The sequence below is a fragment of the Paenibacillus soyae genome (assembly GCF_024623455.1).
GTDB classification, from domain to species: domain Bacteria; phylum Bacillota; class Bacilli; order Paenibacillales; family Paenibacillaceae; genus Pristimantibacillus; species Pristimantibacillus soyae.
In genome coordinates this window covers 164,537-222,207 of sequence record NZ_JANIPJ010000010.1, presented here as the reverse complement: position 1 = coordinate 222,207, position 57,671 = coordinate 164,537, and the positions used below count along the sequence as shown (strand labels likewise).

The 57,671-nt window shown below is 57.0% G+C and carries 40 protein-coding genes (2 of these 40 running past the window's edge); 18 read left to right on the top strand and 22 right to left on the bottom strand.

The window, feature by feature from the left end:
- Nucleotides 1–1,362, top strand: the 3' portion of a protein-coding gene (locus NQZ67_RS15470; protein WP_257447434.1) for an S-layer homology domain-containing protein. It extends 450 nt beyond the left edge of the window; only the last 1,362 of its 1,812 coding nucleotides appear in the window; the start codon falls outside the window, past its left edge; its stop codon occupies nt 1,360–1,362.
- A 92-nt stretch (nt 1,363–1,454) separates the two neighbouring features.
- Here NQZ67_RS15470 and NQZ67_RS15465 read toward each other — a convergent pair whose 3' ends face one another.
- The gene (locus NQZ67_RS15465) at nt 1,455–1,973 is read right to left on the bottom strand and encodes a YwhD family protein (RefSeq protein WP_257447433.1); all 519 of its coding nucleotides are present in this window, start codon (nt 1,971–1,973) and stop codon (nt 1,455–1,457) included.
- Nucleotides 1,974–2,098: 125 nt separating this feature from the next.
- Between NQZ67_RS15465 and NQZ67_RS15460 the strand changes: the two genes are divergently transcribed.
- Both NQZ67_RS15460 and NQZ67_RS15455 read left to right on the top strand, forming a co-directional pair.
- Nucleotides 2,099–4,114 (top strand): M1 family metallopeptidase, encoded by a 2,016-nt coding sequence (locus tag NQZ67_RS15460; RefSeq protein WP_257447430.1) that lies wholly within the window; start codon nt 2,099–2,101, stop codon nt 4,112–4,114.
- Nucleotides 4,115–4,165: 51 nt separating this feature from the next.
- On the top strand, nt 4,166–4,984 hold the full coding sequence (locus tag NQZ67_RS15455) for a hypothetical protein (protein ID WP_257447427.1): 819 nt from the start codon (nt 4,166–4,168) through the stop codon (nt 4,982–4,984).
- Nucleotides 4,985–5,056: 72 nt separating this feature from the next.
- Here the strand turns inward: NQZ67_RS15455 and NQZ67_RS15450 are convergent, their stop codons facing one another.
- From NQZ67_RS15450 to NQZ67_RS15420, 7 genes are all read right to left on the bottom strand, one after another.
- Nucleotides 5,057–5,422 carry a P-loop nucleotide/nucleoside kinase family protein gene (locus tag NQZ67_RS15450; RefSeq protein ID WP_257447424.1) on the bottom strand — a complete coding sequence of 122 codons (366 nt, stop codon included), beginning with the start codon at nt 5,420–5,422 and terminating at the stop codon, nt 5,057–5,059.
- A gap of 4 nt (nt 5,423–5,426) precedes the next feature.
- Nucleotides 5,427–5,921, bottom strand: coding sequence for a CcdC family protein (locus NQZ67_RS15445; RefSeq protein ID WP_257447422.1), 495 nt, complete (start codon nt 5,919–5,921; stop codon nt 5,427–5,429).
- A 153-nt stretch (nt 5,922–6,074) separates the two neighbouring features.
- Nucleotides 6,075–7,529, bottom strand: a complete 1,455-nt coding sequence (locus NQZ67_RS15440; RefSeq protein WP_257447421.1) for a catalase — start codon at nt 7,527–7,529, stop codon at nt 6,075–6,077.
- Between the two features lie 149 nt (nt 7,530–7,678).
- Complete coding sequence (locus tag NQZ67_RS15435) at nt 7,679–8,455, bottom strand: response regulator transcription factor (RefSeq protein WP_257447417.1); 777 nt, start codon at nt 8,453–8,455, stop codon at nt 7,679–7,681.
- Nucleotides 8,434–8,826 (bottom strand): Fur family transcriptional regulator, encoded by a 393-nt coding sequence (locus NQZ67_RS15430; RefSeq protein WP_257447414.1) that lies wholly within the window; start codon nt 8,824–8,826, stop codon nt 8,434–8,436. The genes NQZ67_RS15435 and NQZ67_RS15430 overlap by 22 nt, the downstream gene beginning before the upstream one ends.
- Before the next feature lie 430 nt (nt 8,827–9,256).
- Complete coding sequence (gene cls, locus NQZ67_RS15425; protein WP_257447477.1) at nt 9,257–10,687, bottom strand: cardiolipin synthase; 1,431 nt, start codon at nt 10,685–10,687, stop codon at nt 9,257–9,259.
- A gap of 151 nt (nt 10,688–10,838) precedes the next feature.
- On the bottom strand, nt 10,839–11,843 hold the full coding sequence (locus NQZ67_RS15420; protein WP_257447409.1) for a M15 family metallopeptidase: 1,005 nt from the start codon (nt 11,841–11,843) through the stop codon (nt 10,839–10,841).
- A 242-nt stretch (nt 11,844–12,085) separates the two neighbouring features.
- On the opposite strand from NQZ67_RS15420, the gene NQZ67_RS15415 reads away from it, so the two are divergent.
- From NQZ67_RS15415 to NQZ67_RS15390, 6 genes are all read left to right on the top strand, one after another.
- Complete coding sequence (locus NQZ67_RS15415; RefSeq protein WP_257447407.1) at nt 12,086–13,957, top strand: LTA synthase family protein; 1,872 nt, start codon at nt 12,086–12,088, stop codon at nt 13,955–13,957.
- Between the two features lie 667 nt (nt 13,958–14,624).
- Nucleotides 14,625–15,635 (top strand): ABC transporter ATP-binding protein, encoded by a 1,011-nt coding sequence (locus tag NQZ67_RS15410; protein ID WP_257447404.1) that lies wholly within the window; start codon nt 14,625–14,627, stop codon nt 15,633–15,635.
- Nucleotides 15,622–16,557: an ABC transporter ATP-binding protein gene (locus tag NQZ67_RS15405; RefSeq protein WP_257447401.1), complete on the top strand. Its 936-nt coding sequence runs from the start codon at nt 15,622–15,624 to the stop codon at nt 16,555–16,557. The genes NQZ67_RS15410 and NQZ67_RS15405 overlap by 14 nt, the downstream gene beginning before the upstream one ends.
- A 6-nt stretch (nt 16,558–16,563) precedes the next feature.
- The gene (gene opp4B, locus NQZ67_RS15400; protein ID WP_257447398.1) at nt 16,564–17,526 is read left to right on the top strand and encodes an oligopeptide ABC transporter permease; all 963 of its coding nucleotides are present in this window, start codon (nt 16,564–16,566) and stop codon (nt 17,524–17,526) included.
- Nucleotides 17,527–17,551: 25 nt separating this feature from the next.
- Nucleotides 17,552–18,472 (top strand): ABC transporter permease, encoded by a 921-nt coding sequence (locus NQZ67_RS15395; protein WP_257447395.1) that lies wholly within the window; start codon nt 17,552–17,554, stop codon nt 18,470–18,472.
- Nucleotides 18,473–18,487: 15 nt separating this feature from the next.
- Entirely contained in the window at nt 18,488–20,338 is a 1,851-nt protein-coding gene (locus NQZ67_RS15390) for an oligopeptide ABC transporter substrate-binding protein (protein WP_257447392.1), read from the top strand.
- A gap of 81 nt (nt 20,339–20,419) precedes the next feature.
- Here the strand turns inward: NQZ67_RS15390 and NQZ67_RS30635 are convergent, their stop codons facing one another.
- The 10 genes from NQZ67_RS30635 to NQZ67_RS15340 all read right to left on the bottom strand — a co-directional run bounded on the left by NQZ67_RS30635 (nt 20,420) and on the right by NQZ67_RS15340 (nt 37,455).
- Entirely contained in the window at nt 20,420–22,732 is a 2,313-nt protein-coding gene (locus tag NQZ67_RS30635; protein ID WP_257447389.1) for an AraC family transcriptional regulator, read from the bottom strand.
- A gap of 46 nt (nt 22,733–22,778) precedes the next feature.
- Entirely contained in the window at nt 22,779–23,657 is an 879-nt protein-coding gene (locus tag NQZ67_RS15380) for a carbohydrate ABC transporter permease (RefSeq protein ID WP_257447386.1), read from the bottom strand.
- Nucleotides 23,658–23,670: 13 nt separating this feature from the next.
- The gene (locus NQZ67_RS15375; RefSeq protein WP_257447384.1) at nt 23,671–24,576 is read right to left on the bottom strand and encodes an ABC transporter permease; all 906 of its coding nucleotides are present in this window, start codon (nt 24,574–24,576) and stop codon (nt 23,671–23,673) included.
- Nucleotides 24,577–24,660: 84 nt separating this feature from the next.
- A complete protein-coding gene (locus NQZ67_RS15370) occupies nt 24,661–26,319 on the bottom strand; it encodes a type 2 periplasmic-binding domain-containing protein (RefSeq protein WP_257447381.1) in 1,659 nt (552 codons plus the stop codon).
- A gap of 180 nt (nt 26,320–26,499) precedes the next feature.
- Nucleotides 26,500–30,114, bottom strand: a complete 3,615-nt coding sequence (locus NQZ67_RS15365; protein ID WP_257447473.1) for a polysaccharide lyase family 8 super-sandwich domain-containing protein — start codon at nt 30,112–30,114, stop codon at nt 26,500–26,502.
- A 283-nt stretch (nt 30,115–30,397) separates the two neighbouring features.
- Nucleotides 30,398–30,874: a thioredoxin-dependent thiol peroxidase gene (gene bcp, locus NQZ67_RS15360; RefSeq protein WP_257447379.1), complete on the bottom strand. Its 477-nt coding sequence runs from the start codon at nt 30,872–30,874 to the stop codon at nt 30,398–30,400.
- A 931-nt stretch (nt 30,875–31,805) separates the two neighbouring features.
- Entirely contained in the window at nt 31,806–32,507 is a 702-nt protein-coding gene (locus tag NQZ67_RS15355) for a VOC family protein (protein WP_257447376.1), read from the bottom strand.
- Nucleotides 32,504–33,574: an asparaginase gene (locus NQZ67_RS15350; RefSeq protein WP_257447372.1), complete on the bottom strand. Its 1,071-nt coding sequence runs from the start codon at nt 33,572–33,574 to the stop codon at nt 32,504–32,506. Before NQZ67_RS15350 ends, NQZ67_RS15355 begins: the two co-directional genes overlap by 4 nt.
- Before the next feature lie 199 nt (nt 33,575–33,773).
- Nucleotides 33,774–36,959, bottom strand: a complete 3,186-nt coding sequence (locus NQZ67_RS15345) for an MMPL family transporter (protein WP_257447369.1) — start codon at nt 36,957–36,959, stop codon at nt 33,774–33,776.
- A gap of 49 nt (nt 36,960–37,008) precedes the next feature.
- Complete coding sequence (locus tag NQZ67_RS15340; RefSeq protein WP_257447366.1) at nt 37,009–37,455, bottom strand: MarR family winged helix-turn-helix transcriptional regulator; 447 nt, start codon at nt 37,453–37,455, stop codon at nt 37,009–37,011.
- Nucleotides 37,456–37,753: 298 nt separating this feature from the next.
- On the opposite strand from NQZ67_RS15340, the gene NQZ67_RS15335 reads away from it, so the two are divergent.
- The 4 genes from NQZ67_RS15335 (at nt 37,754) to NQZ67_RS15320 (ending at nt 43,425) form a co-directional block, all read left to right on the top strand.
- Nucleotides 37,754–40,387, top strand: a complete 2,634-nt coding sequence (locus NQZ67_RS15335; protein ID WP_257447363.1) for a putative bifunctional diguanylate cyclase/phosphodiesterase — start codon at nt 37,754–37,756, stop codon at nt 40,385–40,387.
- A gap of 383 nt (nt 40,388–40,770) precedes the next feature.
- A complete protein-coding gene (locus NQZ67_RS15330) occupies nt 40,771–42,519 on the top strand; it encodes a methyl-accepting chemotaxis protein (protein ID WP_257447360.1) in 1,749 nt (582 codons plus the stop codon).
- 98 nt (nt 42,520–42,617) lie between these two features.
- Nucleotides 42,618–43,106: a hypothetical protein gene (locus NQZ67_RS15325; protein WP_257447357.1), complete on the top strand. Its 489-nt coding sequence runs from the start codon at nt 42,618–42,620 to the stop codon at nt 43,104–43,106.
- 55 nt (nt 43,107–43,161) lie between these two features.
- Nucleotides 43,162–43,425, top strand: a complete 264-nt coding sequence (locus tag NQZ67_RS15320; protein ID WP_257447354.1) for a hypothetical protein — start codon at nt 43,162–43,164, stop codon at nt 43,423–43,425.
- A 199-nt stretch (nt 43,426–43,624) separates the two neighbouring features.
- Here the strand turns inward: NQZ67_RS15320 and NQZ67_RS15315 are convergent, their stop codons facing one another.
- The 3 genes from NQZ67_RS15315 to NQZ67_RS15305 form a co-directional block, all read right to left on the bottom strand.
- Entirely contained in the window at nt 43,625–45,673 is a 2,049-nt protein-coding gene (locus tag NQZ67_RS15315) for an ABC transporter ATP-binding protein (RefSeq protein ID WP_257447351.1), read from the bottom strand.
- A gap of 19 nt (nt 45,674–45,692) precedes the next feature.
- Entirely contained in the window at nt 45,693–47,441 is a 1,749-nt protein-coding gene (locus tag NQZ67_RS15310; protein ID WP_257447349.1) for an ABC transporter ATP-binding protein, read from the bottom strand.
- 404 nt (nt 47,442–47,845) lie between these two features.
- A complete protein-coding gene (locus NQZ67_RS15305; protein ID WP_257447347.1) occupies nt 47,846–50,167 on the bottom strand; it encodes an ATP-dependent DNA helicase in 2,322 nt (773 codons plus the stop codon).
- 503 nt (nt 50,168–50,670) lie between these two features.
- Between NQZ67_RS15305 and mle the strand changes: the two genes are divergently transcribed.
- The 5 genes from mle (at nt 50,671) to NQZ67_RS15280 (ending at nt 55,454) form a co-directional block, all read left to right on the top strand.
- Nucleotides 50,671–51,537 carry an alpha/beta fold macrolide esterase gene (gene mle, locus NQZ67_RS15300; RefSeq protein WP_257447345.1) on the top strand — a complete coding sequence of 289 codons (867 nt, stop codon included), beginning with the start codon at nt 50,671–50,673 and terminating at the stop codon, nt 51,535–51,537.
- 96 nt (nt 51,538–51,633) lie between these two features.
- Nucleotides 51,634–53,292, top strand: a complete 1,659-nt coding sequence (locus NQZ67_RS15295) for a carbohydrate-binding family 9-like protein (protein ID WP_257447343.1) — start codon at nt 51,634–51,636, stop codon at nt 53,290–53,292.
- Between the two features lie 100 nt (nt 53,293–53,392).
- Nucleotides 53,393–53,824, top strand: a complete 432-nt coding sequence (locus NQZ67_RS15290) for a VOC family protein (protein ID WP_257447470.1) — start codon at nt 53,393–53,395, stop codon at nt 53,822–53,824.
- An 87-nt stretch (nt 53,825–53,911) separates the two neighbouring features.
- Nucleotides 53,912–54,898, top strand: coding sequence for a phosphotransferase (locus NQZ67_RS15285; RefSeq protein WP_257447466.1), 987 nt, complete (start codon nt 53,912–53,914; stop codon nt 54,896–54,898).
- A gap of 19 nt (nt 54,899–54,917) precedes the next feature.
- Nucleotides 54,918–55,454, top strand: a complete 537-nt coding sequence (locus NQZ67_RS15280; protein ID WP_371825310.1) for a GNAT family N-acetyltransferase — start codon at nt 54,918–54,920, stop codon at nt 55,452–55,454.
- Nucleotides 55,455–55,543: 89 nt separating this feature from the next.
- On the opposite strand, the gene NQZ67_RS15275 is transcribed toward NQZ67_RS15280, so the two are convergent.
- Nucleotides 55,544–57,671, bottom strand: the 3' end of a protein-coding gene (locus tag NQZ67_RS15275) for an invasin domain 3-containing protein (RefSeq protein ID WP_257447339.1). The gene runs 4,136 nt beyond the window's last position; only the last 2,128 of its 6,264 coding nucleotides appear in the window; its start codon lies beyond the right edge, outside the window; its stop codon occupies nt 55,544–55,546.

The window sequence follows — 57,671 nt, the reverse complement described above, 5'->3', positions numbered from 1 at the left end:
GCGCAGCTTACGTTCGAGGACCGCGGCAGCATTTCGGACTGGGCCAAGGATGCCGTCGGCTTCGCGGTGGAAGCCCAGCTTATGAGCGGATCGGGAAACGGGACGTTTGATCCTTCCGGCTCGGCGCAGCGGCAGCAGGTAGCGCTTGTGGCGTCCAACTTCCTGAAGGTTCAGCAATCGGAGACGGCTTTGTCCTTCTCGGCTAGTCTTGTCGACCTAGAGACGCTGAGCCTTAGCTTCAACAAGGAAGTTGCTCTCCAGCTGAGACCGGAGCAATTCCAAGTCGCATTGAAAGCAACCGGCCAATCCGTTACCGTGTCGGGCGTCTCGCTAAGCGAGGACCGCAAATCGGCATCGCTTGAGCTGGCCGAGCTTGTCCCCGGAACGACTTATACGGTAACCTTCCTGGGCAAAACCTCGGAGATTACAACGGGCACCGTGAAGATGGAAGTTACGCCTTCCACCGCATCCGCCGTCGTTGGCACTTCGGTGCAGTTCTCCGCCAAGCTAACCGCCCAGATCGGCAGCCAAACGATCGAGCTCGACAAGCCGATCTCCTGGAGCGCGTCCGGCGGCAGCATCGATCAATCCGGCCTGTTCCAAGCCAGCACGACCGGCACCTTCACCATCACGGCTTCCCACGAGTCGTACAGCGCCTCGGCTTCGGTATCGGCTTATGTGCCTTATGTTCCGCCGGCGGATACGACGGCACCGGTACTGAGCGAAGTAGAACGCAATGTGGTGATTAATTTCCCCATCCCAGCGACCAGCAGCGAGAACGGCTTTATCTATGTCGTGCCATTCCAAATGTTTATCGATACTACGCCAACCCGCAGCCAACTGGAAGCGGCACTAGATGGCGAACCTGGGACAGCTCTGAAGCAGGCCGTTTCGGCGGGCATTTCCGCCTCACTGCCAACGACTGCTCTGTCGGTCGGCTCGTACCATCTCTATGCGGTGGATGCGGCCGGCAACGTCTCGACCTCTGAAACAGTTAATCTTATGTCCGATACCGGGAGTCCCGTTCTTACGGTTTTTAAAGTAATCGAAGGAGCAGACGAGGAGATTACCGATTTCCCAACTATGATTCGGAACGGAACATCCTTTAAGCTTCGCTCGAACGAAGCCGGAACTATATTCATTATGGATTATACAGCCTATGAAGACATTGAAGAGCCTACGGCCAACGGACTCAAAGAACTGGTAACGGGAAATCGGCAGCGTGATGTAGCGGCGAATGAAGACTTCTTGGTCGGCTCTGATTTATCTCTTAGCTTGAATACGGATTATGTTTTAATTGCGGCAGACCTGTCCGGGAATCTCTCGGTTACTAAAGTCATCCGTCTATACGAACTTGTGTAACGATTTCTATTGATCTAAAAAAGCAGTCCTCCGATTATGGAGGACTGCTTTTTTATGCCTCATTCAAAATAAACGATCTAGTAGTTACCTTGTTACCCGCCCAAAGCGTCCTTCAGCTCGGCTGGCGAGCGGTCCCACCATTCCGCGTTGTGCTCGACGAGCAGCTTGCGGAGAGCGGCCTTCTCGGCGTCGCCTAAGTTGTCCAGCATGTAGCGGCGCTTGATCGCGTAATCCAGACGGTTGACGTGATCGGCGAGAATCTTCCAGCCGCGCTTCGCCTCGGAATCGACCAGCATCTCGCAGGATGTCGCGCCCGCGTAATACGAGCCTTCCTCATTACGGTCGACAGCCACCCATACGATCCAGCACTGCCGGCCGTTCGGCACGTCTTCCTTGTTCGGCGAGAACTTGATGCCGCGCTCCACCTTGCTCTTGGCATGCATGATGCCTACATCGATATACGCGACGCCCTCATCAATCATGACGCAGGCCACATCGCTGAGATCTATAGATCCCGCTCCGAAGCCTCTATGTTTCTTGTTGCTCACGACGTTGAGCGACAAGGATTTTTTTTCTTTTGGTTGTTCTTGATTGTTTCCCTGCTCCGTCAAGCTAATCCCACCTTCCCGTTCAAAGGTTTTTAAACCCTCAGACAATAATTCCATTTTAGCTAATAATCTTGGAATTGCAAACATATACATGCTGTAGATGCTTGTCAACGGGAGGGAAACGTTCAATGACTCCACGCCATATCAGACTCGTCTTATTCGGTTCGCTCGCGGCCGCCCTGCTGGTAGTATCCCTGCAGAACGGCTTCAGCAACGCCTGGCTGTCCCAGTACACGTATGCACTAGCCCCTGCCGCCAGCGTCATGCAGCCCATTACGCCTGCGCCGAATACGGCCAAGCCACCGGTTGTCCAGCAGCCGGACGCGGCCATGCCGCCTAAGCCGCAGCCCCTGAGCAAGCGGGTTGTGGAATACCACATCAACGTCTCGCTGCGCGAGGACGGTCAGCACCTGGACGGGACGCAGAATGTGAGCTGGACCAATCCAGGCAAAAAACCGGTGTCCGAGCTTTATTTCCACCTCTATCCGAACGCGTTCCAGTCGCAGAAAACAACCTTCATGACCGAGTCGCACGGCATGCTTCGGACGGACAAGGCCACCTCGAACAGCACGAGCCACATGCAGCTCTTGACCTTGCAGACGCTCGAAGGCGAAAGCTTGCTCCCCCGTCTGCAATATACGCAGCCGGATGATGGCAACGAAAGCGACATGACGCTAGCCCGGCTCCAACTGCCCGAGCCGGTAGCGCCCGGCAAATCGATCACCCTCCGGATGAGCTTCGAGGTGAAGCTTCCGGAAGTATTCGCACGCATGGGCTACTCCGGCAATTTTATCATGGCGGGCCAATGGTTCCCGAAAATCGCCGTGTACGAAACCGCCGGAACGCGGGGACGCACCTCCGAAGGATGGAATGTACACCAGTATCATGGCAACTCGGAGTTTTACAGCGACTTCGGCATCTACAGCGTGCGCATCCAAGTGCCCGAGGCCTACACCGTGGCCGCTACGGGCTTCCAGACCAAGCCGATCGCCGAGAAGGACGGAACCAAGGTGTTCCAATTCTATGCCGAAGACGTGCACGACTTCGCTTGGGCCGCGTCCCCGGACTTCGTGTTCGCGGAGACCGCCTACTCCGACAAGGGCATTCCCGGCGTCCGCATCAAGCTGTATCTCGATCCCATGCATGTCGAGCTGAAGGACCGCTATATGCACGCGGCGAAGTCGGCGCTCGCTAATTATGCCAAGTGGTACGGCTCCTACCCGTACAACACCCTGTCCGTCGTCGTTCCGCCGAAAGGCGCGGGAGGAGCAGGCGGCATGGAATACCCGACGCTCGTTACCGCGTTCGCGGCGGAAACGGATAATCCCGGCTTCGAGCTGGAGCGCACCGTCGTGCATGAAATCGGCCATCAGTTCTGGTACGGCATGGTCGCCTCCAACGAGTTCGAGGAGGCATGGCTCGACGAAGGCTTCACTTCCTACGCCGAGGACAAAGTCATGGAGGCGGCCTACGGCATCCAGCCGAACCTGCGCCTAGAAGCCAGCTACATGACGGATCCCGCACCGCTCAAGCAGCCGTCGTGGGCCTTCCACGATTCGATGCAATACGCCGAGAACGTCTACATGAGGGCCAAGCTGGTGCTTGTCGACATCGAGAACAAGGTCGGCGAGAAGCTCATGAACCGCATCATGCGCACCTACTTCCAGAAATACAAGTTCAAGCATCCCTCCACCTCCGACTTCCAGCGGGTCGTGGAGCAGGTGACGAAAGCGAACTGGACGGACTATTTCAACCAATACGTATACAGTAACCAAATGGCCGACTTCTCCGTCGACGCGATTGACGCCAAGAAGGTAGATAAGGATGGGGAGACGTACTTCGAATCCCATATCCTCATCAAGAAAAACGGCGGAACGACCGGACCAATCCCGATCCTGTTCCAATTCGCCGACGGTACCACGAAGACCAAGGTATGGGCCGGCGACGAATCCCATATTCAGTACACGGAGGTTACCGCCTCGCCGCTGGAATGGGTGTCCGTCGATCCCGATCATACGAACGTGCTGGACAACAAGCTCATCAACAACTATATGCTCGCCGAGCTGCCGAACGACACGCGCACGCGATGGAATCTCGGCGTATCGAATATCATTCAAGGCTTCTTGGGCGCGCTCGGCTGGTAACCAGGCGTCACCCGCGTCATAGCAAGTATTCGCTCGCAAGGGGAGATTCGAATGAAACACCAAATGTTGTTAGGCTGGCGGCTGACCTTCAAGCATATGAACATGATTCTGGTCCTCTTCCTGTACCAGCTGCTATGGGGATTCCTCGTATACCGGGCAATCGACGATACCGTCGCTCCTCTGCTGAGGCGATTCCCAGCTAATGCTCCGACGGAACAGGCCGTCCAGTCGTTCCTGGCGGAAGCTCAATTCCAGCTCTTCAAAACCGACTTGATCCAGCCGTACCTCTGGCTGCTCGGCGGTCTGTTCCTGGCGCGCATGCTGCTTACGCCTCTATTCAATGCGGGACTCTTCTATTCCATCCATCATCAGAGCAGCGGAGGCGAAGGCGGTACGCGTATTCTCGAAGGGATCCGCAAGTTCTGGAAGCCTGTCGTGCTTCTGTATTGGATCGGTCGAGCGCTCATGATCGCGCCGGCTTGGTGGCTTGTGCCCAAATGGATTGACGCCTTGCGCCACGATGGGGCATCCTCTTCGCTGCTCGGCGAAGTGGCGCCTGGAGCCGCCATATGGATCGCTTGGGTCGCCATTATCCATTTACTGTTCCTTTCAATGCAGTTCGGGTCGGTGTCCGGGGATGGAATCCTCCCTTCCCTGTGGCAGTCGGTGCGCCGCTTCCTCTCCTACGCCGCCATCTCGCTTATTATGTGGGGCATCGCGGCTCTGCTGGGGCTCTTGGTCGGCGGCGTTTCGATGGCGTGGGCCGGCTTATTCGCCCTCATCGTGCATCAGGGCTATCCGCTGATCCAAACGCTGCTGCGGGTATGGACGATCGCGACGCAGTACCGCCATCTTCGGCCGGAATCGTAATACGCGCCAACACACAAACAACACAAAAAGACTCCATCGCCCGTTAAGGGCGCTTGGAGTCTTTTTTAGATGCTATCGGCAGCCGCGCAGAAAAATCTCCGCCTCATCGGCTAACTCGCGCAGAGGCCTAACCGTGTCCACGATCAGCTCACCGTCCATGTACGCTTCCGGCGCATCCTTATAATGCTCCTTGAGCTCGCGCAAATCCGTAATAAGCTGGTTCGGCAGCGGGTTGAGGCTTCTGGCTTTTTGAAGGAAACGGTAGAGGATGTCGAAGCTGACGCGGTTGCGGTCACCATGCTCCGGAATGAAGTCGGCAACCGAATCGTACAGATCGTCCTTCCGCAGTACAGGCAGTCCAAGCCGCTTGCTCAGCTCCGTCGATAAGGCGGTTTTGCCGGTACCAGACTTCCCTCTGATCAGAATAACGCCGCTCATGCGCCTAGCTCCTCTCCGCGACCCCTAGCCTCGTCAGCCGCAAATAGTCCCCGACCATCGCCACCCGCCACGGCACGATCATGCCAAAAGCCAGCAAATAGAAAATCGCTCCCGTCTGAGGGATGCTCATATACTGCTCGACCACCCCGTGCAGCGCGAAACGCACCAAAAACAAGACAGCCATGATGGCGATAAACGCCTTCGACCTGCGTACATATATATCCGAATCGACCCTCTCCATCCTCGTCGTTACGATCAATGGGAAGGCGAATATCAGCAGCCCCGTGCCGAACGCCGACAATCCCCATAGCCAGGGAATATGCGTAACCGGCGCCGCGAACATGATGAACCCCGTCGCCATGCCCAGCGGGGGGATAACGATCTTCTTCAACGTCGTCGGCTGCTTCCCCGCCCTGATCCGAATGATGATCAGACTTAAACCCGCAAGCGCCGAAAAAACGATCGCCGCCGTCTGCACGAGTGGATTGGTCCAAAACATACCGCTAACCTCCGTTTATACCTTGCCTAATATCTTTTAGTTTACCTTTCGTCCTTGTCTCAAGCAAACACCCGGGCCGACTCCCCGCAAAAAAAACGGCCCCCGAGCGAAAATTCGCGCGGGGACCGCTTTGAGAGAATCTATGAAAAGTCCTTAACGCTGCGGGACGAATTGGCGGATATCGATGCCAAGCCCCTCCGACAGCTTCATGCCCAGCATTCTGTCGGCGCGGAAGAAGTTGCAGATCGCCCGCAGCTGGATATCTTCGTTCGTCGCCTTCAGATCGTTCACCAGATTGGAGACGAGATTCGCCTGCTGGGCCTCTGACAACGAACGGTACCGCTCGCCTGCCTGGGTGAAATCGTCCGTCTTCTCGATCTTCTGACGGCCCGCCGAGCCTTGAAGCGGCACATGCGAATCCTGGTAGGCCGGGTCTTCTTTCGGGGTGTCCGCGAAGCTGTTCGGCTCGTAGTTGATCGGCGACGGATCGGCGTTCATCGTCATTGCTCCGTCACGTTGATGATTGCGGACGGGAACGTACGGGCAGTTGACCGGAAGGTTCAAATAATTGGCGCCCAGGCGGTAACGCTGCGTGTCCGGATAGGAGAATAGACGTCCTTGCAGCAGCTTATCCTCGGATGGCTCGATGCCCGGCACCAATGCGCTCGGCGCGAACGCGGACTGCTCCACCTCGGAGAAGTAATTGAGCGGATTGCGGTTCAGCGTCATCGTGCCGACCTTCACCAGCGGATACAGATCCTCCGGCCAAATCTTCGTCGGATCCAGCGGATCGAACGCGTAGAGGTCGATATCCTCGGCCGGCATCAGCTGGACATGCAGCTCCCATTGCGGGTGCTTGCCAAGCTCGATCGCTTCGTAGAGGTCGCGAGTCGCATGATTGAAATCCTTCGCCTGCATCTCGGAAGCTTCCTTCGCCGTGAAGTTGCGTACGCCTTGCTTGGATTTCCATGTGTATTTGACATAGGTTTGCTTGCCGGCGGCATTGATCCACTTGAACGCGTGGACGCCGAAGCCGTCCATTTCGCGATAGGTCGCCGGCGTGCCGTCATCCGAGAACACCCAGGTCAGCATATGCGTGGATTCGGGCGACAGCGTCATGAAATCCCAATAACGCTTCGGATCCTGAATATTGGTATCCGGGGCAGGCTTCAGCGAATGCACCATATCGGGGAACTTCATCGCGTCGCGGATGAAGAATACCGGCAGATGATTGCCGACGAGATCGTAGTTCCCCTCCTGCGTGTAGAACTTCACCGCAAACCCGCGGGGATCGCGGGCCGTCTCCGGGGAGCCCGTGCCGTGGATAACGGTGGAGAAACGAACGAATACCGGCGTCTTCATGCCCGCTTCGCCCAGGAAGTGGGCCTTCGTATATTCGGCCATGCTGTTCTCGAGCACGAACACGCCATGAGCGCCCGCGCCCCGCGCGTGAACGACGCGCTCCGGGATGCGCTCGCGGTCGAAATGCGCGATTTTCTCCAGCAGATGGTAGTCCTCCAGCAAAGTAGGTCCGCGTTGTCCGGCCGTGCGGGAGCTCTGATTATTGCCCACCGGCGCGCCTTGATTCGTCGTTAAACGATTGTCCATATTTAGCACCTCATTAGTTTTATATTTAGACTTGATCTAAATCTTTAAACTAATTGTACGCTCCACTCGTTCACTTGTCATGAAAGCATAATGAACGGAAGATGAACATTGGATGAACGATCGATCAGCAGGACTCGCGGATAAAAGGATTAATGCAGCTGTTCGTCCGCCAGACGGTAACCCGCTCCGCGGACGGTGACGATATATTTCGGCGATACCGCGCTGTCCTTCAGCTTCTTGCGCAAGCTCTTGATGTGCACGTCGACGACGTTGCTCCCTCCGTAGAAATGCATGCCCCAGACGTTGTCGAGCAACGCCTCGCGGGTCAGCACAGAGCCGTCGGAATTCAGGAAGAACAGGAGCAAATCGTATTCTGTCTTGGTCAGGTCGACGCGAACGCCGCTCTTCTCCACCTTCATCTTGCGCAGATCAACGCGAATATCCTTGAACATCCGGATATCTTCGTTATACCCGAAGAGCGAGTGAGCAGGACGCTCGGACAGCATCCGATTGATGCGATGCATCGCCTCTTCCGGCATCGCCGGCCATTCGAGAAGCTCCGCGGAAGGCAGCATGGCGCTGACCCTCTCCCCGTATGACCCTTCGTCCAGAAGCACCAGAACCGGGATACCCGCTTGCTCCGCCGCCCGCAGCAGCTCTTCGCCTCCATGGAGAGTCTGCCCCGCTACCGGACCTGCCGACGACAGAGGAATAGCCATGGCGTCGTACACCAGCAGCTCCGGCGTCAGCGCAGACAGCATCCCTTTGTTAAATTCGCGCAGCGAGAAGACGTCGAAGCATTCCGCCGTTAATTGGACCAGCAGGCCGCGTACGCGTTCCGGAAGCGGACTAATGACCATAATGCGCTTCGTCAGGGGGCAGAGCATGCCTCCCGTCCGTTCGATTAACCGTTGTTCTTCGCGCATGTCTCGCACACTCCTTCCAGCACGACCTCAGCGTGCTCGATTCGGTAATGGGTTTGGTTCGCCACGGCCTCCATCCAATCCGAAGGCACCTCGACCATCACTTCATCGACCCGCCCGCACCGCAGACAGACGATATGCTGGTGGTCTTCCGTCCGGGCGTCGTAGCGGCTGACCGCCTCCCCCAGCTTCAATTCGCGAATCAATCCTACGTCCGTTAAATATCGAAGAGAATTATAGACGGTTCCATAGGCGAAGTTATGGCCTTGTCCCCGCAGCCGCTCGATCACGTCGGCAGCCGTCGGATGATCGTGCGCATGCTGAATGACGTCATATATGGCTTTTCTCTGTACGGTTAAGTTTATTTTGTTCATGTCTTCTTCATGCCGCCTTCTCAGGTGATTTTAGACTAAGTATAAATTCAAATCCATATTGCGTCAACCCGTTGACCAAACTCTTCTCATCGAAAAAAATAATTATCAGAATATTTACATTATTTAAACAATGGTGTATACTAGGCTTACCTTAAACGAGAGGGGATAGTCCATTGAAGTAGGCTAGCGAAGCATGTCCCACATTCGCAGGAAGGAGACGGCTGGCACAAAGGACATGCGGGGACCAAGAGAGCGGCAACGTCGATCTGAAGTCTATACTTACTTTCTCCGAAAGGATGGAAGCTACACTTAATAAGCTGTTTGAAGCAGTAGAATGGAGCGTATATTCAATTGAATAGTCGGTTTGCGGAAACATAAAGGGATTTCGGTTATCAACGGATAAGCGAAATCCCTTTTCTTGTGCGGATATTTAAAGGATCGGGCTGAGAAGCCGGGAAATCGACTCCCTGAACCGGTTGAAGAGAGGCCGCTCGGCGTAATCCCGCATCGTGAGCTGTCGGGACAGACGGATGTCTTCCCGGAAGATCGCCTCCAGCCTCGAAGACGTTTCCGTATCATAGATGAAGGCATTCATTTCGAAATTCAGCTTGAAGCTGCGGATATCCAGATTGGCCGTGCCGACGGACGCCGCCTTCCCGTCGACGACCAGCGTCTTGGCATGAAGAAATCCATTCTCGTATAAGTACACCTGAACGCCGCTGGCCAGCAGCTCGCCCAGATAGGAATGCGTCGCCCAATAGACGAAGAAGTGATCGGGCTTGCTCGGGAGCATGATGCTCACCTTCACTCCCGAAAGCGCGGCGATGCGCAGCGCGGTCATGAGACTTTCGTCGGGAACAAAATACGGCGTCTGCAGGCAGATCGTTTCTTTGGCGGAAGAGATCATTTTGATATAGGCGTTTTTGATCTCCTGATACTCGGTGTCGGGGCCGCTCGCGACCAGCTGCATGCCGATATGTCCAACGCTTACCTTCGGCAGAGGGAAATAATTCGGGCTCAATTCCACACGTCCCGACGTCGCCAGGTTCCAATCCATCATGAACTGAGCCTGCATCTGCAGGACGGCGCCGCCCGCCACCTTCAGATGCGTATCGCGCCACTCCCCGAAGTGGGCGTTCAGCCCCAAATATTCGTCCCCGATATTGAAGCCGCCGATATAACCGATCCGGCCGTCGATAATCGCCAGCTTGCGGTGGTTGCGATAATTAATCTTCATATTGAGATACGGGATCCGCGAAGGGAAGAAAGCCGCCTCCGTCCCTCCTGCCGCACGAAGCTCGCGGAAGAACCGCCTAGGCAAGTTCGAGCTCCCGATATGATCGTACAGGAACCGGACCTCGACGCCCTGCATCGCCTTCCTCGCCAATGCTTCCACCAGCCGCCTGCCAAGCGCGTCATCCCTTACAATGTAATATTCCAAATGAATATGGTGCTCCGCCGCCTCGATGTCGGCTATGAGCGAATCGAACTTATGATGACCGTCCGTGAAGATGGCGATTTCGTTATTGCTCGTGTAGAGCGCGTAGCCCGTCGCGAGGTTCATATACATCATATCCTGGTATCCGGCCAGCTCGCTGCCTTCGGGCAGAAGCCGCCGATTCTTCAGCTCCAGCTTCTGCTTCTCCATCGCGTCCTCGATAATGCGCTGATTATCGCCGAGCAGCTTGTTCAGCTTCCGCTTCCGCACCTTCTGTCCAAGAATAAGGTAGAGGATGAAGCCGAGCACCGGCACGAAAAACAATACCATGAGCCAAGCCCAAGTGGAGCTGGCGTTGCGGCGCTCCAGGAATATGACGGTGATCGCGAGGAAAATATTAAGAAGCATGACGATTAAATACATGTTTTGGAACACGTTCGTACTCACGCCCCGCACCTCCGTATGGCAGCCGACGCGGGGACGGTCGCCGATCGGCGGTTCTGCCGGTCCCTGCCACTGTTTCTTTAGTTTGCTGTCTTTGCTAGCTAATCATACGACTTTCGAAGCTGCCGCGTTACCCGTTGACCGGCACCGCGTCGTAATATTCCTCCAGCGTTTCGCCGCTGGCGGCAAGCTCCTCGGCTATGTCTATGCCTACATAACGCAAATGCCAAGGCTCGTATTGATAGCCTGTGATGTCCTTCTTCCCTTCCGGATAGCGGATAATGAAGCCGTATTCGGCCGCATGCTTCTTCAGCCAATCCGCTTCCTTCGTGTCGCCGAAGCAATCGGCGGCCGCGCATTTGCCGTCGCTGCCCGACACGTCGACGGCCAGTCCCGTCTCGTGCTCGCTCGTGCCGGGAAGCGCGCTGTACGTCCTTGCTTTCTCGTAGCCGTCTCTCTTCACGTAGCGGTCGAATAGCGCCTCCTGCGTCTCATGGGAGCGGTACGCCGAGACGCCGGCGAGATAGATGCCGTCCTCCTCTGCTCCCGCAAACATCTTCTCCAGCGCTTCGGCCGCTTCCTTGCGCATCATTCGCTTCTCAATTTTCTCGCTGAACGTGAACCGCACGTCCGGATACACAAGATCGGTGGGCGCGTAATCCTCCGGCAGTTTATTGAAAGGATTGACGAGCGCTTCAATGCTCTCCGGCTTCGCTACAACGGCGACGACGCCTCCTTCTCCATTGGAAATGCCCGCCGGAACAGCTTGTCCATCGTCTTGCGCGTCTTGTCCGGCTTGTCCGTTCGCCGCGCCGCCATCGGCGTCATCTCCGCCTTGCTCCGCGGCATCGCCGTTCGTCTCCCCTGGCGCGTTTCCGTTGGTCCCGCCCCCCGCGTCCGCTTCAGACCCTTCCGGGTTACCGGCTGGCTCATCGTCCTGCTCCTGAGGCGCTTCGCCCGTTATTTGCCCTCCGCTTTGTCCGGTTAAGCCCTCCGCGCCGTCTTCCGCCTGCGGCTGCTCGGCCAGCTTCGGCTCCTCGGCCATCCAGCCGCCTTCCTCCACCGCTACGTAACCGCCCACGACAAGCATCGCCGCAAGCGCTGCGAACAATAAAAATTTGCCTCTTCCCATCATTCCGTTCCCCTTCCGCTATCCAAAACTTATTCCGTACCTATTGACGCAACAAAACGTCGGGATGATGCGTCTATAAACATGGCAATAATCGACAATTCTGTTAAGGTCCCTTTTGCCTTTTGACATTTCCCTGTCAGAAGGAGCATAATGATAGTGCATTTACAATATTCATAAACATATATAGAAAATAGACAGCGGCTATCTGTGGAGAGAGCCTTTTTGCTGTGAAAGGAAGGGTCTAAGTGTCAATCCCAACATCAAAGAAGCTATTGAGCACTCGTCCCATTTTGTTTTTCTCCGTCATCTTGTTTTTAAAGAGTGTTCTTGCCTGGTTTGTTATTTTCCCGGACAACGCGTCCTGGACGACATTATTTAAGGAAATCCCGTTCGTCCTCATCGTTTACAGCCTGATCGAGTTTTTTGCCAGCAAGCGCAAGTTCCTCTATTATACGATCGCGAACTTGCTCATGACTTCTATTCTATTTGCTGTCATTATGTATTACAAGTATTACGGCGTTATCGTGACCTATGCCGCGCTGGAGCAGGTCAACCAAGTAACGGCCGTAAAGAACAGCGTGTTCTCGCTGATGGATCCTTATTATCTGTTGATCTATACGGACGTTGTCGTCATGATCGTTCTATTATTCATGAAGAACAGAGCGGTTGAATGGAAGCAATCTTTCAAACGCAAAGAGAATACGAGATATATGGCGGCTGTCCTCACCGTGTCGTTCGCGATCTGTTTATTCAACATTTTGCCGAACCGCGCGAGCATGAACGAGATCGTCAAAGCCGAGCAAATGGGCATACTCAATTACGAGGCGTATACCATCTTCTCCAATAAGGAGATCGATTTCGTCGATCCCGACGTCATCACGCAAGAGAAGGTCGACGCGGTCAAAAAGATCGAGAAGCCTGCCGCGCCGCAGTTCCAAGGCAGCGCCGAAGGCAAGAACCTGATTATTATCCAGATGGAATCGATGCAGAACTTCCTGATCGGCCTGAACGTCGAAGGCGTGGAAATAACGCCGAACATGAACAAGCTCGTGAAGGAGAACAGCTACTTCAAGCACTTCTACCAGCAGGTCGGACAAGGCAACACTTCGGACGCCGAGTTCGTCGTCAATACGTCGCTTTACATCCCGCCGCGCGGCGCCGCAACTCAGCGCTACGCCGGCAAGGAGCTGCCTAGCATACCGAAGATGCTCCAAGCCAAAGGGTATGACACGGCCACGTTCCACACGAACGTCGTGGAATTCTGGAACCGGGGCGAGCTGTACAAAGCAGTAGGCTTCGACCGTTATTACGATGCGGAGTTCTTCGGCAACGAGGATGCCGTCTTCTTCGGAGCTTCGGACGCTACCCTGTACAAGAAGACGGCCGAGGAGCTGGGGCGCATGGACGCACAAGAGAATCCGTTCTACGCGCACGTCATTTCGATGACGGCTCACCATCCGTATACGATGCCGGAAGACAAACGTCTGATCGATCTGCCGGAGCGCTACGACGATACGCTTGTAGGCGACTATCTGATCGCTCAGCACTACGCGGATCAGCAGCTCGGACTTTTCATTGAGGATCTGAAGGCCCGCGGGATCTGGGATAACAGCCTGATCATGCTGTACGGCGACCATCTCGGCTTGCCGATCTATTCCTTGAACGGCGACGAGAAGGATCTCATGGCCGAAATTTACGGCCGCGAATACACGTACACCGACATGATCAATATTCCGCTGGTCGTCATCAATCCGGGCAGCGGCATGCAGCCGGCCGAATACGACCACCTGGGCGGACAAGTAGACGTGCTGCCGACGGCGGCGAACCTGCTCGGCGTATCGCTCGACAACCAGCTGCATTTCGGCCAGGACCTGTTCAATCAGCAGTCGTACAACATCTTGCCTCAACGTTATTATTTGCCGAGCGGCTCGTTCTTAAGCAGCCAAGAGCTGTTTATGTCGGGCAGCGGCTTCGAAGACGGCAAGCACTATCCGCTGACCGGAGACGGCAGCAGCAACCAGCAAGCGACGGAAGACGAATTCGAACGCGCGCTCGAGCTGCTGAAGCTGTCCGACAGCTATGTGAATCACCTGCCGGATTGGAAGAAGGAACAATAAACAGAGCCAAGGGTCATCTCTCCTCCGGGAGCGGTGGCCTTTTTTTTACATAGCCGTTCCGGCATCGTGAGAGCAGCACTGTTGCTAAACGGAACATAGCGACGTTATTCATCCGAAAACTGAGGCATTTGGGGAACTAGCGGAACGGAGAGACGTTATTCCCTTCATTTGGAGTAGAATCAACATGGAAACAGGCAAATAACGGCGCTCTGTTCCATAAGCATTGAAAAAGTGCTTGTTTTCACCGAAATAGGGTCTCTCCGTTCCGCTAATCTTCCCGCTACTCGGCGAGAAGAGGCTGGTCGTGCCGTTTGACGGTTCACTGCGGATCCTCTCGCTTTGAGAGCGATTGAAATAAATGAACGGCAAACAATAAGCATCACAACAGCGGCAATAGAATATTATTTTTTAAAGTGAAGCATTCCATTGTTCCGAAAAGTGGGAATCTAGTGTCTTTCTCTTATTCATATTTTTTAGAATATAAATAAAATCTCAATAAAACCTCTATCACTCCCAACATTTGTATGCTAAAATACATTTCAAGTAAATCCGATACAGTTCGTATCACCAACACTCCGAATTTCACGAAGTATGCCAGCTTCTCCTCTTAATTGTCTGATTTTTGAGAAAATTCGAATTTCATTTCGACATAGGAGGGAACTCTTTCATGCATGACGATCTCTTAAGCATCGAGCATCTCACCGCCTCGTTCCGTATCGGCGACCGCTATTACGCCGCCGTGGATGACGTCTCCCTAACCGTTCGCAAGAACGAGATTCTCGCCATTGTAGGCGAATCTGGTTCGGGCAAGAGCGCCCTCGCGTTCTCGATCATGGGGCTGCACACCCGCGCGAAGATCGAAGGCGATGTCCGGCTAGATGGGCAAAGCTTAACCCGCCTCCCCCCATCCAAGATGAACAAGCTGCGCGGCCGCGACATGGGGATGATTTTTCAGGACTCGCTGTCCGCGCTCAATCCGTTAATGATTGTCGGTTCCCAAATCGAAGAAGCTCTCGTCCTGCACCGCCCCGGCTTGTCGAAGAAAGAACGGAAAGAGAAAACCATCGAGCTCCTAACTCAAGTCGGCATAGCCGGCCCTGAACTTGCTTACGAGAAATTCCCTCATGAACTGTCCGGCGGGATGAGACAGCGAATCGTCATCGCCATCGCGATTGCCAACGAGCCCCGGCTGTTGATCGCCGACGAACCGACTACCGCGCTCGACGTCACGATTCAGCTTCAAATTCTGGATCTCATCCGAAAACTGAAGTCCGATATCGGCGCCGGCGTCATCCTCATCACGCATGACTTAGGGGTCGTCGCCGAAATGGCCGACCGCGTCGCCGTCATGTATGCGGGACAAATCGTCGAAATCGCAAGCCTTAGCACCCTTCTGTCCAATCCTCAGCATCCTTACACCAGGTCTTTGCTTCGTTCCATCCCTGCATCCAGAGAGCCGAAATCCAAGCTTTACGTGATACAAGGCATCGTCCCTTCTCTTCAGCATCTGCCTCGGCAGGGCTGCCGGTTCCGGTCTCGCATCCCTTGGATCGACGAGTCGGCGCATGAAGAACAACCGGAAATGCATGAGATCGCGCCGGGACACTTTGTCCGCTGCACCTGCTACAAGCACTTCCGATTCCCGGGAGAGGAGGAGATCCGGCATGGCGCTTCTTGAAGTACGGCAGCTTAAAGTCCACTTCCCGGGACGGGGAGGCTGGTTCGAATCGAGAACGCAGCCGGTTAAGGCCGTGGACGGCGTCGGCTTCCGCATCGAGGAAGGACAGACATACGGGCTCGTCGGCGAATCCGGCTCCGGCAAGACGACGACGGGACGGGCGATCATCGGGCTTAACGCCCTGACGTCGGGCAGCGTCACGTTCCAGGGGCAAGAGCTGACGCTCGGCAAGCGCGGCGGCAAATTGAATTTCCGCCGGGATATCCAGATGATCTTCCAGGATCCGTATTCTTCGCTGAATCCGAAGAAGAGGCTGCTGGATATCGTCGCGGAGCCGCTCCGCAATTTCGAAAGGCTGTCTCCGCTGGAAGAGAAGCAGCGGGTGAGGGAGCTGCTGGAGAGGGTCGGACTCAGTCCCGACAGCATCTATAAATACCCGCATGAGTTCTCGGGAGGACAGCGCCAGCGGATCGGCATCGCCCGAGCGATCGCGCTGAAGCCGAAGCTTATTATCGCAGACGAGCCGGTATCCGCGCTGGACTTGTCCGTACAAGCTCAAGTGCTGAATTTTTTGAGGGAAATCCAAGAAGAGATGAAGCTCTCCTTCCTGCTTATCAGCCACGATCTCGGCATCATTCGTCATATGTGCGATCGAATCGGCATCATGTACAAGGGGCGGTTCGTCGAGCAAGGCACGACCGAAGACCTGTTCGAACGCCCGCAGCATATTTATACGAAGCGGCTCTTATCCGCCATTCCGGTTATGGATCCCGCGAAACGCGAGGAGCAGCTGCGATTCCGCGAAGCCGTGAATTCGGAATACAAGGAGGCGTACGAACGATATTTCGACCATGACGGCCTCGCCTATCCTTTGAAGCCCATATCGGCCACGCATGAAGTGGCTGCGCCCGAGAAAGGTTGAACGCTTATGTGGAGAACCGTTGCGCGAAGAACGACGATCATGATCCCCCAGATCGTGCTGCTCAGCATTCTCGTCTTCCTCCTGGCCAGATCCATGCCCGGAGACGCTTTGACCGGATTGATCGATCCCAGCATCGACCCGGCCGCCATTGAGGAGCAGCGCGTTAAGCTGGGCCTTAACAATCCCTGGTACGAGCAATATTGGGACTGGGTGACGAACGCTCTGCAAGGCGATCTCGGACAGTCCTTCCGCTTCAAAATGCCGGTAACCGACCTGATCGGCGAACGGATCGCCAATACGTTCTGGCTCTCCCTGGCCACGCTGGTCATTACTTACCTGATCGCGATCCCGCTCGGCATCATCAGCGGCCGCTACAACGATACGCTGGCGGACCGCATGATTACCGGCTACACCTACATCGGATTTGCGGCGCCGCTGTTTATATTCGCGCTGCTCATGCTGTGGGCATTCGGCTTTCACTTCGGCTGGTTCCCTACCGGAGGAAGCGTGGCGCCGGGAATGGAGCCCGGCAGCCTCTCCTACATCATGAGCAAGCTCTATCATCTGCTGCTGCCCGCGACCTCCATGGCGCTGATTACGACCGTCACGACGGTTCAGCTGCTAAGGAGCGAAATCATCGATACCAAGCACAAAGATTTTGTTCATACGGCCCGGGCAAAAGGCGCCTCCGAATCCCGTATCTACAATCGGCATATTCTGCGAAATTCCTTGCTGCCGATCGCCGCTTTCTTCGGCTACGAGATTACCGGCCTTATCGGAGGCACCGTCTTCATCGAAAGCATCTTCAGCTACCCGGGGATGGGCGAGCTGTTCCTGAGCTCCATCTCCGTGCGCGACTTCACCGTCGTGACCTCCCTTGTCCTATTGTACGGAATCGCGGCGATTCTCGGCGCGCTGTTGTCCGATCTGATCCTAAGCATGGTCGATCCGCGCATCCGCATCAAATAACATTCGAGTTTCAGAGGTGAATCCCATGTTGAAGCTTTCCACGAATAAGGCGTCGCCGCAGGCTCGGCCGCGGCAGCCTGCGGATAAGAGCCCGTCGGGCCTATCAATCGTTTGGCGCGAAATCGTCCAGGACAAAATCGCGCTCGTTTCGTTTATTCTCGTTGCGGCCGTGACCCTCTTCGTGTACGTGACCTCTCTTCTGCTCGATCAAGATCAGATTGTCAGAGTCGACTTGTTCGCGCTGAAGCAGCCTCCTTCCTCCGAATTCTTGCTCGGCACCGACCAGGGAGGCCGCGATATATTCGGCCAGCTGATCATCGGCACAAGAAATTCGCTGACGATCGCCATCGTGGTCACGCTGCTCACAGGCATCATCGGGGTGCTGGTCGGCCTCGTCTCCGGCTATTTCGGCGGAACCATCGACAATCTGCTCATGCGAGTCGTGGATTTCTTTATGATCCTGCCGTTTCTTATGGTCGTTATCGCGTTTATTACCGCCGTACCCAACTATGGAATTACGGCCTTTACGCTTATTATGACAGCCTTCCTATGGCTTGGCATCGCCAAGCTGATTCGATCCAAGGCGCTGCAGGAGAGGGAGATGGAGTACGTCCAAGCGTCCCGAACGTCAGGCTCCTCCCATCTGAAAATCATGTTCGTGCAAGTGCTTCCGAATCTTAGCTCGATCATCATTGTGACGATGACCTTGAATCTCGCGGCCAATATCGGGCTGGAATCCGGACTCAGCTTCCTGGGCTTCGGCTTCCCGGAGAGCACCCCGAGTCTCGGCACGCTTGTAAGCTATGCCCGCAACCCGCAGACGCTCGAGATGAGATGGTGGATCTGGCTACCTGCGTCGATACTGATTCTGGTATTGATGTTGTGTATAAATAACGTCGGTCAGGCGGTCAAACGAGCAGCCGACGCAAGACAAAGAAAAGGATAAAGGAGGAAACGTATTATGCGCAAAACGATTCGCTCGAAATCATGGCTGCTGCTCACGCTCTCATTATTCCTGGTGCTTGCGGCCTGCACGTCGAACAATGGCGGCAACGATCCATCCCCCTCGCCTTCCGGCAGCCCCGATGCATCCGCTTCGCCTTCGCCTTCGGCCAGCGCGCCGCCGGCCGCGAACGAGGACGGGTTGTTCAACATCAGCGACTTCAGCAACAAGAAAACCAATCAGGGGGAACCGTTGAAGGGCGGCTCGCTAAATTACGGCCTCGTATCCGATACGCCGTTCGCCGGGACGTTAAACTACGTATTCTACAGCGGGACGCCGGACTCCGAGGTGCTGGGCTGGTTCGACGAAGGCATGCTCACGTGGGACGCCAGCTACGTCTATACGAACGACGGACCGGCCACCTATGAGGCGTCGGAAGACGGCAAAACATTCACCTTCACAATCCGAGACAACGTCAACTGGCACGACGGCCAGCCGGTGACGGCCGAAGACTGGCTCTTCGCCCATGAGGTCATCGGCCATCCCGACTATGACGGTCCGCGCTACGATTCCAACATGACCAACGTCGTCGGCATGGAGGAATATCATGACGGCAAAGCCGACACGATCTCCGGCATTGAAGTGCTGGGCGACAAGCAGCTGAGGATTACATACAAACAGGCCACGCCTTCCCTCATCACGGGCGGAATATGGACCTACCCGCTGGCGAAGCATATCTTCGGCGATATTCCGGTAGCCAAGATGTCCGCTTCGCCGGAGGTGCGCGAGAAGCCGATCGGCATCGGGCCGTACAAGGTGGAGAGCATCGTGCCGGGCGAGTCGGTCGTCTATGCGAAGAACGCCGACTACTGGCGCGGCGAGCCCGCATTGGATAAGGTCGTGCTCAAAGTCGTCAATCCGTCCAACGTCGTGCAGGAGCTGAAAAGCGGCGGAATCGACATCGTCGGCGACTTCCCGATCGACCAATTCCCCGACAATGCGGATATGTCCAACGTCGAATGGCTCGGCGTCGTCGATCGCGCTTATACGTATATCGGCTTTAAGCTGGGCAAGTGGGACGCGGAAGCCGGCCAAGTGGTGCCGGACGCAAACGCCAAGATGGCGGACGTCAATCTCCGCAAAGCTATGTGGATGGCCGTCGACAACGATCTTGTCGGCAAGCGTTTCTACAATGGCTTGCGCTGGAACGCTACGACGCTGATTCCGCCGTCGCATCCGGAATATCACGACGCTTCGAACCCGGGCGTCACTTACGACCCGGAAGGCGCCAAAAAGCTTCTGGAGGAAGCCGGCTACAAGCTGAACGGCGATTTCCGGACGAAGCCGGACGGAAGCGAGCTGACCATTAACTTCATCTCCATGACAGGCGGCGAAATCGCCGAACCGCTCGCCCAATACTACGTCCAGTCTTGGAAGGATATCGGACTGAACGTCAACCTGGAGATGCTCGAATTCAACACCTTCTACAATCGGGTAGGGGATACGGGCGAAGACGATCCGTCGGTCGACGTCTATCAGGCCGCCTGGTCGGTTGGCATCGACGTCGATCCTGCAGGACTGTATGGACGCGACGCGCTGTACAACTTCTCGCGCTTCGCAAGCGAAGAGAACGACCGTCTCATCGCGGAGGGCATCTCCGAGAAAGCCTTCGACAAGGCCTACCGCCTCGAAGTCTATAAGGAATGGCAGGAGCTGATGGTGAAAGAGATCCCGGTGTTCCCGACGCTCTACAGATCGGCTCTGGCGCCGGTGAACAACCGGGTTCTGAACTACGCCATCGGCGACGGCACGGGCATGTACGTCTACCAAATCGCGGTCAGCCAGGATCAGCCATTCGTGGCCGAATAAGTAAGAAACTAGGAAGCCTGCGCTGGATATCGCGCAAGCAAGAAGGGTCTTCGTTCCCGCGGGAACGAAGACCCTTGCTTGTTAATGGGGATATGCTTGAACGGACGTATTCTGCCGGAATTGGCCGGGCGTGACGCCCTCGTATTTCTTGAAGACGCGAATAAGCGATTGGCTGCTTGCGAAGCCGCATTGCTCGGCGATCGCGCCGATCGGCTCTTCCGACGCCTCGAGATGCCCCTTCACCTTCTCGATCCGGCGTTTGTTAATGAAATCCACCAGATTCTCGCCGGTCTGCTCCTTGAAGAACCTGGACAGATAGCTGGGGTTGATGCCGAATTCCAGCGAAATGCTGGTTAAGCTTATGTTCATGTCCGTCAGATTGTCGAGCACGTAGTCGACGACCTCGTTTTTCAAATCGGCGTTGTGGCTTTTCTTCTTCTGCTGCAGATAGTCGCATACCTCTCTCAGAAGCGCCACGATTTCCGCTTCCATCTCGGCGAACGTTTCGCAGTCGGTAATCTTCTTGATGAACGCCGTCTTCTCGACGCGGATTTCGTTCGTGGTCAGCTGGAACTGCTCGACCGCCTTCAGCATCGTGCCGACGACCTCGAACATGAGCAGCTTGCCGACCTGAATGGACAGCGTCCCCTCCGAGAAATTCGTCATCAGGATGCGCTGCAGCACGTCCGACGCTCCTTCATAGTCGCCCGACGCCATCAGATTGATCAGCTGCCGCTCCGCGTCGAGCGGGTAATACAGCTCGTTCTTCGGCTTCTTGATCGCCTCGAAGGCAATGACTTGGCTGGCGCCCAGCACCAGCTTATATTCGAGCGCCTCTTCCGCTTCCTCATAGCAGCGGGGAATCGACGACCACATCGTATGGATATCGCTGAGGCCGATCGTGAGGCGCATAAAAAACTTATCCTGCAGGAAGCTCCGCAGCTCCGCCGCCAGCTCCATCAGCTCCGTCTTCGCTTCCGCTTCCTTGTTGCGCATGTTCAGGAGACACGCGATCATGCCGTCCGACTCCGCGAAGTAGACGCCGCAGCGGCCGGCCGCCATGTCCATGGCGACGTTCGTGACGATGTGGGAGACGAACTGCAGCTTCTTCTCCGCGTCCAGCTCCTGATTCGACCGGAACAGCGCGCTATAATCCTCCACCTGGAGCAGCATAACGGCGAAGCGGTCTTCCTCGAAGCGCAGACCATAGGACTCGAACGCTTGCGCCAGCGCGGCGTTCGTGTCCACTCTTCCTTTCATGAGCCGCAGCAGGAACCGGCTCCGCAGCATGCCGTCCTGCTCCTTCATGCGGCGGTTCGCCTCGTCCTGGAACGCCGCGCTCTCCGTCATGAACGATTGCAGCACCGCGTATTCGTTCTGCATCCCTTTCACGTTCGCCTTCACCTTGCTCGAGACGAAGTCCATCATGCTGCGGATCGGCGCGTAATTGCGCCGGTTCAGCAGGTACGCGGACAAGCCGCCGAGGAACAAGCACAGCGCCAGCGCGATATACGTCAGCGTGCGCAGCATTTTCACCTTGGCGAGGTATTCGGACTCCGGGACTAAGGAGATATAGGTCCAGCCGGTCTTCCCCGACTTCACGTAGGAAACCGTCGCCTCTTCCCCGCCTACCTCCGCCGTCATATACCCGCGGCTCCCTGTCATGCCGCCCAGCGGAAGCTCGGGGATGCCGGATGCCTCGCCGGTGGCCATAATCGGCACGCCGTCGCGATTCAGCACGTAGACGGAGCCGTGGCTCGACAAGCCGAAGCCGTCGATCGACTGCTTCAGCCGCTCCTGGTTCAGCATGACGAGCAGCGTCGCGGGCGCCGAACGAATCTCCTGAAGGGGCAGCGACTGCACGTAGACAAGCGAGTTTTCCGCCTCCTCCGCGCTCCCGTTCAGCGTGAGGAACTGTCCGGCATTGCTGGCATGGACAAGCTGCTGCCAATCCTCGAACGAAATGCCCGAGTTTTTGTGGAACACGGTGTACAAATCGTCGGCTCCCATGTACGTATTCGTCGTCAGGGCATAGTCAGTGTCCAGCAGATACACATAATAGTCCCAAATGTTGCCGTTCGTAATCGTGTAGGTGCCAAAGCTCTTGATCATGTCTTTGGTATGGAACTTCGCGCCCACCGATTGAAATTCCTCGCGGTGCAGGTAGGCCGTAACGGCAGGCTCGTAGGACAGCTGCGTCCCCAGCTTCTGAATGTCTCCCAGACTGTTGTCCATGAACTGGCTCACTTGGTCGAGCAGCCCGTCGTTCGCCCGCCGGACCTCGCCCACGAGCAAGCTTTGCGAACGCATCAGGACCAGCATCGTAATGACGATGGGAATAAGCAATACGATCAGATAGGATAGCAGCCAGACTCGATAAACCTTTTGCTTCACGTCTACTCACCGCCAGGAATGGTTTTACGTTCAAGTATAACCGAAACTACTCTTTCACGGCACCGATCATGACGCCTTTGACGAAGAATCGCTGCAGGAACGGATAGACGAACAGGATCGGCAGCGTCGCGACCATGATCGTCGCGTACTTGATGCTCTCCCGGATGCCCTGCTGATCGCCCATCGCGTCGCCGAGCTGCATGGCGCTCGTGTCGTTCTGGACGAGAATCTCGCGCAGGATGAGCTGCAGCGGGAACAGCTCGCGGTCCCGGATGAACAGCATCGCGTTGAACCAGGAGTTCCAATGCCCGACGCCGTAATACAGAATCATGACGGCGATGACCGGCATGGAGAGGGGCAGGACGATACGCAGCAGGATGCCGAATTCGCCGGAGCCGTCGATCTTCGCCGACTCGATCAGGCTCTCCGGTATCGCCTCGAACGACGTCCGCATGATAATTAGGTTCCACGTGCTGATCGCCGCCGGCACGATGAGCGCCAGCATGCTGTTGCCCCACCCGAGCCAGTTGTTGACGAGCAAGTACGTCGGAATGAGTCCCCCCGTAAAATACATCGTAAAGATGATGCCGATCATAATCGGCTTGCGGAGCATGAACTTCCGCGACAATCCATAGGCGCCCATCGCCGTGAGCAGCAGATTGAGGGCCGTGCCGAACACCAGAATGAACAGCGTATTGCGATAGCCGCTGAAGATGTTCGGATTGGCGAGCACGCGCTCGTAGGCTTCCAAGTTGAAGCCAAGCGGACCGGCCAGCAGGCCTTGATGGGCGATAAGCCGGTTCGAATCGCTGAGCGACGCCATAATGACGTGATAGAACGGGTATAGCGTAACGACGATTAGCAGCAGCATAAGAGCCGCGTTCGTCCAGTCGAATAGACGGTCGGACACCGTGCGTTTGATCATACGGAGAGCCTCCTTACCATAACCGGTTGCCCGATACGCGGCGCGAGAACCAATTGGCGCCGATGAGCAAGACGAAGTTGATAACCGCCTGGAACAAGCCAACGGCCGAGGTGAAGCTGTAATCCTGCCCCTCCGCGATACCCTTGCGGTAGACGAAGGACGAGATGACGTCCGCCGTCTCATAGGTGTTCGGATTATAGAGCAGTATGATTTTTTCGAAGCCGATATCCATCATGCCGCCGATGCGGAGGATAAGCAAAATCATGATAATCGGCACGAGGCCCGGCAGCGTAATGCTCCACATCTGGCGGAACCGTCCCGCTCCGTCCACCCTTGCCGCTTCGTACAGCTCCGGGTTAATGCCGCTCAGCGCGGCCAGGAAGATGATCGACGACCAGCCCAGCTCCTGCCAGATGCCGGACGTGACGAAGATGGAGCGGAAGTTGTCCGCGCTTCCGAGCAGGGTGCTTCGCTCCCCGCCCAGCCATTCGATGATGGTGCTGACGATGCCGTCCCGGCTCGTGAAGTCGAGGATCAAGCCGCAGATGACGACGAGCGAGATGAAATGCGGCAAATACGAGACGGTCTGCACGATGCTCTTGAACGTCTTCTTGCGAATTTCGTTCAGCAGAATCGCTAGGATGATCGGCGCGGGAAACCCGAAGACGAGCTGATAGACGCTGATCAGCAGCGTATTGCGAATGACGCGCCAGAAGTAGATGCTGTCGAAGAACGCTTGGAAATTTTCAAGCCCGGTCCAAGGACTGCCTAGGATGCCTTTGGAGACGCTGAAGTCCTTGAAGGCGATGATGGAGCCGTACATGGGGAAATATTTGAAAATCACGTAATAGAGCACCATGGGCAGCACCATCAGATAAATCGCTTTGTTCCGGCTGAGGTCTTGCATGAGTTTCTGCATGGCTTCGCACTCTCTCTTCCGCGGATGATGTCGGTCGCTTGGGAAAGCGAGAGCGGAAGGTGGTCCCTTCCGCTCTTCTCCCGCTTATCTCTTATTGAAGCGGTCATAGGCGGCTTGCTGGATTTCGATCGCGCGCTCGATGCCCATCTTCTTGAACTGCTCCACCGCGCCGTCGATGTCGTCCACCGACGCGCTGCCCATAATGATCTGCGTGACGATTTCGTCGCGGTACGTGTTAATGTCGGTCATGATTTTGCCGAATTCGTCCGCTTCCTCCGGCGTCAGGGATACCGGCGGGATGAGGACGGTCGCCGCGTTGTCCGCGAACTCCGCGTATTTCTTCGCCGCTTCCTTCTGCGTATCCAAGGCGTAATATTGCTCGTTGTAGCGGTCGTCGTCCGTGCCTACGAAGGCGTAGTTCGCGATAAAATACTTGGCCATCGCCTGACCGATCGGCAGGCCGTCCGGGTTTTTCAAAATCAGGTCCGTATAGACCGGCTGATTGTCCGCCAACGTATACGTCGTGCCTTCCACGCCGAAGTTTTTCAGCATGTGTCCTTCTTCGCTCAGCAAATAATCAAGCGCTTTGATCGTCTCCGCCGGGTTCTCGTTCGCGGATGTCAGCATCGCGCCCTGGTTGGCGTAAGCCCAGCTCGTTTCCGTGAACCTCGGCTCGTCGCCTTTGTTCAATACCGGGTATTGCACCGCCGACAGCATCGCGTTCGGTTCGCTCTGCTGCAGAGCCGGCAGCCAAGTGCCGATGCTTCCGCCGATGTATCCGAAGGAAGCCGCCGCTTTGCCGGACGACATCTTGGCGTCCTTCGCTTTGCCGTCGTTCGTCGCGTAATCCGGATCGATGAGGCCTTCCTTGTACCACTGCTGCATCTTCGCCAGGTACGTCTTGAACTCCGGCTGCAGCGGGCTGTAGACAACCGAGCTTCCGTTCAGGTAAAACTCTTTGCCAAGACCGTAAGCGCCCATGAAGTCGTACGAGCTTTTCGTGCCGAGCAGCGTGCCTTTCTCCGACGTGTACGGAGCGATGCCCTTCTTCTCCTTGATTGTGCGGAGCACGTTCTCCCACTCGTCGATCGTCTCGGGCTGCTGGAGCCCCAGCTCGTCGAGCCAGTCTTGGCGAATCACTTGGCCTGCGAACGTCTTGTATTTGCCGTATTCGCCTACTCTTAAATGCGGAAATACGTAGATGTCGCCATTATCCGCTTTCACCTGCCGCGCGACGTCCGGATTCTCGTCGAGGATCTTCTTCAGGTTGGGCGCGTGCTCGTCGATCAGCTCGTTCAGCTTGATGATCGTGCCGTCCTGGAACAGCTTGGAGGGACCGCCCTGGATATTGTTCGTTCCCCATACGATAATGTCCGGGAGATCGTTCGAAGCAACCATGACGCCGAACTGCTGCACGACGTCCGCGCCCGCTCCCGTCGGATGCTCGAACGAGAACTTCACGTTCGTCTTCTTCTCCCATTCCTGAACCATGAGCACGTCGCTGAGGCTCTTCACGATCGCCGACGCGTTCGGATTGAGAGGCGTCCACAGGCTGAGCTCGGTCGCTCCGGCCGGCGCTTCGCTTTCTTTATTTGCAGCCGCGTTCGTGCCGGACGCGTTCGCATCGGATGCGTTATTCCCTTTGTTGCTGCCTTCGTTGCCGGAGCATGCAGCGGCCATTACGCTGAAGACCATAATGATCGCAAGAAGAAGAATGGATTTGTTACGGAACTGTTTGCCCATGCGTGTAACTCCCCTTCGTTATGTTGTAAGGCCGGCGGCGACTGCCCGCAGCTGCCTTACCCCCATCCTAGCCCGGCTGCCGGGGACTGTACAGGTTCAATGTTTGCCCTCGGGTATGATATTTTGACCTTTGCGATTCGCATTTCTTGACGTTCGATTACCGATTTTGACAACGCTTACTTACGAAAGGATAAGCGACGGCCGGCTGGATACGGTCTGGTGGCTGCGGGAAGCGTATTGCGCCCAGCCATTCGCGCCGTAGGAGGCGCTTGCCGACAGAATCTCGAGCGCCAGCTTCTTGCTGCCCGCGACCGCGGCGTTCACGGCCGCCGTCACGTCGATCTCGACCGGCATGCCGGCAGCAGGCACGTTCCACGAAGCCAGCGGCTGGATCGCCGCCGGCTTGTTGCTCCAGGTAAGGCCGGTCTCGGTCCAGGACGAGGACGCGAGATTCGCCTGATGCTGCATGCCGGACATCCCGGACGCCGTGACGGTCAAGCGGAGCTTGGCGCTTGTGACGGGCCCGCTTAATGCCGCGAGGTCGAATTGGATATAGGATTGTCTGGCGTAGCCCGCTCCGTCGGCTTTGACTTCAAGAATATTGGTCGTGCCGTAATTGGTATTCGCGTAGCTTCCGTCGCGCACGAAAGCGTCGGCGGAGGCTTCAATGGACGTCGTCTGCGGCGGCGTGCCTAGCGCGAGCTTGATATGATGCGTCTTCCCTCTGGCGCCGCCGACGCTCGCCGTTATCTTGATTGTCGGGCCGAACTGCGTAACCGCGATGGTTGGATCCTTCGAGATGACGCTTGCCGCGGAACGATGAATTTCCAGCTCGATCGTGCCCGTGTTCAGCATGGTCGGATCGGACAAAGCAATGTCGATCGCGCCCGCCGTTTCGATGGTCATGACGGATGCCTTCTTATTGCTCGTCAGGAAGGGCGCGCCTCCCGCGTCATAGAGCGTGTTCGTTCCGTCCGTCCAGAAGTTGGCTCCCACGGCGTTCAGCGTTGTTTCCTTCACAGCCTGCAGCGAGGCCGTATTGCTTAACACCTCGATGGGGGCATTCGCCGCGTACGCGCCGACCTCGGCTGGGCTCTTGCCCGGGAGCAGGGCATAGGCATACGAAGCGTTGCTCGGGTTCGTGCCGTGATTCATCGTGAGCGTCATGTAGTTTTCCGTCAGCATCTCCTTGTAGCCGGTCAAGACAAGCTTCGGACGATACGTCGAGTTCGGATGCTCCTTGGACGCGTAGTACACATAGGAGTCCGAATCGTAAGGCGAAGAGGCGTATACGCGTATCGAGACCGTCTTGCTGCCGCTCGCCAGCGCCTGCTGCACGGCCGACGTCACGTTAATGGTAACCGGAGCGCCAGGCATGATCGTCGACCACTGCTGCGCCGGCGACAATGCCGTTGAAGACGGCTTGCTGCTCCATGTAATGCCCGATTCCGTCCACGCCGACGCGTCCACCAGCTCCGCCTTGTGCGTGATGGCATTCGCCGTCGGGCCTTTGGAGGTTGGCGTCAGCTGTATCGTCGCGCCGCTTATCTGGGTATTGTCCGGTACGATGCCGCTCAGGTCGAAGGTCAGATACGACTCCCGGGCGTAATGGCCGGAATCGTTCTTCACGACGAGCTGCGCGTTCGCGCCCTGATTCGCTTCCCCGCTTCGGACGTAAGCGTCCGCCGTTGCCGCCGCGTTCACGGTCGTCGGCGTTGCCGTGTTAATGTCATGCCAGGTACCCGTGCGGGACTCTCTTACTGCTTGAACCGTTGTGCCTTGCGGAAAATAGTAGCCGATGCTCGCACCGTTGCCGGACGTGTTGCCTTGCAGGTGAATCCAGCTTGTGCCGCTCAAGCTCTGCGACCAGCCCAGCGTGGGAGGCTTAGCCGCACCGTTCACTGTCAACGCGTTAGTGCCTGAAGCGGTCAGCTTCCGGTTATCGATGACGGTCTCGACGCGTCTGGGCGCTCCGTCCCAGCCATTGCCCGTCTGCCCGCTGTTCGTAATGCCCGCGCCAAGCGCGACGATCTCGTCGTCGAACATGAACCACGATTTGCGGGCCGTCAGATTGGACGGGGTCAGTACCGTGCCGGCGGAGTTCCGGTCGCCCGACGCCTTGAAATCCATGCCGCTTGCGCCGTACAGCCCGAGCAGCTCCGCTCCTCCGACCCATGCGTTCGGGCTGACGTAATTGGTCCAGCTCGCCGCGTTCGTTCTCGTCTGCGTGTCGACCGTCGTGCCCGGCAGCCTGTATCGGTTGACCGTCGGCCAATAGTTGACGTACTGATCGGGATCCTCGTTGTAGAGGTAGGTCATGCCGTCGCCGGTATACCAGCCTTGAATGTTGTTGTTATTGCCGGACTCGTAATTCGCGATGCGGCTCGACGACATGCTGAGCCCGAATCCGAAGCCGGGGCGCAGCTGCACGGCGCGGTCCATGTTCGGGTATTGCTTCTGCATGACGAGCTCGCCGCGAGCCGGAACGGATGTATTTTGCATAAGCGACTTCGCCTGAAGGTACAAGTAGACGGACGCGCCGCTCATATAGGAGTTGCGGGAGTCCTCGAGCAGCCATTGCTTCACCATGCTCTGCATGGCCAGTCTCGGATTGGCCGGGTAGCCGGAGCCGATAGCCGCATTCGTCGTCGGAGCGGACGGAATGAGGTAGAGGATGGCGCTGATCAATCCCGCTCCCGTAAGGGCCGGATGCTCGCTTCGCTTGTCAAGCGGCACGATGGCCGGACCGAAGGCGATGTTGCGCCCCCGCACCATGTCCATGATGTTGCCTCCGTACATAAGCGGCTCGACGGCGTCGAAGATCCAGCGGTACACGTTTGTTTTCCGAGGATCGGTTACGCTCCAGGTCGACCCTTCCAGGACGGACAGCAGCTGGCCGAGCCCCCCGAGCAGCGAGGAGCCGTAGCCCCCAATGTAGGGGAAGTTGCCATGCTGGATGAAGGAGCCGTCTTCATAGAAGCCGTCCCCGGAGGTCACATACGGAAAAATATCGCTGAGCGAATCCCGAGCCGCGCCGATCTTCGCCCCGTCCTTCACGATGATGCCCCGGAGCGCCACGCTGTAGGCCTGATCGGAGAGGTTCGCGCCCGTCATGGGCGGCGCGCTCTGATTGACGGCCGGATACGTCGACTTCTGGACGGTCCGGGCATAGGGATCGGGAATGAAACGGTTCACGGCGTTCATGTAGTTCGTGATTTGCGTCTGCGTCAGGTCGTTGTACATGAGCGCCGTTATTTTGGTCAGCGCCTGCGGCGTTCCGATCTGCCAGTGGAACCAGTTGCCGTAAGGCGTCACGGTCTCGTTGTATTTGTTCGCGTAGAGCCAGTCGAGCGCGCTGATGACGTCGTTCTTCAGCTGCTGGTTCCCTTGCAGGGCGGAGCCGGGCATTTTGTAGGCGGTAATCATGGAGAGGAGCCGGTTGTAGGAATTCGTCATATGGCCGGATACGGCCGTCATATCCGTTCCCGTGAAGTCGTTATCCCGCCATAGATAGGTACGGTTCGCCGTATCCCGATTCAGCAGATCCCAGCTTCCGGAGCCTTCCGCGCATGGTGCGGCGCTTGCGCATGAGGTCACGTTCCCTGCGATCGCGTTCAGCTTGGATTGCAGCTCGGCATCCGTCACCGGCGTCGTGTAAGCGCTTGCCCCAAACAGCAGCTGAACCCACTTCTCTCTAAGCGTATCGAATTCGTCTCCCGCCGCTTGCGCTTGCACGGCCGAAGACGGCGGTCCCGCAAGCGCCCCCGCTTGCAGCATGGACAAACAAAGCAACATCACGCACATCCTCTTCCATTGGCTCATCCGTTTCACATCGTTCACCCTTTCCGTTTTTTTGACAAACAGGGTATCGCCTCTCGAACATAAAGCCTCGTCGCGCAGGCGCGCAATGTTCATTTCTTGATGGCCGTATCGATTTATTGAGATCCTTCCAGACGCTAGGACAAATGGGGAAATGGGCACGTCCTGCTTCACGTCCTGCTTCAAATCACATATGCAAAATAGAAACCGCCCCGTGAAAGGGCGGCCTCGTTTATTCATTGCCTCGTTATGGATTCGCTTATTCTTTCACAGCCGCCAGCACTTCGGACGCATGTCCCTCGACGTTCACGCTGCGCCAGTCGCGGACCAGTACTCCGTTTTCGTCAATCAGGAAGGTCGAACGTTCTACGCCGATGTAGTTTTTCCCATTCCAGCTAAGCTCCTTCCACACGCCGAACAGCTCGGCAACGCGATGCTCCGTATCGCTGAGCAGCAGGAACGGCAGGCTGTATTCGGAGATGAACTGCTCGTGGGAAGCCAGGTCGTCCGGACTGATGCCCACGACCTCGGCGTTATGCTGGGCGAACTCCCCGTTGAAGTCGCGGAAGTCGCAGGATTCGGCCGTGCAGCCCGGCGTCATATCCTTCGGATAAAAGTAGATGACGAGCTTCTTTCCTTTGTAATCGTCGAGCGAAACTTGCTTCCCGCTCGATGCCAATAGCGTAAAATTCGGTACCTTCTCGCCAATCTTTACGGTTTCCGTGCTCATGTTCATTCCTCCTTGGATAATGGATATAACGTTGCTGATGCGCGGTGGCCGCGCTAGTAGTGAAACATTATTGATGCGCAGCGGTCGCTGCGAGCGGGATCATTCTTCCGATCGCTGTTGTAGTTGGATTCCATTATTAGAGGTTCCAAAGTAGGAATCCAACAACAAAGGCGAGCACTTCGTTTCTCCAAAACGATCCCGCTCTCCGCTTGTTATGCGGCATGACGCCAATTAAACAACTTTGCTCGCTGTGCCGAATAGCGACCTTGCGGTCGAGCTAAGTGTGAAACATTGCTGATGCGCCGTGGCTAAAAAATCGCTCTATGGGGCGGGCGAAGCGTCGGTCAACCCTCATAGAGCGAAAAAGTCGCTCTATTGGAGCTGGCGAAGCGCTGGTCACTCTCCATAGAGGAACAATAACGGACATTTTACTGTTATTTTCGCATGAATTTCACATTTCGCCGAAATAGCACCCAAAATACCGTTAATAGGTTGCCAGATGAAGATTCATCTCGTTTCCAAAAGAATTAGTGCCGTTTATGCCGCTATTCGAGCGAGCGCCTGTGGTTGCTTTAAAATAACACCATTTAATCCGCTATTTCATCTGGAGCTCCTTCTAACGCCGATGTCTTTTAACATGACCTTCGATTTGCCTATATACGCTTCTTTTATCGATGAAAATCTCTCAAACAGCGTGAGAGCCGTTCATGGGGCTGGCGCTACTGCGTTCCCGCCTCGTAGAGTGAGTGTCGTTCGTTAGGCCTGCGAAACGAGGTTTGCGAAAGAGTCTGGCGAAACGCCGATTCTACCTCATAGAGCGAGAAAGTCGCTCTATTGCCCCCCGACGCCACGCCGATTCCACCTCATGGAGCGAGAAACTCGCTCCCTTCCCCACCCTGCGAACGCCGCTCCCGCTCACTTGAGCCAACAAGCCACTCTACCTCCGAGTCACGACCAGGCCGTCCGGGCCTTCCTCCAGCGTTAGCAAGCCGAAGTCCTTCACGCTGACGGTGAACGGGAAGCATTCCGCGGTCAGACCGTTCGAGAAGGCCCATATTTTGCCCGGCGGGACGAGGATGAACAACCCCTCTTCGTCGCCGACCGGGTTGAACATGGGGTCTCTTCTGATATATGTAGGGATCCCCAGCGACTCGAAGACATCCGCCGCTCCCAGTACGTCTTTGGTCGGCAGGCCCATCTCGCTGACGCCGAGCAAGTCGATCGAAGGGTCAAAAGGGCGGTCCACGCCGTTGTTCATCGTATGCCGGGCGATCAGCTCGAGAATGTTGCCGACGGAATCCATGAAGTAGACGGCATCGGAATTCCATAGCTCACTATGCGAAATATCCCGGTCGCCTTCCATGCCGAGCTCGACTCTCGCCTCGATCCAACGCTTCGCTTCATCCAGCTTGTTCTCCGGAATGTTCATCGCAAAATGATAATAAGGAGCCTTCCCGCCCCTCCCTTCGGAGCTCTCCGCGCCTTCGCTGACAAACGTAATAACGGTATACCCGATGCCCACCGTCAGCCTCCGTTCGGTGAACTCGAGCACGGGAACGCCGAGCACGTCCCGGTAGAACGGAAGCAGTCTGCCCGGGCCGCCGGCCGGCGTCAGCAGCTCGATCGTCTCCATGATCATGGGCGCTGCACCTCTAGCTTCTCGTAATATACGTTCTCTTCGCGGATAAACCGGTCCCTCGCCACTTCGTCCCCGATCATGCCGTAAGCCAGCATTAGCTTCGTCAGCGCCGCTTCGATCGACATGTTTTCGATAAAACGGGCGCCCGCTTCGATCAGCCGATGCGAAGAGGCGTACATCGCGTCGCTCGCGTCCTTAATCGGGCAGAGGTAGCACTCGATTCCCTCCAAGCTGCACCGTTCCACGAATGCCGCAAGGGAATAGGGGCCGGACTCCAGCGCGTTGGCGGTGCCCGAGTGATGGAGATCATGCAGGACGGCGAGCGGCTTTGCGCTGCGGAAATCGTAAAGCTCGTAGTTCAGGCCCGGGTACGGCTTGATGTACAAAATCGCATCGGAGATGCTCGGCTCCGCTGACACTCGCGAATGGATCGAGCTGGGTCGCGCCCTCAGACTATCCGGTGAAGGATTGCGTTCATCCTTCGTCCATTGGAATGCCCGTTCCTCCGTCATCTTCCCGTAAGGCAGCTCGTAAGGGCTTCGGAACTGGTCCGTAAACGATTCGTTCTGGAACACCCTAGTTCCCAAATAAACAATGGATTCGCCTTTGTCATTCTCGTAAACGACGAATACGCCGGGCAATGCGGTCTCCGCGATAAAATCAATCGAGCTGGACAAATTGCGGAGCCCGTTGCTCCGCGCATCCGCGATGGGGTAATTGCTGGCCGTTAGCACGAGCGGAATCGGAACGTCCGCGAACAAATACCCCATCATCGCCGCCGTAAAGCCAAGCGTATCCGAGCCGTGCGTCACGATAATGCCGTCATAGCCTTGGAAGTCTACGCCGCGCACCGCGCGGGCTAACGTCATCCAGTCGGCCGGCGTAATGTTTTCGCTGAGGAGATTCAGCGGCTGCAGCGTGTCCAGCTTGACGTCGTCCCGATAGGTCGGCAGCTCCCGGTAGGCTTCCAGCAGCGCGTACGAGCCGGACTGATCCACGTTAATCGCCAAGCCCTCCGCTTTGCTCCCGATCGTGCCGCCCGTAAATATAATCAAAATCCGCTTCATAGGCGGCTCCCTCCTGCTCATTCAAGCTCTATTTAAGGATGTCCGAATCCGGCTTCCTCAAACACAGTATCTTCCTTCTTATCTTACTATCTGCAACCGGGAAAGTCTAAACGGTTCATGAGCTGCAGATTGGGCGCAAAACAAAAAAGGGCCGCTCCCAAGCCAATCAGCTTAGGCAACAGCCCTTCCCTCTCAAAAATTAATGCTCTCTCGTGCTATGCGTGTACACGACGTCCGCGCGAGTCCGCGCGCCAAACTCCTTCTGCTTCATGAACGGCCACCAGTTGGCTTCGCCAAACGTCCGCACCATGACCGGTATGAACAGCGGCAGCATGACCAGCGCATACAGGAACAATCCGCACAAGACGACGGTCGCGATCTGCAGCAGCGACATGACGCCGGATGGCAGCATGGCCGCGAACGTACCGCCGAGAATGACCGCGGCCGACATGATGACCGCGCCCATGTTCTTCATCGCTTCGAGAATCGCCTGCTTCGGATCCATATCCCGATACTCCCTGAAACGGTCCATAAGGAAGATGCTGTAGTCGACGCCCAGCGCGATCAGCATGACAAAGCCGAAGAACGGCACCGCCCAGCTGATGCCGGACAACCCGAGTATTCGCACGAAGATCACTTCCGTAATGGCCAGCGACGTGAAGAACGTCACGAGAAGCGAAGCGACGACATAGAGCGGAACGACGATCGAGCGGAACAAAACGATCAGAATAAGCGAGATGCCGATCAGCATCAGCATGACCGTTCTGGAATAGTCGCCATCCGAGATCGTCTTCAAATCATGGTTCATGCTCGTGACGCCGCCGATAGCGACCTGCGCGCCTTCCAGCTCCGTTCCCCGGAACGCCCGCGCCACGGCATCGTTCAACGCCTCGACCTCCGCCATCGTCTCTTCGTTGTAAGGATTGCTTGCGAAGATGACGTCGAGCTTCGCCGTCTGACGGTCCTCCGACATATAGACGTCCAGAGAAGCCTGGAACTGCTCATCCCCAATCGCTTCCTCCGGAATGTGCCAGCCTGTCATGTTCCGGTCCGGCGCCTCGGCCAATCCTTGCAGATAGCCGCCCGCGGACTCGAGACCGTCGGTCACCTGATTCAGGCCGTCCACGCTTTGATCCAGTCCGCTCGTCAGCTCGCCGAGCTGGCCGCTTAGCGACGCGAAGCCTGCCTGCAGCTGCTCCTGTCCTTCCGCAAGCTCGCCGAGACCCTGCGTCACGCTCGGCATCTTATCAACGATCTGTCCTTGGCCGGCTGCAGCCTGAGCGATGCCGTTCTTCAGCTCGCCAAGACCCGCCGCGAGCCGGCCAAGACCTTCCGCCAAAGCGGCTTGCCCCGCGGACGCTTCGGCGAAGCCGTTGTTCGCCTGCTCCATGCCCGCCAGCGCGCCGGCCAGCCCTTTGTTCATCTCCGTCAGCTGCGCGCCGAGCGTCGCCGCTCCCTGCTGCAAGCCCGACAGCGTCGCGAGCGCTTCTTGGAACGCCGCGTCTTCCTTCAGCTCCGGGTGATTCTCCTGCACGGCGCCAAGAGCCTGCTTCACGCCGTCCAGGCCTTGCGCAAGCTTCGTCTGCTCGCCTGCCGCCGCTTGATAGCCGGCGGTAAGCTCGGACAGTCCGCCGCCCACGCCTTGATAGCCCTTAAGCAGCTCCGCGCTGCCCGCTGCCAGCTTCTCCGCGCTTTGCTGCGCGGCCGTCAGCCCCTTCAGCAGCTCATCCGCGCCGGCGGTGCCGTCCATCAAACCTTTCTCGATCGCGCCAAGACCGGAAGCCAGCTCCTGCATGCCGCTGCGCAGCTCATTCGTGCCGGCAACCAGCTGTTCGGCGCCTTCCGCCGCTTCCGCAAGCTTAGGCGCGTTGTCGTTCAACGCGGTGCTCGCTTCGGCCAGCCCGCTGCTGATCTCGCCCAGTCCGTCGCCGCTCTTGCCGAGACCCTCATCCAGCGTGACGACTTGATCCGCGACGAGGAAATCCTCCAGCACCTCGCCCGTCGGCCGCGTCGCGCTTCGTACCGTCTTCACGCCTTCGACCTTGGCCAGCTCGCGGCTCGCCTGCTCCAGCGCCGCCAGTCCCTCCGGCGTATCCATAGGCGCATCCGACTTCACGATTACATTCGTCGGCAGCGTCTCGCCCGGTCCGAAGCTGTCGGCGATCACGTTAAAGCCTTTGACGGAATCGTACTTCTCCCCGATCTCATCCAGCGAGTTGAACGAGATCGTTCCCTTGTACGCCGTCAGGAACGGCACGATCAACACGGCCAGAATGATGAGCGCCCATATCGGACGCTTCAGCGAGAAGCTGCCGACCGTCCCCCACAACCGGCTCGGCTTGTGCTCCAGCGAGCCTTTGGCCGGCCAGAAGAGCGCGTTGCCGAGCAGCGACAGGAACACCGGCACGAGAGTGAACAAGGCCAGCAGCAAGATCAGGATGCCTACGGCCACCGCCACCGCCGAGCGGTACAGCACGAACGTCGAGAATCCGATCGAGGCGAAGCCTACGAGAACCGCCAGTCCGGAGAACAGCACCGTTTTGCCCGCGGTCTTGTACGTATGCACGATCGCCTCCGTACGGTCGCCCCGGTGCGCAAGCTCCTCCTTATACCGGCTGATTAGCAGGATACAGTAGTCCGTGCCGATGCCGAACAAGACCGCCACCAAGAAGATTTGCGTGAAATTGGATAATGGGAAATCCAAATATTCAACGAGAAACGCTACGATCGACTGGGACACCAAATAGGTGAAGCCCACCGCGAGCAGCGGCACGAACGGCGCCGCCGCGGAACGGAATACAAGGAATAGAATGACGAGAATGAAGCCTACCGTAATAAACTCCGTCTTCTTAAGCCCTTCCTGCGAGCTCTGCACGACATCTTCGCTAATGATCCAGTTGCCCGTGTAGTAATGCTCAACGGATACGCCCTCGAGCGCTTGGTACAATTCCTCTTGCACCTGCTTCAGCTCTCGCTCTCCCGCTTCGACGTTCATCAGCGCGAGCACCGTGCTGCCATCCTCGGACAGCATCTGCTCTTCCAGCTCCGGCACGTCGAAGTGCGTCATGACTGACTTCACGCCAAGCGATTCGTCCGCCGCGCTCAGCTTCTCGATGCTTTGCTTCACTTCTTCCATGTCGGAGCCGGATAATCCGCCCTCCTTGTGGAATACGAGCACGGTCGACATGCCTTCGGCCCCGCTCTCGCCGGCCCCTATCTCCTTCTCCAGCTCGGCGGCCAGCGTGGACGAATAGCCGTCCGGCACCGTGATCTGGCCTTTCGTCCGGACCAGCTCCTCCATCCCCGGGGCGCTCAGCATCAGTCCGGCGGCTCCGGCGATCCACAGGACAAGCACGAGCCATTTCAGCTTCAGTATGACCTTCATCGTTTCTCTCCCTCTCCTTCTCTTCTTGACGCCTTTCTTCTTATATGGTCTACAGCTTCATGACGGCTCTGGCCAGCTTCTCGAAGGTCTCGATGAAAGCGATGGCCTCCTTCTCATCGAACTGGTCGATGATGCCGGCAAGCACGTTCTGAACCTGATCCTCCATTAAGTCGCAGATCCGAATGCCCTCCTCGGTCAATACGATATTAATGACCCTGCGGTCCTTCTCCTCCGGCAGACGGTTAATCAAGCCTTTATCGGATAATCGCGTAATGATTGCCGTCACGGAGCTTTTGCCCACGCAAAAAACCTCGGCCAGCTCCGATGCCGTGCTCCTCTCGTGATGGCGCAAGTAACGCAGCATTTGGAACTGATCCACGGTCAATTCCTCGGGCATCAAATCCTTCACTTTGGCATGCATCCTGCGCTCGACGGTAAAATCGGCCATCTCATATCGGCGTATCCATTCCTTCAGCTGCTGCTGGCTCGATTCCATGTCGGTCCCTCCAATTGATTCTATTCTCGAACTATTCGATAGTAGAACTATATCAAATCGATGAGAGCTCGGCAACTGCCCGTTTCTTTCCTCCTTCAAATCCTTTTTCCCCTCTGTAGGAATAAGAAGGATTTTGGTTGAATTTGTCGAATAATAGGGAAACTGCACGAAATACTAATTTTTCTAATGAAATAGGCAAAGGTAGGCACGTTTCGCGCCAATACCAAACACGAATAAGGTGAGCCTTATCTTATTAGCATGAAAAAGCTAGCCTTGTACCCGCATCAGGAGGACGCATGTGAGCCCAACAACCTTGACCAACCGCAATCATTGGCTGATCATTACTACTTTTACCGCATGCACACTGCTGGCGGTCGTCTGTGAATGGAAGGCGTTCCCGTTCGTTTATGGCATGAGCTTCTCGTTGTCCAGCTTGTTCGTACTCCTGTCTCTACGTCTATATGGCTTATGGGGAGGATTGTTAACGGCCGTCATAACCGGCTTGGCGGGTTATCTGTTCATGCACCATCCCCTGCTCCTGGTAATCGGGGTGATGGAAACGCTCGTTGTCGGCTTATTGCTTCGCAGATACAGCGGCAAGATACTACGTTCCGATGCCATCTTCTGGGCTGTCATCGGCATTCCGTATTCCTATTACATATACAGCCAGCAGTATCCGGAAGGCGTCGTCGACATTAAGCTTATCGTGTGCATTCTGGCGCTGAACGCGATTTTCAACGCGCTGTTCGCCGAAATCGTTTACCATTACGTGCTGCTTGGCCGCAGCAGCGGAGTGGCGCGCACGAACCGGCAGCCAAGCAGCATCAGCCAGCTGCTTCTGCATTTCGCGCTCGGCATCGTCATGGTCTCCTTCCTGCTTAACATGCTGATCAATAGCGCGGGCTCCTTCAAGGAGGTGTCGTTATATGTCCAGAGCATGGTCACCATCTCAACGACAACGGTCAAGAAAGAATGGGGCGCCGTCGGCGATTCGCTGACCGCTCCCAAGAACGACGTCCAGCTGCGCAGGCTGCAATTCGTGATCGACCGTTACGCTTCGGACACTTACACCTTCTGCTTCGTCGGCCGCGACCACAAGGTCGTCGCATCCAATCATCGCGGATGGATCGGGCGTTCATTCGATCCATGGCAGGAGCGCGATTACGATTATGCGGGGAATTCTCTGTATATCTCGAATAGCAGAGAAGCCGAGGGCAGGACGGAGCTTTACACGTGGCACAAGGAGCACTTCTTATATGTGGAAGAGATGAAGGACGGTTCGGGCTACTTTGCCCTGATGTTCCCGATACAGGCTTATTATCCCTATCTGTTCGGCAAATATTATACGCATTTCCTCTATCTGATCGGATTTGCGGCGGCGGCGATTCTCGTCTCGATGATGATCAATCGCTCCTTCACGAAAGGGCTGCAGCGGCTTGCCTCCTCCACGAGGAATCTTCCGCTGAAGCTGAAACAGAACAACGCGCTCGCCATACCGGATAGCCATATCGTCGAGTTCCACTCGCTGATCATGAACTTCAAGCATATGGCCGGCAGCCTGCTCCATCTGTTCCACGAGTCCCAGCGGAATAATGAACGCTTGCAGGCGCAGGCTCAGCTGCTTCAGCGATCCGAGGAGCAGCTGCATCAGCTCGCTTATTATGACATGCTGACCGGACTGCCGAACCGCCTTCAATTCAACCGCCACTTCCAGGAGCTGATCGCGATGAGCGAAGCGGCGGGCAAGAGCATCAAGGTTGCCGTCTTATTCACGGACATCAACCGCTTCAAGCAGGTGAACGACACGCTCGGACACGCGCTGGGCGACCAGCTTCTTCGTATGGCGGCAGGACGCTTCCAGGCGCTGAACAGCAAATCGCGAAGCGTCTTCCGCCTGGGCGGCGACGAATTCGTGTTTCTGCTCCTATACAGGCAAGAAGAGGAGCTCGCCGGCTGCGCGGAGGCGATCCGGGACAGCTTCTCCGTGCCGTTCGTCATCGAAGGCATGCCGCTCTACATGACGGTGAGCATCGGCATCAGCATGTACCCGCAGGACGGCGAAGATATGAACGCGATTATCCGCAACGCGGACATCGCCATGTACAACGCCAAGGAAGAAGGCGACGGCTACTTCCGCTATTACAAGCCGAACCTTCTGCCTCTTATCGCGGAGAAGATGCAGCTGGAGAACGGGCTGTACAAAGCGCTGCAGGAAAATCAATTTTATTTGCAATACCAGCCGAAGATGAGCTCCGTTACCGGCGAGCTTTGCGGGATCGAAGCGCTAATCCGCTGGAATCATCCGGAGCTGGGCTTTATCCCGCCGGATAAGTTCATTCCGCTTGCCGAAGAATCCGGCTTTATCATGGAGATCGACAGATGGGTGTTCCGCGAAGCCTGCCGGCAGAACAAGGCTTGGCAGGATGCGGGCCTTAAGCGCGCCAGCGTCTCGGTCAATATATCGGCGCGCCACTTCTACCAGGGCAATCTGAAAGAAATGATTACCGAGGAGCTGCAGGCTACCGGACTTGAGCCGCAATACGTCAGCCTCGAAATCACCGAGGGCGTCTTCATGCGCAATATCGAGAAGGTTATCGAGACGATCCAACATCTTCGCGGGCTCGGCATTCAGATCTCGATCGACGACTTCGGCACCGGCTACTCGTCGCTGAGCCAGCTGCAGCGCCTGCCGATCTCCGATGTGAAGCTCGACCGATCCTTCATTAGGGGCATTACTATTGAAGACAAGCGCTCGTCGATCGTGCGGGCCATCATCGAGCTCGCGCACAGCATGAACATGCGGGTCGTCGCAGAGGGCGTGGAGACGCCGGATGAAGCCGATTTCTGCCGGAATCTGAATTGCGACGAGCTGCAAGGCTACTTGTTCAGCCGCCCGCTGCCCGCTTCGGATTTCGAGAAGCTGCTTGCGTAAATAGAGAAAATAGAAAAGGACGATCCCTATTGGCTGGTTGGCTTAGAGGGATGGTCCTTTTCTATATCCATATCCGTGTCCGGCTTGCAAAAATACGCCACAAAAAAAGGCCACGACAGGCAATTGCCCGGCATGGCCGCTACGAACGTCCGGCGGCTTATACGGTCGGAAGATGGATCAAGACCGTCGTTCCATTCATGCGCAATGATTTTCCACAACCGCGTAATAGTTGCTCCGTTCCCATAAATTGATGGCGCCCCTGATACTTTTCTAACAAACAAGTTGGCATTTCCCTAATATCTGCGTGATATGCTTGTTGACAAATATCAACCTAGAAGCCGCATCATGATTGTTTCATTACATGTGAGGGGTGCTCATCGTTTATGTTCAAATGGTGGAAAAACAGAAGTTTGGTCCTGACAAGCTCGGTCATATTGGCTTTTCTTTTGGTCGCGTTGATCAGCGTTATGCAGTGGATGTCTTACAAAGCGCAATACAAGGATTTCGAAGAAGAAATCGTGATGATCGGACACACGCTCGGCTACCAGGTCGAATTTGAATTCGGCATTACCGAACGCGCCGCCGAAGAGTTGATCAATCAGAAAACCAGCCTATCGGAGCCGTTCACCATTCTCCGCCAAAAATTCGATGCGATGACGCGTAATGACAACATTGCGAACGCTTATATCTATCTGCCCGAGAAATCATCGGCGAATGGCAGCGAAGTCATCACCATGCTGCAAGGCAATGCGGAGCTTGAAGAAGTCGGCTTCGGGCCCGGCGCGACGTACGCCATGGGAGAGACGATTGCCGAAACATTCGAAACCGCTTTGAAGAGCGGCGAAGGATGGTCTCCCGTATATAGCGACGAGATAGGAAGCTGGCTCACCTACTTCAAGCGGATCGAGGATCCGCAGGGGAATGTCGTTGGCGTGTTCGGCTTGGACTTTGACGTGGACCACCTGGAATCAGAGATTCAATCTATGATCAAAGACAGCATCATTCTGGCCGTTATCCTAATCGCCGCGGCCGTCCTCGTCATTGTCGTCCTCGTAACGCTCGTGCTGAGACCGCTCCGCCAACTTTCGGGCGTCGCCAAGCTGGCGGCGGACGGAGACCTGACAGTAGCCGTCCCCGTTCACTCCGGCAACGAGATCGGGCAAGTATCCCGTTCCTTCAACGAGATGATCGCGAGCCTTCGCCAGCTGACCGGCGAAATTCGCAATAGCACGACGGAGGTGGCGGAGTCCGCAGAGAATATGCAGCAAAGCGCGGAGCAAACATCCAGAGCGACGGAGGAAGTAACGGAAGCGATTCAGGAAGTCGCGTCGGGAACCGAAACGCAGCTCCAAAGCTTCCAGGAATGCCAGCGCGCGATGACCGAGATGACGATCGGCATTAGCCGAATCGCAGAATCCTCATCTTCGGTATCCGAGATGGCCGCGGACACGACATCGCTCGCCACGCAAGGCGGTATTGTCATCGAGCAGACGCGCCGCCAGATGCAGGAGGTCGAGGAGCAAATCTCGCAAACGGTCGTCACGATGCGGGAGCTGCATGCCCAAAGCGAACAAATCGTGCAGATTCTCGGCATGATCAGCGAAGTCGCAAACCAGACGAACCTGCTGGCGCTGAACGCCTCCATCGAGGCTGCCCGCGCCGGCGAGCATGGCAAAGGCTTCGCGGTCGTCGCCGTCGAAATTCGCAAGCTGGCCGAACGCTCCAAGGAATCGTCCGAGCAGATTTCCGCCATTCTTGGCACGATCGGCAGCCATACGAAGGAAGCGGCAAGCGCTATGGAGCAATCCGTAACCGCCGCTCGCCACGGCTCTGCCGTATCCATCCAAGCGGGTGAATCGTTCCAAGCGATCGTTCATTCCATTCAGCAAGTGTCCGACCAAGTACAAGAAGTATCCGCAGCCGCGCAGCAAATGTCGGCAAGCAGCGAGCAGGTTACCGCTTCGCTAGATCAGCTGGAGCACATCTCGAGCACGTCTGCCGGCAATGCCCAGCGCGTCGCCGCGGCTTCGGAAGAACAGCTCGCTTCCATGCAGGAAGTAGCGAGCAGCTCCGAGCAGCTTCGCCATTTGGCCTCCAGTCTGAATGAAGCGGTGGGCCGGTTCAGAACGTAATTCGTCATTTTAGAGAAAAGCCCTGGGGGTCCAGGGCTTTTTTCATTTGTTTTTTGCGGTACAATGGGGCTAATCAAGAGGAAGCAGGAGGCGCAAGCTTGCAACAGTTACCGTTATATGCCCAGAATATTATCGTTTTCGTTACATTCAAGTCGAGCACAGGCTGGTACGTAGCCGATAAGGAGCTATGGTTTCTTGATTTGCGCAAATTCGCGGATGCCTTCATCAGCAAGGGATATGCTGTCCCGAATCCGGAGGACTTCTCGGATCGATTCAATATTCCAGTCGTGAACGAGGATACCGCCTCGGCCTTTCTTCTTTGTATCCAAGATTGCAAAGCGTCGGTGAACGAGCTCAAGCAAGTGCTGGAGCAACAAACATATGATCATATTTCCGACATGGTGCCTTCGTTGTATGTGAATTTCGATGAAAAGAGGCTCCTATCGAGCTATCCCGAGCCTGCCTCCTACGAACAGTTTGTTCCCGATGGATGGATCGGCCTGTACGGAAGCTGGCTGGCTTGCGTTCCCGAGGAACATCGATTCTGGTCATCGCTCGAATCTCCTTTCATCGGAAACTTCCGCTAGTTTTACCCATATGCTTCTACATGGACCGCATTTGAAACCATGAGGAGGCATGCGCATGTTGTTCTTATTCTGGCTCGCCGTCGTGGTCATCGGAATCGTGCTGCTGTATAAGAACCGCACTCAGAACGAGGAGCTGCTCGCCCTGAAGCTGGTCGGCTATTACTTGCTCGGCACCTTCTATCTTTCGTTGAATGGACTTCTTCTCCCTATCGGATTTGTTATTAGCCTGTTCCTCCGCCCCCGATCGAACCGCGGCGTCAAGCGCGCGGCGGCCATCTTCGGCCTGGTGCTGATGATTATCGGGCGGATTGTTAGTTAGGCACTGCGCGAAAACCTTTGGACTAGCGGATACGGCTTTTAAGGCGGTATCGCCGACTTATACCACGAGCCGCATGTCTTGGCTTTTAAGACGGCCTCGCCGACTCATTCGACCCTCGAGCCGCGGCTCCGGTTAATGCAAACGCAGCAAAAAGGAGCAGGCACCCACGCCTGCTCCTTTCCTATCTTCTGCAACTCCGTTACGCCGGCTGAGCCGCTCCCTGCTGCAGCTGGTACATCGCGTAATATTTGCCGCGATGCTCCATGAGCTGATCGTGGTTGCCGCGCTCGACGATGACGCCGCGGTCCAGCACCAGAATCTGATCCGCTTGGCGGATCGTCGACAGCCGGTGCGCGATGACGAACGTCGTGCGCCCCTTCTTGAGCACGTCCAGCGCCGCTTGGATGATCGCTTCCGTCTCGGTATCGATGCTGGCCGTCGCCTCGTCGAGGATCAGGATCGCCGGATCGAACGCGAGCGCGCGGGCGAACGAGATCAGCTGCCGCTGCCCTGCGGACAGCGTCGCGCCCTTCTCGATAACCTGCGCGTCGATGCCGCCAGGCAGCTGCATGAACATGTCGTACGCGCCGACGTCCTTCAGCGCCTGCACGATCTTCTCGCGCGAGATCGACGGATCGTCGAGGCTCACGTTCGAAGCGATCGTGCCCGTGAACAGGAACGGATCCTGCAGCACGATGCCCATATGCTGGCGCAGCAGCTGCTTCGGCATATCGCGAACGTCGGTGCCGTCCACCACGATACGTCCTTTGCCGTCCGCGAGGTCGTAGAACCGGAACAACAGGTTCAGGATCGAGCTTTTGCCCGAGCCGGTATGGCCGACCAGCGCGACCGTCTCGCCTTGACGGGCGTGGAACGTGATGTTTTTCAGGACATACTCGTCTTTCTTATAAGCGAACGACACGCCTTCGAAGGAAACATCCCCCTTGTACCGCTCCATGCGGCCCTTCGCCACGTCGATGCCTTCCTCGTCCATCAGCTTGAACACGCGCTCCGCGGAGACGCGCGCCGTCTCGAGGTTGGACAGCTGGTTCACGATGCCGACGATCGGCGCGAACATCCGGTTCATGTAGTCGATGTAGGCGTACAGCACGCCGACCGTCACGACCGCGCCCAGCGATCCGCCCCAGAACATCCAGACGACGACGAGGAACAGCACGTTCCGCACGACGTTCACGAGATTATGCGACGTAATGGAGTTGAGGCTGAGCAGCTTGTTCTGGTATTTGAAATAATAATCGTTCATCTCCGCGAATTCCTTCGTCGTTTCCTTCTGACGGCGGAACGCTTGGATGATCGTCATGCCTTGAATCGATTCGTTGATCATCGCGTTGATCTCGCTCAGCTTCGCGCGGATGATCCGATTGTACTTCGCCGCGAACTTCCGGTACACGATGATCCATACGATCAGAATCGGGACTAGCGGAAGCGTAATCAGCGCAAGCCGCGTATCCAGCAGGAACAGCGCGCCGAAGATGGCCGCCATGTAGATCGTTCCCGTAAAAAAGTTCGCAAGCACGCCCACGTACAGCTCACGGATCGCTTCCGTGTCGTTCGTGATGCGGGAGACGACTTGGCCCGCGGCCAGGTTGTCGTAATAGTTCACCGGCAGGCGCTGCGTATGCGCGTACACGTCGTTCCGCATCTTGCGCACGATCTTGTTCGCGGACGTCTGCAGCATGAGCCGCTGTCCGTAAGCGAATGCGGCGACGAGCAGCAGCAAGCCGAAATACAGAGCCGCCAGCTTCAGCAGGCCAGGAACCTCCGGCTTGTAGAACGCGTACAGCTCCTGCGCCGTCAGCTTCGTCACGGGATAGACGGCGCTTCGCCCCGCCGTCCCGTCCGTCTCTTCCGTCACGGTCAGCTCGTTGCCTGACACCGTGCGCTTGCCGCCTTCCCACTCCAGGTCGCCGGCCAGGAAGTAATAGCTGCGCCCCACCTGCAGCACGCGCGCGGTCGCTCCCCTCTCCGCCCTAGCCGCTGGACCGTCTTCAAACCGGTCCTCGCGTTTATACCATTTGTCGCCATAAGGGACGGCGAAAGCCTGCTCGCCGCTCACCTCGTGCCATTTCTTCTCGATGCCGAGAATGTTCTGGTCGATCATGCGCTTGGCGATGAGCGGACCCGTAAGCTCCGCGCACACCGCCAGCACGAGCAGCAGCAGCGCCGCCATAATCGGTTTCTTGTACAGCATGGCGTATCCAAACAATCGTTTGCCCGTTGTGCCCATTGTTCCTCACGCCTCCTATCTATTCAGTCTCGATCGCCGCTTCAAGCTGCTGGCGGTCGTATTGTTCTTTGTACCAGCCGCCCCTCGCGAGCAGCCGTTCATGCGTGCCTTCTTCTACAATCTTGCCCTCGTCCATGACGATAATCCAATCGGCGTGCTGCACCGCGGACAATCTGTGCGTCGTAATAAGCGTCGTCTTCCCGGCGCGCTCCGTGCGGATTCCGTCGATAATCTCGGCTTCCGTCTTGGCGTCGACCGCAGACAACGCATCGTCCAGCATGAGAATCTCCGGATCGGCGATCAGCGCGCGGGCAATGCTGACCCGCTGCTTCTGGCCGCCCGACAGCGCGACGCCCTTCTCGCCGACGAGCGTGTCGAGACCGTCCGGCAGGAACGCGATGTCCTTGGCGAACGAGGCTCTCTCAAGCGCCCGCTGGAGATCCGTCTCGTCCGCATCCGACCGTCCGAAGAAAATGTTTTCGCGAATCGTCTTGGAGAACAGGATCGGCTGCTGAGGCACGTACCCGATCCATCCGAGCACCTGGTCGATCTGGAGATCGCCGAGCGGCTCGCCGGAGACGCGGATGCTGCCCTTGCCAAGCGGATACTCGCGAAGCAGCTGCTTCAGCAGCGTCGTCTTGCCGCTTCCCGTTCGCCCGACGATGCCGAGCGTCCCGCCTTGATGCAGCTTGAGCGTCACGTTCTCTAGGTTGTTCACTTCCGATGAAGGATATTTAAATGTGACCTTGTCGAACTCGACCAACGTCGGTTCGGCGACGACCGCCGGCTTGTCGGCGTCCTTCACGTCCGGCTTGTAGCTGAGCGTCTCGTTGACGCGGTCGAGCGATGCGTTGCCGCGCTGCATGATGTTGATCAGCTCGCCGATCGCGAACATCGGCCAGATGAGCATGCCGAGGAATATATTGAACGAGACGAGCTCGCCGAGCGTAATTTCGCTATGGAATACCAGGTAGCCGCCGTAGCAGAGACCGATAAGGTAGCTGCAGCCGACGAGAATTTTCATCGTGGGCTCGAAGAGCGCGTCGATCTTGGCGACGGCGATGTTCTTGCCCAGCACCTCGCCCGTCTTCGCCTGGAATCTCGCTTCGCTCGCTTCCTCCTGGACGAACGCGCGGATGACGCGAACGCCCGCCACCGACTCCAGCACCTGATCGTTCATCTCGCCGAACGCGTCCTGCGCGTCCATGAACCGCTCGTGAATCTTCTTGCCGTAGTAGGACATGGCCAGCGCCATGAGAGGAAGCGGCAGCAGCGCCGCAATGGTCAGCTTCAGGCTGATCGTCGCCGCCATCACGATGAGGATCGTGATCATGAACAGCGTCGAGTCGACGAGCGTCAGAATGCCGAAGCCCGCCGTCGTCGCCACCGCGCCGAGATCGTTCGTCGAACGCGCCATCAGGTCGCCGGTCCGGTTGCGCTCGTAGAACGTCGGCGTCATTTTCAGAAAGTGGCCCATCATGCTCGACCGAAGCAGCCGCTCCAGCACGAACGCGCCGCCGAACAGCTTGTAGTGCCAGACGTACGTGATCAGGTAGCCGACGATCGTCAGCCCGATCCAGAAATACATAATACGGTTAAACTCGGTCGTGCCGAGCAGATTCTGGCTGATCCCGTCCACGAGATAGCCGAGCAGCCAAGGAGGAATAATATCGATGACTCCGGTCAGCACAAGCAGCGTAATCGCGATCGTGTACCGCTTCCATTCCTTGCGGAAAAACCATCCTAACTTTTTCAAAACTCCGAACATAGTCTCACCCACACCTTCCGCAGCCCTTGCAAAGGGCCTCTTTTTCTCCACATATTTTCCCCAAAAATGGCAAACAAAAAAGCATGCCGCCGTAACGACACGCTTTACCGGCCACGGCGGACCCGCCACGCAAAACGCGAGGGGGAACCCTTGCCAGGGCACAATAAAGGCGCACGATTACGGATACGTAACCCTGCGCCTCTGATTCGCGATCGAGATCTCGCTGTCAAAGCTGGAAGACGCTTGTATGGATTACGCCGCGGCTATCGCCAAGATCATTGATGTCGTTATCGTAAAAATTCCGCATGTACGTAATCCCCTTTCTTCCCGTGCTAGCAATTTCTTGAAATCTACTTTGTCACTTTATCACCGCGGACAAGATGCTGTCAATCCAAAAGTTGCCTTTAATCATTCTTTACCGCGCCAAGCCACTCCTCCGGCAAAAGCTGACGGTAACCGCTCTCCAAGTAACGGTCGTCGATCAGCGCGAGCGTCCCCGTATCCGTCTCCGACCGGATGAGGCGGCCGCCCGCCTGCAGCACCTTGTTCATGCCGGGAACGACGTAGGCGTAGGTGAAGCCATTCTTGCCTTGGGAGCTGTAGTAGCTTCGGAGCGTATCCCGTTCCAGCCCCAACTGAGGCATGCCCACCCCGACGACGACGACGCCGATGAGACGGTCGCCCGGCAGGTCGACGCCCTCCGAGAAAATGCCGCCCATGACGGCGAAGCCGACAAGCGATCGTTCGCCATCGGGGCGGAACGCCGCGAGGTAGGCATCCCGCTCCTCCTCGGCCATGCCGCTCTGCTGGAGGAGGACATCCGGACGGCTTGCGGACTCCCGTTCGCCGGCGCCATCCAGCAGCTCCAGATAAGCCTCATGCACGGCGTTCATATAGGCGTACGAGGGGAAGAAGGCCAAGTAGTTGCCCTTCTTGCCGGAGACGGTGCGGCGGATGATCTCCGCGATCGGCTTGTAAGAGACGTCCCGATCCTGATAGCGCGTCGATATCGGGTGGACGGATACCGTCAGCTGCTCGCTCGAGAAAGGCGACGGCAGCGACAACGTATAGTCCTCCTCGCTCCCGCCGAGCACGTCCATATAATAGCCGAGCGGCGTCAGCGTCGCGGAGAAATAGACGGCCGAGCGGTAGCCCTTCACCGTGCCGGCGACCAGCTCCGACGGATCGAGGCAGAACAGCTTCACGCTGACGTCGTTCCGCGATACCTCGGTCATCGTCGTGAAGCGGTCGTCATACAGCTTGGCGGCGCGAAGGAATTGCTGGACTTCGAAGTACAGCTCGAGCAGCTCGCCGCCTTCCGTCTCGAGAAGCGGCTGAGCCGCCTCCGCGAAGCGCTCCGCTAGCCCGATCAGCTCGTCCGGCCGCTCCTTCTCGCTGACGGCCGGCTTGCCGTCCGCAAGCCTCTTGCGCGTCGCGATGAAATAATCGTTGACGGCCTTCGCCGCTTCGAACGCCGTCTTATGCCTCCCCTTAAGCGACCGCTGCATCGCGAGGAACGGCGCTTTGGTCAGCCCGCCGGAGAACATCTCCCGCGCGCGGTCGGGAAGGTTATGCGCCTCGTCGACCAGAACGGCCGTCTTCTTCTTCACTTCCCCGTACAGCCGCTTGAAGGAGATGCGCGGGTCGAAGACATAATTATAGTCGCAGATCACAAGATCCGAAGCATAGGCGAGATCCAGCGAGAACTCGAACGGGCATACCGTATGCTTCCTCGCGTACCGCTCGATGACGGAGCGCGTCATGAGCGTCTCGTTCTCGAGGATGTCCATAATCGCCCCGTTGATCCGGTCGTAGTAGCCGTCCGCGAACGGACAATGCTCCTTCTCGCACCGCGTCTCCTCTTGGAAGCAAATTTTGTCCTTGGCCGTCAAGGTCACCGCGTGCAGGTTCAGCCCTTTGGCCGCCATCAGGCCAAGCGCGTCCTCGGCCGCCGCCCGCGTCGTCGTGCGCGCGGTCAAATAATAGATCCGCTGCAGCAGCCCCCGGCCCATCGCCTTGATGGCCGGATACGTCGTGGACACCGTCTTGCCGATGCCCGTCGGCGCTCTCGCGAACAGGGAGACTCCTTCTTCGACCGATTTGTAGACCGCCCCCGCTAGCCTCCGCTGTCCCGCCCGGTACGATTCGAACGGGAACGGCAGCGACTCGATGCTCGCGTTCCGCTTCCGTTCATGGTCCCTCCTCAGCAGCGCGTACGGCGCGTACCGCTCGACCATGCCTTGCACATCCCGCTCCAGCTCCTCGAGGCTCGCTTCCCGAACGAAGCGCTCCGTCTCCTCCGTGACCGTGTTCACGTACGTCAACTGGATGCGCATGCTCGGCGCGCCCGTATCCCGGGCGTACATATACGCGTAGAACCAGGCCTGCGCCCAGTGGACGGGAAATCCCCCCTCTTCGCGGACGCGGCCTAGATCCCCCGCCGTCGACTTAATCTCGTCGATCGTCGGTATCGGCTCCGTCGCAAGCACGCCGTCGGCGCGGCCGTCCACGGAGAAGAGCAGCTCCCCGCACGGGATCTCCGCCTTCAGGTACACTTCCTTCCGGTCGCCTTCGCCGTATTCGCCCTGCACGCGCAGATGCGCCTTCGTGCCCTCGTGCATGGCGTCCACCGTCTGAAGCCGGTTATCGATGCTGCCGCTCAAATAGACGTACTCGACCAGATGCCTGACCGATAACGAAACCGGATATGCCGTCGTCTGCTCCATGCTTCATTTCCCCTTTTGCCTGCCCCGTACTCGTTCTCGAACATTCGTTCTCTCAGTTTAGCATAGAGGCTGCGGAATTGCAGAACAATTCCGCGGCAAGCGGCGTTCTGAACGATGGAAAATAGCGGTTGACAGATTTTGCGAAGCGGTGGTAGGATGGGAACTACTTTACAGGAACGGAGGGTTACGTGTGATAAACTAATTTTTCGATAAAGCCTTGCATTAGCGACGATATTGCTCAGGTAGAGCCTATTTGTCGTGCATCGCAATCGAAGAATGGTTGACCGCGCGTTAACCCGCAATCGGAATTGGCATCGGAACTTCATTCGCACGGACTTTATGGGCCCAAACGTACGCGCCGATACTCGGCTTGTTCGCGCCCGCATCCCGGTTAAGTCCGTCGACGCGCAGTCTCCGTCCGCCTGCTCCCTTCGATACGCGAAGCACCGGCATTATGGCCCGTGCTTTTTTTGTTTTTTATCAGAATCGAAGGAGATGGTGGAATGAATCAACATTTATGGGTCTCGAATAACGGAGCCGAGCTCTATACGGAGAGCTTCGGGGAACGTAACGATCCGGCCCTGCTGCTCATTATGGGAGCGCAGTCGTCGATGGTATGGTGGGATGAAGCGTTCTGCCGCCGCCTGGCGGATGCCGGGCGCTTCGTCATCCGGTACGATAATCGCGACGTCGGCGAGTCGACGGCATACGAGCCCGGACAGCCGGGGTATACGTTCGTCGATATGGCGGACGACGCAATCGCGGTGCTCGATGCTTACGGGATCGAGAAGGCTTGCATCGCGGGCATGTCCATGGGCGGCATGCTGACGCAGATGATCGCCCTTCGTCATCCTGATCGGGTGAGCGGCATCGTGCTCATCGCCACCTCCAATTTCGCGCCGGATCTCCCTCCGATGGAGGAGAAGGTCATGTCCTTCTTCGCGAGCATGGGCGAGGTCGACTGGAACGACGAACGCTCGGTTGCCGATTTTTCGGTCGCCAAATGGAACGTGCTCAGAGGCTCGAAGCATGCCTTCGAGGAGAACCGCATCCGCGAGCTTGCCTTGCTCGAGCTTCGCAGAAGCCGCCGGCCGGCCAGCATGACGAACCACGCTTTCGTTGCGGGCGGAGAGGAATACCTGGCCCGTACCAGCGAAATAGCCGTTCCGGCGCTCGTCATTCACGGCACGGAGGACCCGATCATTCCTTACGCTCATGGACGGTCGCTGGCCACCGTCATTCCGGGGGCGATCCTATTGACGCTGGAAGGCACGGGACATGAGCTTCATCAAGGAGACTGGGACGTCATGATCGAGGCCATCCTCCGTCACTCCGCGTCTCCCGGCAGCCATTCGGAAATCGGCATATAAACCCGCGAACTTGCCGATAGGCGCCGCCGCGTCTTCGTGATACGCTAGATTCATGGAAATACGAAATACGAATCGGATGATGGGGAGGCCATCGGCATGACTTACCGGATTGCGATAGCAGGCTGCGGCGGAATCGCGAATCAGCATCTGGACGCTATCAAACAAATCAATCGGACAAAAGGACGAGCTGCGGCCGTCGCCATAGCGGATCTGAACGAGGAGCGCATGCGGGCGGCATCGGAGCGATACGGCTCCGAGCTTCGGCAGTACGCCGACTACAAGCGGATGATCGCGGACGTTCGTCCCGATATCGTCATCATTACCTTGCCCCACCATCTCCACATGGAGGCGGCTTGCTTCGCGGCGGAGGCAGGCTGCCACATTCTGCTGGAGAAGCCGATGGCGCTGCGCGCGGAGGAATGCGATAGGATCATAGAGGGCGTTCGGCAAAGCGGCGTTTCTCTGCTCGTCGGCCATACGCAGCGGTATATCGCCGAGAATCTGGCGGCGAAACGAATCATCGACGAAGGAAGCCTTGGTCGGTTGGTGATGCTGCACGATGTGCGGCATACGGATTATTATGCCGAGGGCCGTCCCGAATGGTTCTTCCGCAAAGCATTGTCGGGCGGCGGCATCGCGTTTAATCTCGGGTCGCATTCCGTGGATAAGGCTATCTGGCTGACGGGCAGCGCCGTCTCCTCGGTTCAGGCGGGAATGACCTGCCATGGGAACCGGGGCGACGTTGAAGGCAGCGTCATGGCCCGTCTGCAGCTGCGCGGCGGCGTTACCGCGACAATCGTCCAATCCGGCTACAAAGGAGCCTCGGCCAACTACACGGAGCTGCTGTTCACGAACGGCTCCTTGCGTCTCGAGACCGGGCGCGCCCTCTATCGGAGCGACGGAGGCGCCTACTCGCTTGTCGAGACGCATGCCGGCTCCGATCCGTTCGTCCTTCAATTGGATGAGCTGATCGCCTCAATCGAGACAGGTCAGCCTGCCTCGTGCTCGATGGAGGATGCAAGGCATGTCGTCGAAGTGCTGGAGGGGATGTACCGCTCCCACCGAAGCGGACGGGAGGAGCTTGTCGGGGAGGCGCGCTCGCGGCATACCGAAACGCCTGCCGCAGTCATTCCGCCGGCGAGGCTATCCCGCGAGGGTGCTTGGTCGGACTTCTCGGACGGCGCGCAGCTTGCCATCGGGCACTACATGTGGCTGCCCGACTGGCATGGACCGAAGGCTCGCATTGCCCTTTCCTGCACGACAGACGAGCTGCAAATTCAGTTCCGCGCGTACGAGCCGGAACCCCTTGTACGGTTTGCTAATCTCAACGATCCGGTTTACAAGGACAGCTGCGTCGAATGGTTCCTTCAGCCCGACCCGCTTCAGGACGCCCGTTATTTGAATTTCGAGCTGAACGCGGCGGGAACGATCTTGGTCGGACTCGGCACAGGGCGGCTTGACCGCGTCTACCTGGAGGCGGATGAGCTTCCGCCGCTGCATATCCGCGCGGAGAGGCAGCTCCAGGATCCGGCAACCGGCGAGACGTACTGGTCGGTCCGCTTCCGGCTTCCCTTGTCATGGCTTGCAGGTTTGTTCCCCGGCTTCCAGCCCGGACCCGGCGCCAGGATGCGCGGCAACTTCTATAAGTGCGGCGACGAAACCGCCCTGCCCCATTTCGGGAGCTGGTCCCGCGTCGGCGCGGACGAACCCGATTTTCACCGCAGCCAGGACTTTGGCTGGCTGATCTTGGGTTGACAAAAATAAGATCATTTGTTCGCAAAAACCTTGTTATTTTTTTCCTGGTTGTTGTATACTGAATGAGGTTGAACAAACTTTGCCAAAGGGGCTGTACATGATGTCGATCCGTTTGAACCCGTATTTGAATTTTGACGGCACTACGAAGGAAGCAGTTTATTTCTACGAGAAAGCGCTTGGCGGGCAAGTGATAGGCATCATGACGTTCAGAGATGTGCCAGAGGATCCGAATCATCCTCTGCCGGACGAGATGAAGGACCGCGTTATGCATGCGCATCTCAAAGTCGGCAACGACGACCTCATGTTCTCCGATACATTCCCGGGCATGCCCCATCAGCCGGGCGACACGGTTCAGATTGCGATCCATCCTGCCGACGAATCGCGGGCGAAGGAAATTTTCGCGGCGCTGGAGGACGGCGGACAAGTCGTCATGCCTCTTCAGAAGACGGATTGGAGCCCCCTGTACGGAATCGTGAAGGATAAGTTCGGGGTTACGTTCCAAGTGAACGTCGCAGCGGAGCAGGCACAGTAATCGACCCAGAGAAACAACAACCAAGCCTCCTGTTCGCGTAAGCTGACAGGAGGCTTTTCTATTTTGCGACATAGAGGCGGTGTATGCTTGGATACGGTCATATCGGAGGAAGCGATTCTGCAGGACCTTGTGAACAGCTTCCAGCAATGCTTCGGCATGAAGGTGCTGGATGCGGTTCCAATCAGACGCGGCTGGTTAAATTTAAAATGGAAGCTCACAACGGATGCAGGAGCCTATTTGCTTAAGCAATACAATCGAACAAGATATCGCTTGTACAAACCAGAGGAGCTGCATTTGGCTTTCTCCGCGCAAACCAGATTACATCGAGACGGGCTTCCCGTGCCGAGGCCGCTGACCTGTCAGCATCGCGTTCTGCTTGAATCCGATGGCGGAGAACGATTCATGGCGATGGAATATTGCCAGGGCCTCACCATTCAGCCGGGCCGGGCGAACCTTCGTCAAATGTATGATCTAGGCCGCTCAACCGGACGCATGCATCGTCTTCTGAACGATGGGACACTAGGCGGAAAAGGAAGTCCTCAATTCGTTCCTCCAAGCCGGGAGGATCGTCTGGAGCATTGGAAATCCATGCTGCGGCAAGCCGAGGAATGCGGCAAAGCCCCATTGCTGGATGACATCGAGCTGCAGCTTAAGGCAACCGAGGAAATAAACGAAGAGCTTTTCGAGATCATCGAGACCGGATGGGCGCACCGTGATTTATGGTCCGATAATCTTCTGTTCCATGAGGACCGTCTGTCCGCTATATTGGATTTCGATCGGCTGAATTACGATTATCCGCTGCTCGACGCCGCCCGTGCCGTTATGTCATGCGCGTTCGACGATCGGCTGGATGTCTCGCTCGTGTCGGCCTTTAGCGAAGGATACCGCGAAGAACAGACAGTGGATCAAGGTTATTTGGCGAATTCCTTGCAATTGCTGTGGTACATGGAGAGCGCTTGGTGGATTCATGCCGACATGGACAAGCATAGCGCGCCGCCCGCCCGGTTCGCCAAGGAAATGAACTGGCTCGCCAACAACTATAGGAGCCTGCGTGATCTTTTAGGTCATTTATAAATGCTGGGAGATGTTCGATATTAACATTGCTATACGAGTAGAAACGTCAGCCGATTACCCTATTACCGAAAATGTGGTGAAGGCCGCCTTCGCCGATGTGGAGATCAGCGACAAGAAGGAACATGAGCTGGTTGCCCGCATCCGTCGCTCCGATGCTTTCGTGCCCGAGTTTTCCATGGTAGCGGTCGATAATGACAGAAACGAGATCGTCGGCCACATTTTATTATCCAAAATAACGATAGCGAATGACGTGCAGAGCACGCCCTCCCTTGCGCTTGCTCCTCTGTCCGTCCTGCCGGAGTATCAGCTTAAGGGGATTGGAAGCTTGTTAATGCGTGAAGTGTTACACCGCGCTAAAGAAACGGGCTTTTCCTCCGTCATTGTGCTGGGCCATCCCGGTTACTATCCGAAATTCGGCTTCAAGCCCGCATCTCACTGGGGAATCAAAGCTCCCTTCGAAGTGTCGGATGATGTATTTATGGCGCTTGAACTGGAGGGAAATGCGCTGGATGGCGTTACGGGGGTTGTTCGGTATTCGAGGGCATTCTTCGAATAAGTTGGTTGGGGAAACGGATTCGCTGAACGTAAAGAAGATCGCCATACTGCCTGCTCTGCTTGGGCAGTTAGTTGGCGATCTTCTTGCACCTAATTCAAGTATTCCAATTGACGAAGCAATCTGCTTAACAAAGCAGCCATTTCGCCGCGCGTGCTGACCCGTTCAGGGTTCAGCTCCATGTCGTCTCCGCCGCGGAGAATTCCGGCTTCGACAAGGAGACTGACGGCCTCCTCCGCCCACTCCGCTACAGCATCGCCGTCGTTGAAGTCAGAGAGCCGCTGGTCTGCCGCAGCCTTCCATCCTTCTGCCCCTGACGCTGTGATTGCCCGGACAAGCATAACAGCCATCTGCTGGCGGGTTACCGGCGCGTCGGGCTGGAACGTGCCATCGGCAAAGCCTTGGATAATACCCGCTTCGAACGCCGATCGTACGGCTTCCGCATACCATGCGTTCTCCGGAACATCCGTAAATTCGCCGGCCCCGCCTGCTCCGCCAACGTCTAGCGCCCGGACCAGCAATGTCGCGAACTCCGCGCGGGTAACTTCTTCCTCAGGCGCAAAACGGCCATTAGCGCGCCCTTGCACGATCAGCTTATTGGCTAGAAGCTCGGCGTCCTCTTGCGACCAATGATCGTTCAGGTCGGCAAACTGCACATCCCGCTCTAGCAGGATGAACAAGCCTCCGGTTCGATCACCCTTAAGCGTAACCTCCGTCCTGCCTTCCGAGTCCGTGGTGAACAACGCCGGCACGAAACGGAATTGGCCTGTTTTTTCATCGTAGGCCGCCACCGTTGCTTTTCCTGGATCGATATCGGAATCGGACAAAATGACGTTTGAGCCTGCCAGGCTGAATGACTTGAATTCACCGCTTTGTTCGCCTACGATGTTTAACCGATAGGTGAACGGCTCGGCTGCCAGCTTCGAATCCGTCTTCCTCGCCTGCTCTCTAAGTACCCTCTCCTCGCTCGCGGCTAGCCTCTCCATTACAAACTCCATGCTCTGCGCTTCCTTAGCGGAGGACGACGAGGACTGCACGATGTCCGCAAGAGCAAATTGAAGCATGCCTGCCGGCGTTTCCCAGTCGATGCGCAGCTCCGGATTCCAATCATTCAGCATCTCCAGCTGCGCGCTGGACAGCATCAAATTCCACCCTTGCTCGCCAAGGCTCGTGGAGATGAGGATACGCCCTTTCTCCACGTCTTGCCGGGTCACGACGATCGATTCGCTTCCGCTGCCATCCTTCGCATACAACCGCAAGGTGAACTGGGTCGGCTGCGGCATCCCGATCGTCATAAAGCTCACTTCCGCCGATTGCGTCATATCGACGCCGTTCAGCTTGCCGGTAACCTCCGCTTTCCCCGGAGTAGACGGCGCTTTCCAAATCGCCGTATACAAGCCGTCCCCATGATCCTCCACCGGTTCAAGCGTTCCAGCCGTTGCCGCGAGCTCGACCGTGCCGCCGCTCTCCGTCAGAGCATTTCCGAACGCATCCTTCAGACGGACCGTTACGGTAATCTCGGTTCTGCCATCCGCTAACGCGGTCAATGGATTTACAATTAGAGTCGAGGTTGCCGGCGAAGCCTCGCCTGGTACATAAGCAACGGTTACGCTCTCCAGCAGCTCCGTTCCGTTCAGCATGCCGCTTACCTCAGCCTCTCCTGCCAGCGTTGGGGCCGTCAACGTTGCGGTGTACGTGCCGTCGCCATGATCCGTCACTTCGCTAAGCGTACCAGCCTCGGTATAAAGGGTAACCTCCCCTCCGCTGGAAACCAGCGCATTGCCGAACGCATCCTTCAGACGGACCGTCACAACCGTCTCGCTTGTCCCGTCCGCCGTTAACGTGGTCTCCGCCAGCTCGAGAGTCGATTCGGAAACCGTGGCCTCTCCAGGGATCCAGTCCAGCGAGACCGTCTGGGTGAAGTCTTCTCCATCCAGCTTGCCGCTTACAACGGCAGCTCCCGTCAGGGTCGGCGCGGTTAGCTCCGCCGTGTAGGTGCCGTCGCCATGATCCGTTACCTCGCTTAAGGCTCCCGTCGTTGCGCTAAGCGTTACCTCTCTACCGCCTGTCGTCAGATTATTGCCATAGGCATCCTTCAATTGAACCGTAACAACAGCCTTGCTGCTTCCATCGGCGATCACCTCTGCGGCATCCGTCTGAATCGTCGATACGGCTAGGGACGCGTCTCCCGGTACATAATGGACGGTCAGTTCCTGAGTC

What these genes read in the sequence shown, in the direction of transcription:
- NQZ67_RS15460 (WP_257447430.1), top strand. Translation starts at nt 2,099, where the DNA reads ATGACTCCACGCCATATCAGACTCGTCTTATTCGGTTCGCTCGCGGCC.
- NQZ67_RS15455 (WP_257447427.1), top strand. Translation starts at nt 4,166, where the DNA reads ATGAAACACCAAATGTTGTTAGGCTGGCGGCTGACCTTCAAGCATATG.
- NQZ67_RS15450 (WP_257447424.1), bottom strand. Translation starts at nt 5,422, where the DNA reads ATGAGCGGCGTTATTCTGATCAGAGGGAAGTCTGGTACCGGCAAAACC.
- NQZ67_RS15445 (WP_257447422.1), bottom strand. Translation starts at nt 5,921, where the DNA reads ATGTTTTGGACCAATCCACTCGTGCAGACGGCGGCGATCGTTTTTTCG.
- NQZ67_RS15440 (WP_257447421.1), bottom strand. Translation starts at nt 7,529, where the DNA reads ATGGACAATCGTTTAACGACGAATCAAGGCGCGCCGGTGGGCAATAAT.
- NQZ67_RS15435 (WP_257447417.1), bottom strand. Translation starts at nt 8,455, where the DNA reads ATGCGCGAAGAACAACGGTTAATCGAACGGACGGGAGGCATGCTCTGC.
- NQZ67_RS15430 (WP_257447414.1), bottom strand. Translation starts at nt 8,826, where the DNA reads ATGAACAAAATAAACTTAACCGTACAGAGAAAAGCCATATATGACGTC.
- cls (WP_257447477.1), bottom strand. Translation starts at nt 10,687, where the DNA reads ATGTATTTAATCGTCATGCTTCTTAATATTTTCCTCGCGATCACCGTC.
- NQZ67_RS15420 (WP_257447409.1), bottom strand. Translation starts at nt 11,843, where the DNA reads ATGATGGGAAGAGGCAAATTTTTATTGTTCGCAGCGCTTGCGGCGATG.
- NQZ67_RS15410 (WP_257447404.1), top strand. Translation starts at nt 14,625, where the DNA reads ATGCATGACGATCTCTTAAGCATCGAGCATCTCACCGCCTCGTTCCGT.
- NQZ67_RS15405 (WP_257447401.1), top strand. Translation starts at nt 15,622, where the DNA reads ATGGCGCTTCTTGAAGTACGGCAGCTTAAAGTCCACTTCCCGGGACGG.
- opp4B (WP_257447398.1), top strand. Translation starts at nt 16,564, where the DNA reads ATGTGGAGAACCGTTGCGCGAAGAACGACGATCATGATCCCCCAGATC.
- NQZ67_RS15395 (WP_257447395.1), top strand. Translation starts at nt 17,552, where the DNA reads ATGTTGAAGCTTTCCACGAATAAGGCGTCGCCGCAGGCTCGGCCGCGG.
- NQZ67_RS15390 (WP_257447392.1), top strand. Translation starts at nt 18,488, where the DNA reads ATGCGCAAAACGATTCGCTCGAAATCATGGCTGCTGCTCACGCTCTCA.
- NQZ67_RS15380 (WP_257447386.1), bottom strand. Translation starts at nt 23,657, where the DNA reads ATGATCAAACGCACGGTGTCCGACCGTCTATTCGACTGGACGAACGCG.
- NQZ67_RS15375 (WP_257447384.1), bottom strand. Translation starts at nt 24,576, where the DNA reads ATGCAGAAACTCATGCAAGACCTCAGCCGGAACAAAGCGATTTATCTG.
- NQZ67_RS15370 (WP_257447381.1), bottom strand. Translation starts at nt 26,319, where the DNA reads ATGGGCAAACAGTTCCGTAACAAATCCATTCTTCTTCTTGCGATCATT.
- NQZ67_RS15365 (WP_257447473.1), bottom strand. Translation starts at nt 30,114, where the DNA reads ATGTTGCTTTGTTTGTCCATGCTGCAAGCGGGGGCGCTTGCGGGACCG.
- bcp (WP_257447379.1), bottom strand. Translation starts at nt 30,874, where the DNA reads ATGAACATGAGCACGGAAACCGTAAAGATTGGCGAGAAGGTACCGAAT.
- NQZ67_RS15355 (WP_257447376.1), bottom strand. Translation starts at nt 32,507, where the DNA reads ATGATCATGGAGACGATCGAGCTGCTGACGCCGGCCGGCGGCCCGGGC.
- NQZ67_RS15350 (WP_257447372.1), bottom strand. Translation starts at nt 33,574, where the DNA reads ATGAAGCGGATTTTGATTATATTTACGGGCGGCACGATCGGGAGCAAA.
- NQZ67_RS15345 (WP_257447369.1), bottom strand. Translation starts at nt 36,959, where the DNA reads ATGAAGGTCATACTGAAGCTGAAATGGCTCGTGCTTGTCCTGTGGATC.
- NQZ67_RS15340 (WP_257447366.1), bottom strand. Translation starts at nt 37,455, where the DNA reads ATGGAATCGAGCCAGCAGCAGCTGAAGGAATGGATACGCCGATATGAG.
- NQZ67_RS15330 (WP_257447360.1), top strand. Translation starts at nt 40,771, where the DNA reads ATGTTCAAATGGTGGAAAAACAGAAGTTTGGTCCTGACAAGCTCGGTC.
- NQZ67_RS15320 (WP_257447354.1), top strand. Translation starts at nt 43,162, where the DNA reads ATGTTGTTCTTATTCTGGCTCGCCGTCGTGGTCATCGGAATCGTGCTG.
- NQZ67_RS15315 (WP_257447351.1), bottom strand. Translation starts at nt 45,673, where the DNA reads ATGGGCACAACGGGCAAACGATTGTTTGGATACGCCATGCTGTACAAG.
- NQZ67_RS15310 (WP_257447349.1), bottom strand. Translation starts at nt 47,441, where the DNA reads ATGTTCGGAGTTTTGAAAAAGTTAGGATGGTTTTTCCGCAAGGAATGG.
- NQZ67_RS15305 (WP_257447347.1), bottom strand. Translation starts at nt 50,167, where the DNA reads ATGGAGCAGACGACGGCATATCCGGTTTCGTTATCGGTCAGGCATCTG.
- mle (WP_257447345.1), top strand. Translation starts at nt 50,671, where the DNA reads ATGAATCAACATTTATGGGTCTCGAATAACGGAGCCGAGCTCTATACG.
- NQZ67_RS15295 (WP_257447343.1), top strand. Translation starts at nt 51,634, where the DNA reads ATGACTTACCGGATTGCGATAGCAGGCTGCGGCGGAATCGCGAATCAG.
- NQZ67_RS15290 (WP_257447470.1), top strand. Translation starts at nt 53,393, where the DNA reads ATGTCGATCCGTTTGAACCCGTATTTGAATTTTGACGGCACTACGAAG.